At 56.8% G+C, this 56050-nt stretch carries 56 protein-coding genes, 5 tRNA genes and 1 riboswitch (2 of these 62 running past the window's edge); of the genes, 25 read left to right on the top strand and 36 right to left on the bottom strand.

All coding sequences use genetic code 11. The annotated features are described in order from the left end of the window. Both L3068_RS06685 and L3068_RS06680 read left to right on the top strand, forming a co-directional pair. Nucleotides 1-116: the final stretch of a fimbrial protein gene (locus L3068_RS06685; protein ID WP_063861134.1), read on the top strand. It extends 874 nt beyond the left edge of the window; 116 of the gene's 990 nt are visible here — the last part of the coding sequence; its start codon lies beyond the left edge, outside the window; it ends in the stop codon at nucleotides 114-116. A 5-nt stretch (nucleotides 117-121) separates the two neighbouring features. Continuing rightward, the gene (locus L3068_RS06680) at nucleotides 122-634 is read left to right on the top strand and encodes a fimbrial protein (RefSeq protein WP_041163089.1); all 513 of its coding nucleotides are present in this window, start codon (nucleotides 122-124) and stop codon (nucleotides 632-634) included. Here the strand turns inward: L3068_RS06680 and dinG are convergent. Further along, nucleotides 621-2798, bottom strand: a complete 2178-nt coding sequence (gene dinG / locus L3068_RS06675; RefSeq protein WP_014883095.1) for an ATP-dependent DNA helicase DinG — start codon at nucleotides 2796-2798, stop codon at nucleotides 621-623. The two genes, L3068_RS06680 and dinG, sit on opposite strands and share 14 nt — an antisense overlap. A 97-nt stretch (nucleotides 2799-2895) precedes the next feature. Continuing rightward, nucleotides 2896-4278 (bottom strand): ATP-dependent RNA helicase RhlE, encoded by a 1383-nt coding sequence (gene rhlE, locus L3068_RS06670; protein ID WP_023332460.1) that lies wholly within the window; start codon nucleotides 4276-4278, stop codon nucleotides 2896-2898. 208 nt (nucleotides 4279-4486) lie between these two features. Between rhlE and cecR the strand changes: the two genes are divergently transcribed. Genes cecR through L3068_RS06645 form a run of 5 tightly spaced genes read left to right on the top strand, consistent with a single transcriptional unit; the run spans nucleotide 4487 to nucleotide 10127 of the window. Beyond that, a complete protein-coding gene (gene cecR / locus L3068_RS06665; RefSeq protein ID WP_014883093.1) occupies nucleotides 4487-5164 on the top strand; it encodes a transcriptional regulator CecR in 678 nt (225 codons plus the stop codon). Beyond that, entirely contained in the window at nucleotides 5161-6156 is a 996-nt protein-coding gene (hlyD, locus tag L3068_RS06660) for a secretion protein HlyD (RefSeq protein WP_236904782.1), read from the top strand. Before cecR ends, hlyD begins: the two co-directional genes overlap by 4 nt. Next, on the top strand, nucleotides 6149-7888 hold the full coding sequence (locus tag L3068_RS06655; RefSeq protein ID WP_023336950.1) for an ATP-binding cassette domain-containing protein: 1740 nt from the start codon (nucleotides 6149-6151) through the stop codon (nucleotides 7886-7888). The genes hlyD and L3068_RS06655 overlap by 8 nt, the downstream gene beginning before the upstream one ends. After that, complete coding sequence (locus L3068_RS06650) at nucleotides 7878-9011, top strand: ABC transporter permease (protein WP_023332456.1); 1134 nt, start codon at nucleotides 7878-7880, stop codon at nucleotides 9009-9011. The genes L3068_RS06655 and L3068_RS06650 overlap by 11 nt, the downstream gene beginning before the upstream one ends. Nucleotides 9012-9020: 9 nt before the next feature. Continuing rightward, nucleotides 9021-10127, top strand: a complete 1107-nt coding sequence (locus tag L3068_RS06645) for an ABC transporter permease (RefSeq protein ID WP_023332455.1) — start codon at nucleotides 9021-9023, stop codon at nucleotides 10125-10127. Here L3068_RS06645 and L3068_RS06640 read toward each other — a convergent pair. Then, the gene (locus L3068_RS06640) at nucleotides 10089-10499 is read right to left on the bottom strand and encodes a YbhQ family protein (protein ID WP_014883088.1); all 411 of its coding nucleotides are present in this window, start codon (nucleotides 10497-10499) and stop codon (nucleotides 10089-10091) included. The genes L3068_RS06645 and L3068_RS06640 overlap by 39 nt on opposite strands. 133 nt (nucleotides 10500-10632) lie before the next feature. Between L3068_RS06640 and L3068_RS06635 the strand changes: the two genes are divergently transcribed. From L3068_RS06635 to L3068_RS06625, 3 genes are read left to right on the top strand one after another with little or no spacing between them, the layout of a single operon-like run. Beyond that, nucleotides 10633-11394: an endonuclease/exonuclease/phosphatase family protein gene (locus L3068_RS06635; RefSeq protein WP_045268578.1), complete on the top strand. Its 762-nt coding sequence runs from the start codon at nucleotides 10633-10635 to the stop codon at nucleotides 11392-11394. After that, entirely contained in the window at nucleotides 11391-12629 is a 1239-nt protein-coding gene (clsB, locus tag L3068_RS06630; RefSeq protein ID WP_023332453.1) for a cardiolipin synthase ClsB, read from the top strand. Before L3068_RS06635 ends, clsB begins: the two co-directional genes overlap by 4 nt. Continuing rightward, a complete protein-coding gene (locus L3068_RS06625; RefSeq protein ID WP_014883085.1) occupies nucleotides 12629-13591 on the top strand; it encodes a lysylphosphatidylglycerol synthase transmembrane domain-containing protein in 963 nt (320 codons plus the stop codon). The genes clsB and L3068_RS06625 overlap by 1 nt, the downstream gene beginning before the upstream one ends. Nucleotides 13592-13680: 89 nt before the next feature. Here L3068_RS06625 and L3068_RS06620 read toward each other — a convergent pair whose 3' ends face one another. The 6 genes from L3068_RS06620 to moaA form a co-directional block, all read right to left on the bottom strand. Continuing rightward, entirely contained in the window at nucleotides 13681-14388 is a 708-nt protein-coding gene (locus L3068_RS06620; protein WP_014883084.1) for a Bax inhibitor-1/YccA family protein, read from the bottom strand. 64 nt (nucleotides 14389-14452) lie between these two features. Further along, the gene (moaE, locus tag L3068_RS06615) at nucleotides 14453-14905 is read right to left on the bottom strand and encodes a molybdopterin synthase catalytic subunit MoaE (RefSeq protein WP_117580614.1); all 453 of its coding nucleotides are present in this window, start codon (nucleotides 14903-14905) and stop codon (nucleotides 14453-14455) included. A 1-nt stretch (nucleotide 14906) separates the two neighbouring features. Next, nucleotides 14907-15152, bottom strand: a complete 246-nt coding sequence (gene moaD, locus L3068_RS06610) for a molybdopterin synthase sulfur carrier subunit (RefSeq protein ID WP_045269735.1) — start codon at nucleotides 15150-15152, stop codon at nucleotides 14907-14909. Beyond that, a complete protein-coding gene (gene moaC / locus L3068_RS06605) occupies nucleotides 15145-15630 on the bottom strand; it encodes a cyclic pyranopterin monophosphate synthase MoaC (RefSeq protein WP_008501142.1) in 486 nt (161 codons plus the stop codon). The genes moaD and moaC overlap by 8 nt, the downstream gene beginning before the upstream one ends. 3 nt (nucleotides 15631-15633) lie before the next feature. Then, entirely contained in the window at nucleotides 15634-16146 is a 513-nt protein-coding gene (gene moaB, locus L3068_RS06600) for a molybdenum cofactor biosynthesis protein B (protein ID WP_032637144.1), read from the bottom strand. Between the two features lie 24 nt (nucleotides 16147-16170). Next, complete coding sequence (gene moaA, locus L3068_RS06595) at nucleotides 16171-17160, bottom strand: GTP 3',8-cyclase MoaA (protein ID WP_117580616.1); 990 nt, start codon at nucleotides 17158-17160, stop codon at nucleotides 16171-16173. Beyond that, a riboswitch (molybdenum cofactor riboswitch) is annotated at nucleotides 17148-17282 on the bottom strand. (Overlaps the previous gene by 13 nt.) A gap of 226 nt (nucleotides 17283-17508) precedes the next feature. Between moaA and yvcK the strand changes: the two genes are divergently transcribed. Further along, entirely contained in the window at nucleotides 17509-18417 is a 909-nt protein-coding gene (gene yvcK, locus L3068_RS06590) for a uridine diphosphate-N-acetylglucosamine-binding protein YvcK (protein WP_014883078.1), read from the top strand. A 73-nt stretch (nucleotides 18418-18490) separates the two neighbouring features. Here yvcK and uvrB read toward each other — a convergent pair whose 3' ends face one another. Beyond that, nucleotides 18491-20506 (bottom strand): excinuclease ABC subunit UvrB, encoded by a 2016-nt coding sequence (uvrB, locus tag L3068_RS06585; protein WP_014883077.1) that lies wholly within the window; start codon nucleotides 20504-20506, stop codon nucleotides 18491-18493. A gap of 750 nt (nucleotides 20507-21256) precedes the next feature. Here uvrB and L3068_RS06580 point away from each other — a divergent pair. Next, a complete protein-coding gene (locus L3068_RS06580; protein WP_023332449.1) occupies nucleotides 21257-21979 on the top strand; it encodes an ABC transporter ATP-binding protein in 723 nt (240 codons plus the stop codon). On the opposite strand, the gene bioD is transcribed toward L3068_RS06580, so the two are convergent. From bioD to bioB, 4 genes are read right to left on the bottom strand one after another with little or no spacing between them, the layout of a single operon-like run. Next, a complete protein-coding gene (gene bioD / locus L3068_RS06575) occupies nucleotides 21942-22643 on the bottom strand; it encodes a dethiobiotin synthase (protein WP_117580618.1) in 702 nt (233 codons plus the stop codon). The two genes, L3068_RS06580 and bioD, sit on opposite strands and share 38 nt — an antisense overlap. Further along, nucleotides 22636-23391 carry a malonyl-ACP O-methyltransferase BioC gene (gene bioC / locus L3068_RS06570; RefSeq protein WP_117580620.1) on the bottom strand — a complete coding sequence of 252 codons (756 nt, stop codon included), beginning with the start codon at nucleotides 23389-23391 and terminating at the stop codon, nucleotides 22636-22638. Before bioC ends, bioD begins: the two co-directional genes overlap by 8 nt. Further along, a complete protein-coding gene (bioF, locus tag L3068_RS06565; protein ID WP_117580622.1) occupies nucleotides 23375-24532 on the bottom strand; it encodes an 8-amino-7-oxononanoate synthase in 1158 nt (385 codons plus the stop codon). The genes bioC and bioF overlap by 17 nt, the downstream gene beginning before the upstream one ends. Then, nucleotides 24529-25569 carry a biotin synthase BioB gene (gene bioB, locus L3068_RS06560; protein WP_008501133.1) on the bottom strand — a complete coding sequence of 347 codons (1041 nt, stop codon included), beginning with the start codon at nucleotides 25567-25569 and terminating at the stop codon, nucleotides 24529-24531. Before bioB ends, bioF begins: the two co-directional genes overlap by 4 nt. A gap of 86 nt (nucleotides 25570-25655) precedes the next feature. Here bioB and bioA point away from each other — a divergent pair, with 86 nt between their 5' ends. Together bioA and L3068_RS06550 are read left to right on the top strand one after the other, a co-directional pair. Continuing rightward, nucleotides 25656-26945, top strand: a complete 1290-nt coding sequence (gene bioA / locus L3068_RS06555; RefSeq protein WP_404851329.1) for an adenosylmethionine--8-amino-7-oxononanoate transaminase — start codon at nucleotides 25656-25658, stop codon at nucleotides 26943-26945. 48 nt (nucleotides 26946-26993) lie between these two features. Next, complete coding sequence (locus tag L3068_RS06550) at nucleotides 26994-27470, top strand: kinase inhibitor (protein WP_014883071.1); 477 nt, start codon at nucleotides 26994-26996, stop codon at nucleotides 27468-27470. Nucleotides 27471-27553: 83 nt separating this feature from the next. Here the strand turns inward: L3068_RS06550 and hutH are convergent, their stop codons facing one another. From hutH to hutI, 5 genes are all read right to left on the bottom strand, one after another. Continuing rightward, nucleotides 27554-29074, bottom strand: coding sequence for a histidine ammonia-lyase (gene hutH, locus L3068_RS06545; RefSeq protein WP_045281106.1), 1521 nt, complete (start codon nucleotides 29072-29074; stop codon nucleotides 27554-27556). Continuing rightward, nucleotides 29071-30759 carry a urocanate hydratase gene (gene hutU, locus L3068_RS06540; RefSeq protein WP_014883069.1) on the bottom strand — a complete coding sequence of 563 codons (1689 nt, stop codon included), beginning with the start codon at nucleotides 30757-30759 and terminating at the stop codon, nucleotides 29071-29073. Before hutU ends, hutH begins: the two co-directional genes overlap by 4 nt. A gap of 127 nt (nucleotides 30760-30886) precedes the next feature. Then, nucleotides 30887-31621, bottom strand: coding sequence for a histidine utilization repressor (locus L3068_RS06535; protein ID WP_117580626.1), 735 nt, complete (start codon nucleotides 31619-31621; stop codon nucleotides 30887-30889). Nucleotides 31622-31640: 19 nt separating this feature from the next. Beyond that, nucleotides 31641-32579: a formimidoylglutamase gene (gene hutG / locus L3068_RS06530; protein ID WP_117580628.1), complete on the bottom strand. Its 939-nt coding sequence runs from the start codon at nucleotides 32577-32579 to the stop codon at nucleotides 31641-31643. Beyond that, a complete protein-coding gene (hutI, locus tag L3068_RS06525; RefSeq protein WP_170934345.1) occupies nucleotides 32576-33829 on the bottom strand; it encodes an imidazolonepropionase in 1254 nt (417 codons plus the stop codon). Before hutI ends, hutG begins: the two co-directional genes overlap by 4 nt. A gap of 192 nt (nucleotides 33830-34021) precedes the next feature. Between hutI and L3068_RS06520 the strand changes: the two genes are divergently transcribed. Then, nucleotides 34022-35305 (top strand): putative acyl-CoA thioester hydrolase, encoded by a 1284-nt coding sequence (locus L3068_RS06520; protein ID WP_023336941.1) that lies wholly within the window; start codon nucleotides 34022-34024, stop codon nucleotides 35303-35305. 52 nt (nucleotides 35306-35357) lie between these two features. On the opposite strand, the gene tisB is transcribed toward L3068_RS06520, so the two are convergent. Then, a complete protein-coding gene (gene tisB / locus L3068_RS06515; RefSeq protein ID WP_023332440.1) occupies nucleotides 35358-35447 on the bottom strand; it encodes a type I toxin-antitoxin system toxin TisB in 90 nt (29 codons plus the stop codon). A 444-nt stretch (nucleotides 35448-35891) separates the two neighbouring features. Continuing rightward, the gene (pgl, locus tag L3068_RS06510) at nucleotides 35892-36887 is read right to left on the bottom strand and encodes a 6-phosphogluconolactonase (protein WP_023338174.1); all 996 of its coding nucleotides are present in this window, start codon (nucleotides 36885-36887) and stop codon (nucleotides 35892-35894) included. A 140-nt stretch (nucleotides 36888-37027) separates the two neighbouring features. Here pgl and L3068_RS06505 point away from each other — a divergent pair, with 140 nt between their 5' ends. Next, the gene (locus L3068_RS06505; RefSeq protein ID WP_117580630.1) at nucleotides 37028-37846 is read left to right on the top strand and encodes a pyridoxal phosphatase; all 819 of its coding nucleotides are present in this window, start codon (nucleotides 37028-37030) and stop codon (nucleotides 37844-37846) included. On the opposite strand, the gene modC is transcribed toward L3068_RS06505, so the two are convergent. The 4 genes from modC to L3068_RS06485 form a co-directional block, all read right to left on the bottom strand. Next, a complete protein-coding gene (modC, locus tag L3068_RS06500; protein ID WP_032637159.1) occupies nucleotides 37847-38905 on the bottom strand; it encodes a molybdenum ABC transporter ATP-binding protein ModC in 1059 nt (352 codons plus the stop codon). A 2-nt stretch (nucleotides 38906-38907) separates the two neighbouring features. Then, nucleotides 38908-39597: a molybdate ABC transporter permease subunit gene (modB, locus tag L3068_RS06495; protein WP_032637160.1), complete on the bottom strand. Its 690-nt coding sequence runs from the start codon at nucleotides 39595-39597 to the stop codon at nucleotides 38908-38910. Next, complete coding sequence (gene modA, locus L3068_RS06490; RefSeq protein WP_049010795.1) at nucleotides 39597-40370, bottom strand: molybdate ABC transporter substrate-binding protein; 774 nt, start codon at nucleotides 40368-40370, stop codon at nucleotides 39597-39599. Before modA ends, modB begins: the two co-directional genes overlap by 1 nt. A 176-nt stretch (nucleotides 40371-40546) precedes the next feature. Beyond that, the gene (locus L3068_RS06485) at nucleotides 40547-40696 is read right to left on the bottom strand and encodes an AcrZ family multidrug efflux pump-associated protein (RefSeq protein WP_014883059.1); all 150 of its coding nucleotides are present in this window, start codon (nucleotides 40694-40696) and stop codon (nucleotides 40547-40549) included. Between the two features lie 127 nt (nucleotides 40697-40823). On the opposite strand from L3068_RS06485, the gene modE reads away from it, so the two are divergent. From modE to gpmA, 7 genes are all read left to right on the top strand, one after another. After that, a complete protein-coding gene (gene modE, locus L3068_RS06480; protein WP_117580632.1) occupies nucleotides 40824-41612 on the top strand; it encodes a molybdenum-dependent transcriptional regulator in 789 nt (262 codons plus the stop codon). Between the two features lie 67 nt (nucleotides 41613-41679). Further along, nucleotides 41680-43152 (top strand): molybdate ABC transporter ATP-binding protein ModF, encoded by a 1473-nt coding sequence (modF, locus tag L3068_RS06475; protein ID WP_023332435.1) that lies wholly within the window; start codon nucleotides 41680-41682, stop codon nucleotides 43150-43152. Between the two features lie 200 nt (nucleotides 43153-43352). Further along, nucleotides 43353-44369, top strand: coding sequence for a UDP-glucose 4-epimerase GalE (gene galE / locus L3068_RS06470; RefSeq protein ID WP_023332434.1), 1017 nt, complete (start codon nucleotides 43353-43355; stop codon nucleotides 44367-44369). Nucleotides 44370-44378: 9 nt separating this feature from the next. Next, the gene (gene galT, locus L3068_RS06465; RefSeq protein WP_023332433.1) at nucleotides 44379-45425 is read left to right on the top strand and encodes a galactose-1-phosphate uridylyltransferase; all 1047 of its coding nucleotides are present in this window, start codon (nucleotides 44379-44381) and stop codon (nucleotides 45423-45425) included. A gap of 3 nt (nucleotides 45426-45428) precedes the next feature. After that, nucleotides 45429-46577 carry a galactokinase gene (gene galK / locus L3068_RS06460; protein WP_014883054.1) on the top strand — a complete coding sequence of 383 codons (1149 nt, stop codon included), beginning with the start codon at nucleotides 45429-45431 and terminating at the stop codon, nucleotides 46575-46577. Then, complete coding sequence (gene galM, locus L3068_RS06455; protein ID WP_063434283.1) at nucleotides 46571-47614, top strand: galactose-1-epimerase; 1044 nt, start codon at nucleotides 46571-46573, stop codon at nucleotides 47612-47614. The genes galK and galM overlap by 7 nt, the downstream gene beginning before the upstream one ends. A 205-nt stretch (nucleotides 47615-47819) precedes the next feature. Beyond that, nucleotides 47820-48572 carry a 2,3-diphosphoglycerate-dependent phosphoglycerate mutase gene (gene gpmA / locus L3068_RS06450; RefSeq protein WP_008501111.1) on the top strand — a complete coding sequence of 251 codons (753 nt, stop codon included), beginning with the start codon at nucleotides 47820-47822 and terminating at the stop codon, nucleotides 48570-48572. A gap of 61 nt (nucleotides 48573-48633) precedes the next feature. Here gpmA and aroG read toward each other — a convergent pair whose 3' ends face one another. After that, the gene (aroG, locus tag L3068_RS06445) at nucleotides 48634-49686 is read right to left on the bottom strand and encodes a 3-deoxy-7-phosphoheptulonate synthase AroG (RefSeq protein ID WP_014883052.1); all 1053 of its coding nucleotides are present in this window, start codon (nucleotides 49684-49686) and stop codon (nucleotides 48634-48636) included. 303 nt (nucleotides 49687-49989) lie between these two features. Between aroG and L3068_RS06440 the strand changes: the two genes are divergently transcribed. Next, nucleotides 49990-50370, top strand: a complete 381-nt coding sequence (locus tag L3068_RS06440) for a protein YbgS (RefSeq protein WP_014883051.1) — start codon at nucleotides 49990-49992, stop codon at nucleotides 50368-50370. Between the two features lie 105 nt (nucleotides 50371-50475). Beyond that, nucleotides 50476-51414, top strand: a complete 939-nt coding sequence (zitB, locus tag L3068_RS06435) for a CDF family zinc transporter ZitB (protein ID WP_117580634.1) — start codon at nucleotides 50476-50478, stop codon at nucleotides 51412-51414. Here zitB and pnuC read toward each other — a convergent pair. The 10 genes from pnuC to tolB form a co-directional block, all read right to left on the bottom strand. Continuing rightward, nucleotides 51411-52130, bottom strand: coding sequence for a nicotinamide riboside transporter PnuC (pnuC, locus tag L3068_RS06430; RefSeq protein ID WP_014883049.1), 720 nt, complete (start codon nucleotides 52128-52130; stop codon nucleotides 51411-51413). The genes zitB and pnuC overlap by 4 nt on opposite strands. Before the next feature lie 22 nt (nucleotides 52131-52152). Beyond that, a complete protein-coding gene (nadA, locus tag L3068_RS06425; protein WP_117580636.1) occupies nucleotides 52153-53196 on the bottom strand; it encodes a quinolinate synthase NadA in 1044 nt (347 codons plus the stop codon). 191 nt (nucleotides 53197-53387) lie between these two features. Further along, a tRNA-Lys gene (locus L3068_RS06420) sits at nucleotides 53388-53463 on the bottom strand. A gap of 23 nt (nucleotides 53464-53486) precedes the next feature. Next, nucleotides 53487-53562: transfer RNA gene (locus L3068_RS06415), tRNA-Lys, on the bottom strand. A gap of 146 nt (nucleotides 53563-53708) precedes the next feature. Further along, nucleotides 53709-53784 (bottom strand) — tRNA-Lys (locus tag L3068_RS06410). Between the two features lie 3 nt (nucleotides 53785-53787). Beyond that, nucleotides 53788-53863: transfer RNA gene (locus L3068_RS06405), tRNA-Val, on the bottom strand. A 26-nt stretch (nucleotides 53864-53889) separates the two neighbouring features. Continuing rightward, nucleotides 53890-53965 (bottom strand) — tRNA-Lys (locus L3068_RS06400). 161 nt (nucleotides 53966-54126) lie between these two features. Then, nucleotides 54127-54924, bottom strand: coding sequence for a cell division protein CpoB (gene cpoB / locus L3068_RS06395; protein ID WP_023332428.1), 798 nt, complete (start codon nucleotides 54922-54924; stop codon nucleotides 54127-54129). Between the two features lie 9 nt (nucleotides 54925-54933). After that, a complete protein-coding gene (gene pal / locus L3068_RS06390; protein WP_003858578.1) occupies nucleotides 54934-55455 on the bottom strand; it encodes a peptidoglycan-associated lipoprotein Pal in 522 nt (173 codons plus the stop codon). A gap of 35 nt (nucleotides 55456-55490) precedes the next feature. Further along, nucleotides 55491-56050, bottom strand: the 3' end of a protein-coding gene (tolB, locus tag L3068_RS06385) for a Tol-Pal system beta propeller repeat protein TolB (protein ID WP_117580638.1). It continues 733 nt past the right edge of the window; only the last 560 of its 1293 coding nucleotides appear in the window; its start codon lies off the right edge, out of view; the stop codon is at nucleotides 55491-55493.

Below are 56050 nucleotides of genomic sequence, written 5' to 3'. Positions count from 1 at the left end.
CCTATGCCAACCAGACGATGGATATCCCGGTCAAGCTGAACTATTTGCAGGTGGCAGATGAAGTCACCCCTGGCCCGGCGAACGCCGTCGCCACCATTACTCTGGCCTATAAGTGATGAAAATGAAGAAACGTCTCTTTGTGCTGGCCGCGCTGGCCAGCACGCTCACCTTTCTGGCCCGGGCTGACGATATTCAGCTGCAAATGGTCGGTAACATTTATGCCAACACCTGCCTCGTGGACAGCGCCAGTAAGGATTTAACCGTTGATTTAGGCCAGGCGGCTTCCAGTGAATTCCACGACGTGGGGGATACCGGCGCGTGGAAAACCTTCAGCCTGAAGGTGACACATTGTCCTAAATCCCTCGCCCTGGCGACCGCCTTCTTTTACGGTCAGGCGGATGCTACCCACCCAACCAAGTTTGCCAACACGGGCAGCGCGAAGGGGCTGGCGCTGGAGCTGGCGGACAGCCAGGACCATATCCTCATCGCACCGCAGGCCAGCTTTAACGCGCTGATTGACCAGAACGACCATACCGCCACCTTCCCGCTTGCCGCACGCTATTACGCCACCGCTATGCCTGTTACCGCAGGCACGTTCAGCAGCGTCGTTCAGGTGACCTTCACTTACCAGTAGGACCGCGCCCCTTAGCACGGATGCTTTTTCGACGCCCGGCAGCCTGTTTTGCCGGGCGTTTTTTTATCTCCGGTACCGACGGCTGTTCAATCGGGAAGACCGGAAGCGCGTTGAGCAGCCGCTGTCCATAATTTTTGGTCAGCAGACGTTTATCGTAGATCACCACTTCGCCCCAGCAGCCGTGGCTTCGAATCAAACGCCCCACCTGCTGAATCAGGTTAAACGATGCCGCAGGCAGACTCTGCACCTCAAACGGATAGCGGTTAAGGCTTTTCAGCCATTCGCCCTCGGTGATCACCACCGGGCTGTCGATGGGGGGGAAGGCAATTTTATGAATGTGGACCTGCGTCAGGTAGTCGCCTTTCAGGTCAAGACCTTCCGCGAAAGACTGCAATCCCACCAGCACGCTACGCTCGCCGTTATCAATGCGTTTACGGTGGGTTTCCACCAGCCTGTAACGTGGCTGGTCACCCTGCACCAGCAGGAGTAAACGCAGATCGGTGACGTGCTCCAGAAAACGCTGCATGGCGCGTCCACTGGCGAATAACACCAGCATGCCAGGGTATTTTTTACTCTCGACCTGTTCGCGGAAATAGGCCGCCATTTCCGCAATGTGCTGTTCTTCGTTGTCGATCAGCGGCTCAAACGTCATGCGCGGAATGACCAGCTTGCCCTGCTCGCAGTGGTTAAACGGCGAGTCCAGCGCCACAAAGCGGTCACCCGCTTTTTCTTTAAGCCCGCTCATCTCCTGCAAACGAGAAAAACTGTTCAGAGAACGCAGCGTGGCAGAGGTCACCACCACGTGCGGCACGCTGCGCCAGATCAGCTTTTCCAGCTGATCGGCCACGCGGATGCCCACGCAGTGGAAGAAGAGATGCACCTGCCCGTCCCGCACGTCGCGGGTGGCCCATTTGGTGACCGGCGCGCCTGATGCCTGCGCCATTGAGGCCAGCCGCCAGAGTTTGCTCTGCGCTTCGAACATGCCCAGCGCGCGGTTCATCTGTAGCAGAATACGGTGCAGACGCACCACGTCATGCGTGCCGGTTTTCTCGCTCAGATCGTTTAAGAACATCTCCGCCAGCCCGCGCAGCTTTTCAAGGTGCTTTGCCAGCTGCTGACAAATTTCCATCACCTCTTCCGGCAGTTCGCCCATCGCAAAGCGATGTTCCGCCTCCTGGGCTGCGGGAAGATAAAGGTTGAGGATGTTATTGAGCGAGGAGATCAGGCCGTAAACCTCTTCACAATGCTCGCTTAGCCGTTCCGGCACCGCCAGCGGCGGCGTGGTTTTCGGGCGGAACTGCTCCATGCAGGTTGCCACCAGCTTGCAGAACAGATCCAGCTGCAGGCGGAACCAGGGCGCGGTGATCTCGGCGCTCATCTCCAGCGCGTCCCGAGCCACGTCGGGCAGATGGTGGCCTTCGTCGAGCACCAGCAGCAGATTTTTGGGCTCCGGTAGCACCGCCTCACTCTCCAGCGCGGCCATCACCAGCGCGTGGTTGGCGACAACCACCTCCGCCTCCTGAATTTCGCGCCGGGCGACAAAGAACGGACACTCGCGGTAGTAGTGGCAGTTGCGGTTCAGACAGCTTGCTTTGTCGGTGCTGAGCCTGCGCCATAAGTCGTCGCTGATGGCCTGGCTGGTGTGATCCCGAAGGCCGTCCCACTTATAGCCGTCGAGTTCGGCTTTGAGTTTTGCACACTGCTCCTGCTCGGCCTTATTGTTCGGCGTCAGCTCGTCATCAAGAAACGCGAGCAGATCCTGTTGATTCGGCTCGCTGCTGGCGAGCGCCGCCAGGTTACGTGGGCACACGTAGCGCCCGCGCCCAAAGGCGGCGGTAAAGCGCAGGTCGGGGATGATTTTGCGCAGCAGCGGCAAATCTTTGCTGAAAATCTGATCCTGCAGGGCCACGTTGGCGGTGCTGACCACCAGCGTTTTGTCCTCTTCCCGCGCGATGGCAATACCGGGAATGAGATATGACAGGGTTTTCCCGACGCCGGTCGGCGCTTCAATCGCCAGATGTCGCCCGTCGTCCCCGGCAAGCGTTTTTGCCACGTCAGCAATCATCTGCCGCTGCGGCGCTCGGGGGATAAAGTCGGGGATCTGCTGTTGTAGCGCCTTGTACCATGCGCCAATTTGCGCTTTCAGCGCCGCGGTTAAAGCCATCGAAAAACCTGAAATACTGTATAAACAGCCACTATTGTGGCACTTTCTCTTCGCTGCCGCAAAAAGAAAAGCCCGGCTTTACGACCGGGCTTCCAGATTACTGCGGGTTAGCAGGTTTACGCGGGCGGCGTCGACGCTGCCCTTCCCCTGCCGGTTTCCCTTCACCGCTGCGCCACGGACTTTCGCCGGCCGGTTTGCTGTCGTTGTTGCGGCGCGGGGGTTTGCCGGATGATTTCGGCGCGCCGCCTTCAGCACGACGCGGCTGCTGACCGCGACCACCGCCGCCCTGACCACGACCGCCGCCCTGGCGACCGTTCTGAATCGGCTCCGCCTTGATGGACGGATCCACTTCGTAGCCCGGGGTTTCGATGCGTGGGATCTCTTTCTTCAGCAGACGTTCGATGTCGCGCAGCAGCTTGTGTTCATCGACACAGACCAGAGAGAGCGCTTCACCGGTTGCCGCCGCGCGGCCGGTACGACCGATACGGTGAACGTAATCTTCCGGGACGTTTGGCAGCTCGTAGTTTACTACGTGCGGCAGCTCTTCAATGTCCAGACCACGCGCGGCGATGTCGGTTGCCACCAGCACGCGGATGTCGCCAGATTTGAAGTCCGCCAGCGCACGGGTACGCGCACCCTGGCTCTTGTTACCGTGGATGGCGGCACTGCGGATACCGTCTTTATTGAGCTGTTCCGCCAGGTGGTTCGCACCGTGCTTGGTGCGGGTAAAGACCAGCACCTGCTGCCAGTTACCCTGGCCGATCATCTGGGAGAGCAGCTCCCGCTTACGCTTTTTATCAACAAAGTGAACGTGCTGCGTCACCTGCTCAGAGGCGGTGTTGCGACGCGCCACTTCCACTTCCAGCGGGTTATGCAGCAGCTTTTCTGCCAGCGCCTTGATCTCGTCGGAGAAGGTGGCAGAGAACAGCAGGTTCTGACGACGCGCAGGCAGCTTGGCCAGCACGCGACGGATGTCGTGGATAAAGCCCATATCCAGCATGCGGTCAGCTTCATCCAGCACCAGAATTTCAATCTGATCGAGCTTCACCGCGTTCTGGTGTTCGAGATCCAGCAGACGGCCCGGCGTTGCCACCAGCACGTCCACGCCGCCGCGCAGCTTCATCATCTGTGGGTTGATGCTGACGCCACCGAAAACGACCAGCGAGCGAATGTTGAGATAGCGGCTGTAGTCACGCACGTTCTCACCAATCTGCGCCGCCAGCTCACGGGTTGGGGTCAGGATCAGCGCACGAACCGGACGACGGCCTTTGGCGTGCGGCTGGTTTTTTACCAGCAGCTCTAACAGCGGCAGCGTAAAGCCCGCGGTTTTACCGGTGCCGGTCTGGGCGCTGGCCATCAGGTCACGCCCCTGAAGAACGGCGGGGATCGCCTGCTGCTGGATGGGGGTTGGCTCAACGTAGCCCTGCTCTGCGATGGCACGCAGAATTTCCGGGTTCAGGCCAAGGGAATCAAAAGACATAAAAACTCCGAACCGCCCCGACCATCACAGGTGTAGTTTTCAGGGAGATATAACGAAAAGGGGAAGGACAAAAACCACAATGTCGCGAAGGGGCGGAGTGTAGCAGCTTTTGTGACGTGGCGCATAAAATATCCCTCCGCGTTCCCTCGACGTTAGCGTGAATCAGGCATAATCTTAATCAATCGATTGATTAATTTTTAATACCGCCATGAATACGACCCCAACGACAACCAAAGGTGAACAGGCCAAAAGCCAGCTGATTGCTGCCGCGCTGGCGCAGTTTGGCGAGTATGGCCTGCACGCGACCACGCGAGATATCGCCGCCCAGGCCGGGCAAAACATTGCGGCGATCACCTACTATTTTGGCTCAAAAGAGGATTTGTACCTCGCCTGCGCCCAGTGGATTGCCGATTTTATCGGCACACATTTTCGTCCGCACGTTGAAGAAGCCAGCGAGCTGTTGAGCCAGCCGACGCCGGATCGTGACGCTATCCGGCGGCTTATCCTGAATGCCTGCCATAATATGATCCGCCTGCTGACGCACGACGATACGCTCAACCTGAGTAAGTTTATCTCCCGCGAGCAGCTCTCCCCTACAACTGCCTATCAGCTGGTACACGATCAGGTCATTGCTCCGATGCATACCCACCTGACCCACCTGATCGCCGCCTATACCGGGCGGGACGCCAGCGATACCGTGACCATTTTGCATACCCATGCCCTGCTGGGTGAAATCCTTGCCTTTCGTCTGGGGCGGGAAACCATCCTGTTACGCACCGGCTGGACACAATTCGATGAGGATAAAGCCGCGCAGATTAGCCAGGTTATCACCTGTCATCTCGATCTGATCCTGCAAGGCTTAACGCAAAGGAGCCTGAAGTCATGAAAAAACCTGTCGCCATCATTCTGGTGGTTGTTGTTTTGCTTGCCGCGGGCGTCGGTGGCTGGCTGTGGTATCAGAGCCATCAGGACCGGGGCCTGACGCTGTACGGTAATGTGGATATTCGTACCGTGAATATGAGCTTCCGCGTGGGTGGCCGTCTCGCCTCGCTGAACGTTGACGAAGGCGATGCCATTAAAAGCGGGCAGACGCTGGGCATGCTGGATAAAGCCCCCTACGAGAACGCCCTGATGCAGGCCAAAGCGGGCGTTTCCGTTGCCCAGGCGCAATATGACCTGATGCTGGCGGGTTATCGTGACGAAGAGATCGCCCAGGCCGCCGCTGCCGTTAAGCAGGCGAAAGCTGCCTACGACTACGCGCAGAATTTCTATAACCGTCAGCAGGGGCTGTGGAAAAGCCGCACCATTTCAGCCAACGATCTGGAGAATGCGCGTTCATCCCGCGACCAGGCGCAGGCGACGCTGAAATCCGCGCAGGATAAATTAAGCCAGTACACCACCGGTAACCGCCCGCAGGACATTGCCCAGGCCAAAGCCAGCCTTGAACAGGCGCAGGCGCAGCTGGCCCAGGCAGAGCTGGATCTGCATGATACAACCCTCATCGGCCCGTCTGACGGTACGCTGATGACCCGTGCCGTGGAGCCGGGCAGCATGCTCAGCGCGGGCAGCACCGTATTAACGCTCTCCCTGACCCGCCCGGTCTGGGTGCGCGCCTACATTGACGAGCCAAATCTCGGCCAGATGCAGCCGGGCCGCGAGCTGCTGCTCTATACCGATGGTCGTCCGGATAAGCCGTATCACGGCAAAGTCGGCTTTGTCTCCCCCACCGCCGAATTCACCCCGAAAACCGTTGAAACGCCGGACCTGCGTACCGACCTGGTGTACCGTCTGCGCATCATCGTCACCGATGCGGACGACGCGCTGCGTCAGGGCATGCCTGTTACCGTAAAAGTGAACAACGGGGAACGACATGAATGACGCGGTTATCCAGCTCAACAATCTGGTCAAACGCTTCGCAGGGATGGACAAACCAGCGGTCGCCCCGCTGAACTGCACCATTCAGAAAGGCTATGTTACCGGCCTGGTCGGCCCGGACGGCGCAGGCAAAACCACGCTGATGCGGATGCTGGCCGGTTTGCTAAAGCCGGATGAAGGCACAGCCAGCGTGCTTGGCCTTGACCCCATCAAAGACGACGGCGCGCTCCACGCCATGCTCGGCTATATGCCGCAGAAGTTTGGTCTGTATGAAGATCTGACGGTGATGGAAAACCTGAACCTGTATGCCGACCTGCGCAGCGTGACCGGCGAAACCCGGCAGAAAACCTTCGCCCGCCTGCTTGAGTTCACCTCCCTCGGCCCGTTCACCGACCGGCTGGCGGGCAAGCTCTCCGGCGGGATGAAGCAAAAGCTGGGGCTGGCCTGTACGCTCGTCGGCGAACCAAAGGTCCTGCTGCTGGACGAGCCCGGCGTCGGCGTGGACCCCATCTCCCGCCGTGAGCTGTGGCAGATGGTGCACGAGCTGGCAGGCGACGGGATGCTGATCCTCTGGAGCACCTCCTACCTCGACGAAGCGGAACAGTGTCGGGACGTGCTGCTGATGAACGAAGGCGAGCTGCTTTATCAGGGCGAGCCAACGACGTTGACGCAGAGCATGGCCGGACGCAGTTTCCTCCTCCACAGCCCGCAGGAGTCCAACCGCAGGCTGCTGCAGAGAGTGCTGAAACTGCCGCAGGTGAGCGACGGGATGATTCAGGGTCGGTCCGTGCGCGTAATCCTCAAAAAGGAGGCCACCGTCGAGGATATTCGCCGCGCGCCTGGCATGCCTGAAATTGAAATGGCAGAGACGGCGCCGCGCTTTGAAGATGCGTTTATCGACCTGCTGGGCGGCGCGGGGACATCGGAATCGCCTCTCGGCGCGATCCTCCACACGGTTGAAGGTACGCCGGGCGAGACGGTGATTGAAGCCAAATCCCTGACCAAAAAGTTCGGCGATTTCGCCGCCACCGATAACGTCAACTTTGCGGTAAAACGCGGCGAGATTTTTGGCCTGCTCGGGCCGAACGGCGCGGGGAAATCCACCACCTTTAAAATGATGTGTGGCCTGCTGGTGCCGACGTCCGGCAAGGCGCTGGTGCTGGATATGGATCTCAAAGTCAGCTCCGGCAAGGCGCGCCAGCATCTGGGCTATATGGCACAGAAATTCTCGTTGTATGGCAACCTGACCGTCGAGCAGAATCTGCGCTTTTTCTCCGGCGTGTACGGCCTGCGCGGGCGCGCGCAGAACGAGAAAATCCGCCGCATGAGCGATGCCTTCGGGTTAACGAATATTGCCTCCCACGCCACCGACGAACTGCCCCTCGGCTTTAAGCAACGCCTCGCGCTGGCCTGCTCGCTGATGCACGAGCCCGATATTCTTTTCCTCGATGAGCCGACCTCCGGGGTGGATCCCCTCACCCGCCGCGAGTTCTGGCTGCATATCAACAGCATGGTGGAGAAAGGGGTGACGGTGATGGTGACCACCCACTTTATGGATGAGGCGGAATACTGCGACCGCATCGGGCTGGTCTATCGCGGCAAGCTGATTGCCCACGGCACCCCGGACGACCTGAAAAACCAGGCCGCCGACGATGCCGTGCCAGACCCGACCATGGAGCAGGCGTTTATCACCCTCATCCACGACTGGGATAAGGAGAATGCCCATGCGCAGTAACGCCCTTTCCTGGCGCCGGGTGCGCGCGTTATGCATAAAAGAGACGCGGCAGATCGTGCGTGACCCGAGTAGCTGGCTGATTGCGGTGGTGATCCCCCTGCTGCTGCTGTTTATCTTTGGCTACGGCATCAACCTCGACTCCAGCAAGCTGCGGGTCGGCATTTTGCTGGAACAGCAGAGCGAAGAGGCGCTGGACTTCACCCACGCCATGACCGGCTCGCCGTACATTGACGCCACCATCAGCGATAACCGGCAGGCGCTGATCCAGAAGATGCAGGCCGGGAAAATTCGCGGGCTGGTGGTCATCCCGGTGGATTTCGCCGCCAATATGGCGCGGGCGAATGCCGACGCGCCGATCCAGGTGATTACCGACGGCAGCGAACCGAACACTGCGAACTTCGTTCAGGGCTACGTGGAGGGGATCTGGCAGCTATGGCAGATGCAGCGTGCCGAAGACCGGGGGGAGACGTTTGAACCGCTCATCGACGTGCAAACACGCTACTGGTTTAACCCTGCCGCTATCAGCCAGCACTTTATCATTCCGGGCGCGGTGACGATTATCATGACGGTGATTGGCGCGATCCTGACCTCGCTGGTGATCGCCCGCGAGTGGGAGCGTGGCACCATGGAGGCGCTGCTCTCCACAGAAGTGACGCGCGTCGAGCTGCTGCTGTGTAAGCTCATCCCCTACTATTTCCTCGGCATGCTGGCGATGCTGCTCTGTATGCTTGTCGCCGTCTTTATCCTCGGCGTGCCGTACCGCGGCTCGCTGGTGGTGCTGTTCTTTATCACCAGCCTGTTTTTACTTAGCACGCTGGGGATGGGGCTGCTCATCTCCACCATCACCCGCAACCAGTTTAACGCCGCGCAGGTGGCGCTCAACGCCGCCTTTTTACCGTCGATCATGCTGTCCGGGTTTATTTTCCAGATAGACAGTATGCCAGCGGTGATCCGCGCCGTGACCTACATCATTCCGGCGCGTTATTTCGTGAGCACGCTGCAAAGCCTGTTCCTGGCGGGGAATATTCCGGTGGTGCTGATTATCAACACGCTGTTTTTAATGGCGTCAGCGGTGATGTTTATCGGATTGACGTGGTTGAAAACCAAACGGCGTCTGGATTAAGGAGCGAACATGTTTCACCGACTATGGACGTTAATACGAAAAGAGCTGCAATCCCTGCTGCGCGAGCCGCAAACCCGCGCCATTCTGGTTTTGCCGGTGCTGATCCAGGTTTTGCTGTTCCCCTTTGCCGCGACGCTTGAGGTGACCAACGCCACCATCGCCATTTACAACGAAGACAACGGTAAACATTCCGTCGAGCTGACGCAGCGCTTTGCCCGTGCAAAAGCGTTTACCCATATCCTGCTGCTGAAAAGCCCGCAGGAAATCCAGCCGACCATCGATACGCAAAAAGCCCTGCTGCTGGTGCGCTTCCCGGCAGATTTTTCCCGTAACCTGGATACCTTCCAGACCGCGCCGATGCAGCTTATCCTCGACGGGCGCAACTCTAACAGCGCCCAGATTGCGGCCAACTATCTGCAGCAGGTGGTGAAGAATTATCAGCAGGAGCTGATGGACGGCAAACCGAAGCCCAACAACAGCGAGCTGGTGGTGCGTAACTGGTACAACCCGAATCTGGACTACAAATGGTTTGTGGTGCCGTCGCTGATCGCCATGATCACCACCATCGGGGTGATGATCGTCACCTCCCTGTCCGTCGCCCGCGAGCGGGAGCAAGGTACGCTGGATCAGCTGCTGGTTTCCCCACTCGCAACCTGGCAAATCTTTGTTGGCAAAGCGGTGCCGGCGCTGATTGTCGCGACATTTCAGGCCACTATCGTGCTGGGCGTGGGAATTTGGGCCTATCAAATCCCGTTTGCCGGTTCGCTGGCGCTGTTTTACTTCACGATGGTGATTTACGGGCTGTCGCTGGTGGGGTTTGGGCTGTTAATTTCGGCGCTGTGCTCGACGCAGCAGCAGGCGTTTATCGGCGTGTTTGTCTTTATGATGCCAGCAATTTTGCTCTCCGGGTACGTTTCCCCTGTCGAGAACATGCCGGTGTGGCTGCAGGACATCACATGGATAAACCCGATACGCCACTTTACGGACATTACCAAGCAGATCTATCTGAAGGATGCGAGTCTGGATATTGTCTGGGGGAGTTTGTGGCCGCTACTGGTCATAGCGGCCACGACGGGATCAGTGGCGTACGCGATGTTTAGACGCAACATTGCGTAGCTTTTTCTCTTTGGTGAGCAATGAGACCACCGCAGGCCCTGCAAGGATTGCGAGACCCGCCAGGGCCAGCAGCAGGTTGTTTTGCAGCACGCGTGACAGCAGCCAAAGCACAATCATCGCGGCACCAAAGTACCAGGTGGTGGTGAGCTCTTCGAGCACATCACCCACCTCGCGCCAGCGCGCTTCATGGTGGCGCTGTAAGAACAGCATCGACAGCACGGTGACGCCATAGAGGACGCATAGCCCCAGGCCAACACGCACCAGCGTGCCGCTCATCCAGCCCATCACCAGTACGGCCACGACCAGTAAATGCAACATTATCTGCCAGCAACTTAACCCCGTTGCGACACGAACACGTTGTTGCCACTTCATGGCTTCTCTCCTGAAGGATTTTTATCTGCTTAATCAGACTACCGCACTTTACGGAAAATTCCGTAACGCCGCATCTTTTTGTGACGCCGACTACACTTTATTTTCATTGGGATAGTCACTCAGGAAGGGGCTTATGACTCAAAAAATGCAGCATTTCTCGCTTAAAGTGCTGACGATAAACATTCATAAAGGCTTCACAGCATTTAATCGCCGCTTCATTTTACCGGAGCTGCGCGACGCGGTTCGCACCGTCAGCGCGGACATTGTCTGTCTGCAGGAGGTGATGGGCGCGCACGAGGTGCATCCCATGCATTTCGAGAACTGGCCCGATACGCCGCACTATGAATTTCTGGCCGACACGATGTGGAGTGATTACGCCTACGGGCGCAACGCGGTCTATCCGGAAGGCCATCACGGGAACGCGGTGCTGTCACGTTTTCCTATCGAACATTATGAGAACCGGGACGTTTCCGTAGGTGAGAGCGAAAAGCGCGGGCTGCTTTACTGCCGCATCACGCCACCGGCACTCACGGTGCCCATTCATGTCGGTTGCGTGCATCTTGGCCTGCGCGAAGTCCACCGTCAGGCGCAGCTACAGATGCTGGCTGACTGGACCAATGCGCTTCCCGACGGTGAACCCGTGGTCGTGGCCGGTGATTTTAACGACTGGCGGCAGCGCGCGAACCATCCTTTGAAGGTCAATGCAGGGCTGGAGGAGATTTTTACCCGGGCCCATGGTCGCCCGGCACGGACGTTCCCGGTGCGCTTTCCCCTGCTGCGCCTGGACCGTATCTACGTGAAAAATGCCCATGCCAGCAGCCCGACGGCGCTGGCCTTACTTAACTGGCGACATCTGTCCGACCATGCCCCGCTCAGCGCGGAGATCCACTTATGAAATGTTCCTGGCAGGAAGGCAACCGGATCTCGCTGCTGGTCAACGGCGACGAGTATTACCCGGCCGTCTTTAAGGCGATTGATAACGCTAAGCAGAGAGTGATCCTCGAAACCTTTATCTGGTTCGAGGACGACGTGGGCAAACAGTTACACAGCGTACTGCTGCGTGCCGCCCGGCGCGGCGTCAAAATTGAAGCGCTGCTGGACGGCTATGGCTCACCGGACCTCAGCGACGGGTTCGTGAATGAACTGACCGCTGCGGGCGTGGTGTTCCGCTACTACGATCCCGGCCCGCGCCTGTTTGGCATGCGTACCAACCTTTTCCGGCGGATGCACCGCAAAATTGTGGTGGTGGATGAGGCGGTGGCGTTTGTAGGCGGCATTAACTACTCCGCTGAACATATGTCCGACTACGGCCCGGAAGCAAAACAGGATTACGCCATTCGCATTGAGGGCCCGGTAGTACAGGACATCGTATTATTCGAACTGGAGAACCTGCCGGGGAAAGAGGCCGTTCGCCGCTGGTGGAAACGCCGCCATCGCCCGGAGGAGAACCGCAAGCCCGGCGAAGCGCAGGCCCTTTTCGTCTGGCGCGACAACGGCGAGCACCGGGACGATATTGAACGCCATTACCTGAAGATGCTCGCCAACGCGAAGCGCGAAGTGATCATTGCTAACGCCTACTTTTTCCCGGGCTATCGCCTGCTGCATGCCATGCGTAATGCGGCCCGGCGCGGCGTACGGGTGAAGCTGATTGTCCAGGGCGAGCCGGATATGCCGATAGTCAAAGTTGGCGCGCGGCTGCTGTATAACTATCTGGTCAAAGGCGGCGTTCAGATCTACGAATATCGCCGTCGACCGCTACATGGCAAAGTCGCGCTGATGGACGATCACTGGGCCACCGTCGGCTCCAGCAACCTGGATCCGCTGAGCTTATCGCTGAATCTCGAAGCTAACCTGATCATCCACGATCGCCAGTTTAATCAGACCCTGCGGGATAATTTGCAGGCCCTGATTGTTAACGACTGTGTGCGCGTGGATGAGTCTATGGTGCCGAAACGCACCTGGTGGAACCTGGGCATCAGCGTAGTGGTGTTCCACTTCCTTCGCCATTTCCCGGCGATGGTCGGCTGGCTGCCAGCGCATACGCCGAAGCTGGCGCAGGTGGACCCGCCGGTACAACCCGAAATGGAAACCCAGGACCGCGTTGAGGCGGAAGATGGAGGCAAACCCTGATGTCGAAATCACATCCGCGCTGGCGGCTGGCGAAAAAAATTCTCACCTGGGTGTTCTTTATTGCGGTCGCCGTGCTGCTGGTAGTGTATGCCCAAAAAGTTGACTGGGAGGAGGTGTGGAAAGTTATCCGCAACTACAACCGGATGGTGCTGCTGGGCGCGACAGGGCTGGTGATCGTGAGCTACCTGATGTACGGCTGCTACGACCTGCTGGGCCGGGCATACTGCGGCCACAAGCTGGCTAAACGCCAGGTGATGCTGGTGTCGTTTATTTGCTACGCCTTCAACCTGACGCTGAGTACCTGGGTCGGGGGGATTGGCATGCGCTATCGCCTCTACTCGCGTCTCGGGCTGCCGGGCGGGACTATAACCCGCATTTTTTCCCTGAGCATCACCACTAACTGGCTGGGCTATATTCTGCTCGGCGGGGTGATTTTCACCATCGGCGTGGTCCAGCTGCCCGCGCACTGGTACATCGATGAAGCCACGCTGCGTATTCTCGGCATCGTGCTGCTGCTGATTATCGCTTTTTATCTGTGGGCCTGCGCGTTTGCTAAACGCCGTCATATGACCCTCAGAGGGCAGAAACTGGTATTGCCGTCGTGGAAGTTTGCCATGCTGCAGATGGCGGTATCCAGCGCTAACTGGATGGCGATGGGAGCAATTATCTGGCTGTTGATTGGCGAGGACGTGAATTACTTCTTCGTGCTGGGCGTGCTGCTGGTGAGCAGTATCGCCGGGGTTATTGTGCATATCCCGGCGGGGATTGGGGTGCTGGAGGCGGTGTTCATTGCGCTTCTGGCCGGAGAGCATGTTTCTCAGGGAGCGATTATTGCCGCCCTGCTCGCCTACCGCATGCTCTATTACTTCCTGCCGCTGGCGCTGGCCACGGTCTGTTATCTGGTGCTGGAGAGTCGGGCGAAGAAACTACGGGCGAAGAATGAGAGGATGTTAGCGAAGTGAATAAGTCGGGTGGCGGCTTCGCCTTACCCGACCTACGGTTCGCGTTTCGTAGGCCGGGTAAGGCGAAGCCGCCACCCGGCAAAACAACCTTAACGACGGTTGCCGAAAATACGCAGCAACATCAGGAACAGGTTGATGAAGTCCAGATAGAGCGTCAGCGCGCCCAGAATCGAGTATTTGCGCAGGTTTGAACTGTCGCGCACGTCGATCTGCTCGCCGATGTTTTTCAGCTTCTGGGTGTCATACGCCGTCAGCCCAACGAAGACCACCACACCAATGTAGGTCACGGCCCACATCAGCGCTTCACTCTTCAGCCACAGGTTCACCAGCGACGCCAGCACAATCCCGATCAGCCCCATAAACAGCATGCTGCCGAAACCGCTCAGGTCACGTTTGGTGGTGTAGCCGTAAAGGCTCATCGCGCCGAACATCCCGCCGGTCACCACAAACGTGCTGGCAATGGAGGAATAGGTGTAGACGATGAAAATACTGGAAAGCGTCAGCCCCGTCAGCGCCGAATAGAGCATAAACAGCGTGGTCGCCATCCCCGCACTGAGCTTTTGCACCAGCCCGGAGAGGACAAACACCAGCGCCAGCTGCGCGATGATCAGCCCAAAGAAGGTGATTTTGCTGGAGAAGATAAACATCATCAGTTCAGGCGTGTTCGCCGCATACCACGCGATAAACGCGGTAAGCAGCAGGCCAACTGTCATCCAGCCGTACACCTGAGCCATATACGTCTGCAGGCCGCTACGGGTCTGCTGTACTATTGAATCGGAACGCGGAAATCGGTCCATGATTCACTCCTGATTAAGATTAAGTAGACACACACGTTAAGATTAACACATCCACGTCAACCGACTACCAACGGCTGGCGGCTTGTTTATCGCTATCGCGGGATTCCACCCAGCGCTCCCCTTCCGGCGTCGCTTCCCGCTTCCAGAACGGCGCTTTGGTTTTGAGGTAATCCATCATGAACTCCCCTGCCGCAAACGCGCTGCCGCGGTGCACGCTGGTCACGCCCACGAAAACAATCTCTTCGCCTGGCCACATCTCGCCGATGCGGTGGATCACCGTGACGCGCCCGAGCGGCCAGCGGCCACGCGCTTCTTCCACAATGGCCGCCAGCGATTTCTCCGTCATGCCCGGGTAGTGCTCCAGCGTCAGCGCCTTCACGCTGTCACCGAGGTTGTGATTGCGTACCTTGCCGGTGAACGTCACGACCGCGCCGTCTTCGTCACGCTCGGCCAGCCAGTCATATTCTGTCCCCACGTTAAAACGCGCCGGGCTCACCAGAATTCGGGTCTCAGCCATCTTAACCCCCTGTGACCGGCGGAAAAAAGGCCACTTCATCCCCTGCGGTTAGTGGATGGCTGAACTCAACCAGCGTCTGGTTCACGGCGGCCAGCAGCTTACTTTGGTCCAGCGCCAGCGCCCAGCGTTCGCCCTGTGCGGCCAGATGCGCACGCAGGGCGGCGACATTTTCAAAAGAGCCCTCCAGCGTCAGGCTGTCGGTATTCACCAGCTCGCGCACCTGGGCAAAAAAGAGCACCTTAATCATGGCTGTCCACCTTAAAATCACCGGATTTGCCGCCGCTTTTTGCCAGCAGGCGAACCGGGCCAATCACCATATCTTTCTGCACCGCTTTACACATGTCGTAGATGGTCAGCGCGGCAACGGAGGCTGCCGTCAGGGCTTCCATCTCAACGCCGGTCTTCCCGGTTAAGCGGCACAGGGACTCAATGCGCACCCGATTATGCTCCGGCTGCGCCTGCAGGTTCACTTCCACCTTGCTAAGCATCAGCGGATGGCAAAGGGGAATGAGGTCCCAGGTGCGCTTGGCGGCCTGAATACCGGCGATGCGGGCGGTGGCAAAGACGTCACCCTTGTGGTGGCTGCCGTCGATAATCATCGCCAGCGTTTCCGGCAGCATGGTAACGAACGCTTCCGCGCGCGCCTCGCGCACCGTTTCCGCTTTGGCGGAGACATCCACCATATGCGCTTCGCCGGCGGCGTTAATGTGGGTCAGTTGTGACATAGCTTATTTCTTTAAATGGGGATGGAAATTACACGGACGGGTACGGGCATCCAGCTGCGGGGCGATGATGTTTTCCCACGCGGTGCGGCAGGCTTTGGTCGAGCCCGGCATGGCGAAAATCAGGGTGTTGTTGGCCACCCCGGCGACGGCGCGCGACTGCAGCGTGGAGGTACCAATCTCCTCAAAGGAGAGCATGCGGAATACTTCGCCGAAGCCTTCCACTTCGCGGTCAAACAGTGGGATCAGCGCTTCAGGCGCCTGATCGCCTGCGGTAAAACCGGTGCCGCCGGTGATCAATACCACCTGCACTTCATCGCTGGCAATCCACTGCGAAACCTGCGCGCGAATGGCGTAGCGGTTCTCTTTCACAATCGCTTTATCGACGATGTGATGCCCCGCATCATGGGCCGCCTCGCGCAGCCAGTGGCCGGACGTATCATCCTCTTCGCCACGGCGGTTGGAAACGGTAAGAATAGCAATGCGTGTCGGGATAAATTCTGCGCTTACCTGACTCATCTTCTGATTCCTTCTTAAGCCTGATCACCCGCCAATATAAGACAGGTTCTGAGTAATGCCGGTGTTGCCCTGATGCAGGAAGTGGGTCTGTTTTTTGTGCGTCAGCGCTTCAGAAATGCGCGCTTCAAGCGCTTCCTGTTGAGCATCGTCTTCCAGCAGATCGCGCAGATCTACGCCGCCGTCGCCGAAGAGGCAGAGATGGAGCTTGCCCACGGAGGAGACGCGCAGACGGTTACAGCTGGCGCAGAAGTCTTTCTCATAGGGCATGATAAGGCCAATCTCACCCTTGTAATCCGGGTGGCAGAAGACCTGCGCCGGGCCGTCGCTGCGCTGGCGGATCTGGTGGATCCAGCCGCGTTTGAGCAGCTCGTCGCGCAACACCATGCCGGAAATGTGATGGCGGCGGAACAGGTCACTGCCCTCACCGGTTTCCATCAGCTCGATAAAACGCAGCTGGATTGGGCGAGATTTTATCCACGCCAGGAAGGTATCGAGCTGATGATGGTTCACATCACGCATCAGCACCGTATTGACTTTGACTTTCTCGAACCCGGCCGCAAATGCCGCGTCGATGCCGTCCATCACCTGGCGGAACTTGTCCTGGCCGGTAATGGCGTGAAACTGGCGGGCATCGAGGCTGTCCACGCTGACGTTGATGGCGGTTAAGCCCGCGTCGCGCCAGGTCGCCACATCACGCGCCATCCGGTAACCGTTGGTGGTCACCGCAATCTGGCGGATATGTTCGTTTTCACGCACGGCGGCAATGATGTCGGGGAAATCACGGCGCAGAGAAGGTTCGCCTCCGGTCAGCCTGACCTTTTCGGTGCCAAGCCCGGAGAACGCGCGCGTAACGCGGCGCACCTCATCCACGGAGAGAAAGCCGTTATTGGTGACGCTGCCCGGTTTGTAACCGTCGGGCAGGCAGTAGGTGCAACGGAAGTTGCACACATCGGTAATCGACAGACGTAAGTAATAAAACTTACGCGCGAAAGCATCAGTCAGTTGTGAAGCCATGTACACCTTTCCAGATACGGGAGGCACAGTCATTTCTTTCTGTACCCTGGTGGCAGATCCGCCACGGCCAGAGCGCCATATCTTTCGACACAGGCACAAAGGCTAGAGTGTATGTTTTCAAATTCGAAAACGTGGTTATGGCGATAGTAGCGCGGAAATTCTCACTTCGCCATCATCGCCTTTCGCTATATAATTATGTATATAGCGACTCAATCGTGCATTTTCGCTACAGAATACCTAAAAACCCGCTTTTCGCATTGATATACGTCATTTTGCTTCGTATGAGGCATCGTCTTTTAGGGGTAGTTCAGGTAGTGTTACGCAGATCAAACGTGATAAGGAACGGGTATGCGTAATCGCACTTTTGCGGATCTTGACCGAGTGGTCGCTCTTGGCGGAGGCCACGGTCTGGGCCGGGTGATGTCCTCTTTGTCGTCACTGGGCTCAAGGCTGACAGGGATAGTGACAACCACCGATAATGGCGGCTCAACCGGGCGGATAAGACGTGCCGAAGGCGGCATCGCCTGGGGGGATATGCGCAACTGTCTCAACCAGCTGATTACCGAACCGAGCGTCGCATCTGCGATGTTTGAGTACCGTTTTGGCGGCAACGGGGAACTTTCCGGGCATAACCTTGGAAATTTAATGCTTAAGGCGCTGGATCACCTGAGCGTGCGCCCGCTTGAAGCCATCAATTTGATACGAAATTTGCTGAAAGTGGATGCGTTCCTGATCCCGATGTCAGAACAGCCGGTGGATTTAATGGCCATTGATGCTGACGATCACGAAGTGTACGGCGAAGTGAATATCGACCAGCTTCTGCTGCCGCCCAAAGAGCTGATGACCTACCCGAGCGTACCGGCGACGCGTGAAGCCGTCGAAGCGATTGGCGAAGCGGATTTAATCCTGATTGGCCCGGGCAGTTTTTATACCAGCCTGATGCCGATCCTGCTGGTAAAAGAGCTGGCGCAGGCGCTGCGTCGCACCCCTGCTCCGATGGTTTACATCGGTAATCTGGGGCGTGAGCTGAGCCCGGCGGCGGCAAGCCTGTCGCTGGCAGACAAACTGAGCCTGATGGAGCAGTACGTCGGCAAGAAAATCATCGACGGCGTGGTGGTTGGGCCGAAGGTGGATGTCTCCGGTATCGGCGAGCGGGTGGTGATTCAGGAGCCGCTGGAGGCCAGCGATATTAAATACCGCCACGACCGCCATCTACTGCGCGAAGCGCTGGAGAAGGCGATTCAGGCGCTGGGTTAGGTTCGTTTTATGCGGCCTCTTGCCCTCACCCCGGCCCTCTCCCACAGGGAGAGGGAGAAAACACATCACCGACTCACGATGCCGCGATAAACAAATCCCGCAGCTGATGAAGCTGATCGCGGATCTGTGCCGCCTCTTCGAACTCCAGGTTCTGGGCGTGCTGCATCATCTGCGCCTCCAGCTCGTGGATCTTCTGCTGCAGCGCTTTCGGCGTCAGTACGACGGTATCTTCTTCCACCACGGAACGCGCCTTGCCGCGGCCTTTCGCTTTGGTCTTCGCAATGTTCTGACCGAGCGCCAGAATATCCACCACTTTCTTGTTCAGCCCCTGCGGAGTAATGCCGTGCTCTTCGTTATAGCGCTGCTGTTTCTCACGGCGGCGTTCCGTTTCGCCAATCGCTTTCGCCATCGACGGGGTAATTTTATCGCCGTAGAGAATCGCTTTGCCATTGACGTTACGCGCGGCGCGGCCAATGGTCTGGATCAGCGAGCGCTCGGAACGCAGGAAGCCCTCTTTATCCGCGTCCAGAATCGCCACCAGCGAGACTTCCGGCATATCCAGCCCCTCTCGCAACAGGTTGATCCCTACCAACACGTCAAACTCACCCAGACGCAGATCGCGGATGATCTCCATACGCTCCACGGTATCGATATCCGAGTGCAGATAACGCACCTTCTCGCCGTGCTCTTCCAGATACTCCGTCAGATCTTCCGCCATACGCTTGGTGAGCGTCGTTACCAGCACACGCTCGTTGATGGCGGCACGCTTGCGGATCTCAGAGAGCAGATCGTCCACCTGGGTCGCCACCGGACGCACTTCGATAATCGGATCCAGCAGCCCGGTCGGACGAACCACCTGATCAATCACCTCATCGCCCGATTTCTCCAGCTCGTAGTTGCCCGGCGTGGCCGACACGTAGATAGTCTGCGGCGCCAGCGCCTCAAACTCTTCAAACTTCATCGGCCGGTTATCCAGTGCCGACGGCAGACGGAACCCGTACTCCACCAGCGTCTCTTTACGCGCGCGGTCACCGCGGTACATCCCGCCAATCTGCGGAATGGTGACGTGGGATTCGTCTATCACCAGCAAGCCGTCGGCCGGAAGGTAGTCAAACAGCGTCGGCGGCGGCTCACCCGGCCCACGACCGGAGAGGAAACGGGAGTAGTTTTCAATACCGGAGCAGTAGCCGAGCTCGTTCATCATCTCCAGATCGAACTGGGTTCGCTGGCTCAGGCGCTGCTCTTCCAGCAGCTTATTGTTCGCCAGAAGCACCTTACGGCGTTCAGCCAGCTCCACTTTGATCTCTTCCATCGCCTGCACGATACGCTCGCGCGGCGTCACGTAGTGCGTTTTAGGGTAGATGGTAAAACGCTGGATCACCGACTCAACGTGACCGGTTAGCGGGTCAAACAACGATAAACGTTCAACCTCTTCATCAAACAGCTCAACGCGCAGCGCCATATCGTCCGATTCCGCCGGGAAGATGTCGATCACCTCCCCGCGCACGCGGAACGTTCCGCGCTGAAATGCCTGGTCGTTACGGGTGTACTGCAACTCCGCCAGACGGCGCAAAATCGCACGCTGATCGATGATCATCCCCTGCGTCAGGTGGAGCATCATCTTCAGATAGAGGTCCGGGTCGCCCAGGCCGTAAATCGCCGAAACCGACGCCACCACAACCACATCGCGACGCTCTAGAAGCGCCTTGGTCGCCGACAGTCGCATCTGCTCGATGTGTTCGTTCACTGAGGCATCTTTCTCGATGAAGGTGTCAGAGCTCGGCACATAGGCTTCCGGCTGGTAGTAATCGTAGTAGGAGACGAAATACTCAACGGCGTTCTCCGGGAAGAACTCTTTCATCTCGCCGTAAAGCTGTGCCGCGAGGGTTTTGTTGGGGGCAAGCACCATCGTAGGGCGCTGCAGATCCGCGATCACGTTGGCGATGGTGAACGTTTTACCGGAACCGGTTACCCCCAGCAGCGTCTGGTGCGCAAGCCCATCTTCCAGCCCCTCTTCCAGACGACGGATCGCCTCAGGCTGATCGCCAGATGGACGGAAAGCAGAATTCAGTTTGAACGGTTTACTCATGGGCGACGACCTGATGACGTTATAAGCGGCAGGTGAGTAATTTTACTCGTTGTTGCCAGGAATGCCAGTAAAAAACACTGGATGAAAAACCAGTAGCATGTCAGGATATTTAGCATAGCGGCTTAAGGATTAGCGCGTTAATGGATAAAATTTCGACTCTGACGAGATAAAAAACCAGTCAACGTGGGTTATCCCCAGAACTTTTTCTTTTTTAACATTTGTCAAGCCAGGTAATGAGAGTTTTATGGCAGCGCGTGACACTTTCATTACGGTAATTGCTTTTATCTAAGCAATTAAATTTTAAACGATATTTTCTAAAGCCGCGTTTCGCGTCAATTTGGGCGAAAGCCGCGTCTTCTCTCGCTTATCGCGTGTTTTCTAACTCTAATGCACATGGTTATCCACAGGAATAGTGGATAACTGCTTCCAGCCCATGCAGACTGCCGCTCGGCAAATTCCCGGATTTTCCCACGAGACGGCAACAAAAAATTTTTATCGCTATTTTTTGTCGATAAACAGTTGCGTCATTCATAACCACCTGATGGGATCTTGCTCACATTTCCGCCATTTTACCCTGCACCACGACTCAACACCGCCAGCACCGTCGATGTGCAATTCCGGGTTTCCTTACCCCACTTAGTGGTGGAACATTCTTAAAAAAGCCGCTTTTTTAATCACTTCACGGTTTCTGGCAGGGGTTTTGCACAATCAAAAACCGAGCGTCACCGACACATTTTTAAGGAGAGAAAGATGTTGAGTCTGCGTGCAGTGAATCAGTTTTACGGAAGCCAACATACGCTATGGAACGTGGATTTAGATTTTCCGCAAGGGATGTGTACCGGCGTTGTTGGCCTGCCAGGGATGGGAAAAACCACCCTAATGAATTGCATCGCCGGGAAAGTGCCCGTGGATAGCGGCACCATCATCTGGCATGAAGCGGGTGCGCCGCCGCGTGATTTACTCAGCCAGACGGCCGAACAACGTTCCGGACCGGGGATTGGCTATGTCCCGCAGGACAGGCGGATTTTTTCTCAGCTGACGATTGAGGAAAATTTGCACATTGCCATGCGGGCGATGGATAAATCCGACCCGGCAGCGAAAAGTGAAGTGTACGAGCTCTTTCCCGAACTTTACGCGCTGCGTCAGACGCGAGGCAACGCCCTTTCGCCAGAGGCGCAGTATCAGCTTGCTCTGGCAAATGCGCTGGTCAATCGCCCGCGTATGTTGATTCTGGATGAACCTATGCACGGTGCCGGCCAGGGCTTTGCCCATAAGCTTGCACAACTGCTGGTACGGCTAAACCGGGAGCTTGGGATGACGGTGCTGCTAGCAGAACAGCAGCTGTCGTTTATCCGCCGGGTTGCGGATCGGTTTTGCATGCTCTACCGCGGACGTAACGTGGCACAGGGCCACGTTAACGAACTCAACGATGAGCTTATTGCCCACTGGATGTCGCTGGAAGCAAGACGCTGAGGTCAAGATACTGACCGGTTTCGGCCTGTTCGGCATCGTCTGCAAGCCAGGGGATCTCCCCCAGGAATGGCGCGGGGAGCACCCGTTTGAGGGTCATCAGATACTCATGGTGTCGCTTGCCCGGCGTGACCACGTCGTTGGCTATCCAGCCCGCGAGACGCAGCCCTGCCTGCTGAACGGCCTGTGCCGTCAACATGGCGTGGTTAATACACCCGAGCTTGACGCCGACAACGAGTATGACCGGCAGTTGCTCGGCCTGCACCCAGTCAGCAAACGTCTGGTCCTGAGAGAGCGGCGTAAACCACCCGCCTGCACCTTCCACCAGCACCCAGTCGGCCTGGCTTTCCAGGGTTCGTAACCCGGCAGAGAGCACGGCAAAATCAATCGGACGGCCTTCATCGGCGCTGATAATGTGCGGCGAGGTCGGCTCGGCAAAGGTATACGGGTTCACCGCTGAATAGGCGAGTTCGAGCGTGCTGTTACGCTGAAGCGCCAGCGCGTCGGTGTTACGTAACCCCTCCGCCGTCATCTCGCTGCCGGAAGCCACAGGCTTATACCCGGCGGTGTTTTTCCAAAGCTTTCGCGCCGCCTGCAAAAGGGCAGCGCTGGCAACCGTCTTGCCCACTTCCGTATCCGTCCCGGTGACAAAATAACGTTCAGTCACGTTCAATAATCCCATGAAAAAGTTGATAAGAGAGCGGGAACTGGCCCCGCTGCTGCGGCCAGGCCAGCTCAAGGCGCTGCAGCTGGCCCCGGGTCAGCGGTTTTTTCTCGCGCCCGGCATGCAGATGCGTGGCGCCAATGCCCTTCAGCGAGCGCATCGCGCTTAAAGCATCGCTAAAATCGAGAGTGATGGTCTGCACCGTACTGCGATAGCGCCAGCCTGCCAGGGCCTGCGTAACCTGCTCATATGACAAAAAGCGGTTGGCGTGCGGCTGTTCATCCACCGCCTGCCAGGCCTGATTGAGCTCCGGTAACGAGCTTTCCAGTAGCGTGGTAAACGCCACCTTGCCGCCCGGGCAGGCGACGCGATAAAGCTCGCTCAACGCCTGCGCCAGGCTGCTGCACCACTGCACCGCCAGATGGCTCCAGACCAGATCGAATTGCGCGTCCGCCAGCGGAATCGCCTCGATGTCCGCCACCAGATAACGATGCGCAGCCTGCTGCTGGCGCGCCTCATCCAGCATAGCGGGAGACAGGTCGATGGCCGTCACGTGACTTCCCGCCTCGCGCCAGAGTCGGCTATTCCCGCCGGGGCCGCACCCGGCGTCAAGCACCTGGGTAAAGCGCCTCTCGCCGAGCAACGTCATCAGCCCCTGTGCGCTCTGGCGCTGCAGTTCATCGTGCTGTGAATAGCTGCGCGCGGCCCGGCCGAACGCCGCCGCAATGGCCTGCTTATTGACTGGCAACATGCAGCGCCTCCAGCAGTGCAGCAATATCCTCGGTCTCGTGCGCCGCCGTCAGCGTGAGCCGCAGACGCGCCGTGCCCGGCGGTACGGTGGGTGGACGAATAGCCGTGACCCACATCTCCCGATCGCGCAGCGTTTGTGCCAGGGAGAGCGCCTGCGCGTTTTCCCCTACGATCACCGGCTGGATGGCACTTTGTGAATCAGTACTGCGGAAAGGAAGCGCCGCCAGTCCCTGACGGAAGCGGCAGATATGCTCTGCCAGCCGCTGGCGACGTTCCTCCCCTTCTGCGCTACGAATGACGGCCAGGGACGCAGACAACGCCACGGCCTGCGCCGGTGGCATGCTGGTGCTGTAGATCAGGTGCCGGGCAAACTGCAGCAGATAGTCTGCAACGGACTCGCTGCACAGTACGGCGGCGCCACTCACACCAAAACCTTTGCCGAAAGTGACTATCAGCAGCTCCGGTCTGACGCCTTGCTGGTGAACACTTCCCCGCCCTTCATCACCCGTCACGCCGATACCGTGGGCATCGTCGACCAGCAGCCAGGCATGTTGCTGTCTGGCAGCCTCGTGCAGTACGGCAAGCGGTGCGCTGTCGCCGTCCATGCTGAATACCCCTTCCGTGACCACCAGCTGTTGCCCCTCGCACGGTTTATCCAGCAGCGCAGCGAGTTGCCCCGCATCGTTATGGGCAAAGCGGCGCAGCTGAGCCGGACTCAAACTTGCCGCTTCCAGCAGCGAGGCATGGCTTAAGCGGTCGGCGACAATGCGGTCGTCCTTCCCCATCAGGGCGGTAATCACCGCCTGATTGGCGGCAAAACCCGAAATAAACAACAGCGCGCGCGGGTAGTCCAGCCAGTCGGCAAGCGCCTCCTCCAGCGCCTGATGTGCCGGGGTGTAGCCGCTAACGTGCCCCGATCCACCGCTGCCCACGCCAAACCGCTCTGCCCCCTGCTGCCAGGCGCGAACGATAGCCGGATGCTGGCTAAGACCGAGATAATCGTTACTGGAGAAGTTACGGTAACGCAGACTGTCGCGGGTCAGAAAACGGCCTGCGCCGTTTTCGACCACCTTGCGTACGCGAAACGCATCAGTCGCCCGACGCTCGTCGAGCGCCGACTGGATACGTGCCTGCCAGGTCATACTGCTGCCGCGTTGTAGAACTGGTCGGTGTCGGCATTGAAAATCTGCTGCTCCAGCTGCTGCTGTTGCTCGTTATCGCCCGTCAGCACCTCGGTCTGATGCGGGTTCAGCCCCAGCTTGCGGAACAGCTGAACGTCTTTGTCTTCCTCCGGGTTCGGCGTGGTCAGCAGCTTGCAGCCGTAGAAGATGGAGTTGGCCCCGGCCATAAAGCACATTGCCTGGGTCTGCTCGTTCATCTGCTCACGGCCCGCAGAAAGGCGTACATAAGAGGTCGGCATCATGATGCGCGCCACCGCGATAGTGCGAATAAAATCAAACGCGTCCACGTCTTCGTTATCCGCCAGCGGCGTGCCTTTGACCTTCACCAGCATGTTAATCGGGACGCTTTCCGGCGGCGTTGGCAGGTTCGCCAGCTGCAGCAGCAGACCCGCACGATCTTTCACCGTTTCACCTAAGCCCACAATACCGCCGGAACAGACTTTGATCCCCGCGTCACGCACTTTGTCCAGCGTATCCAGACGCTCCTGATAGGTGCGCGTGGTGATGATGTTGCCGTAAAACTCCGGCGAGGTATCGAGGTTATGGTTGTAGTAATCCAGTCCTGCCGCCGAGAGGCGCTGCGCCTGTTCTTCGTTCAGCGTTCCGAGCGTCATACAGGCTTCGAGGCCCATCTCCTTCACCCCTTTCACCATCTGCTCCAGATACGGCATATCGCGATCGTGCGGGTTCTTCCACGCCGCCCCCATGCAGAAGCGGGTCGAGCCGGCGTTTTTCGCCTTACGCGCGGAATCGAGCACCTGCTCTACTTCCATCAGGCGTTCGGATTCAAGACCGGTTTTATAGCGTGCGCTCTGTGGGCAATATTTGCAGTCTTCAGGACAGGCGCCGGTCTTGATCGACAGCAGCGTGCTGACCTGAACATGGCGCGGATCGAAGTGCTGACGATGCACCTGTTGGGCTTCAAACATCAGCTCAAGGAAAGGTTTATTGAATAATTCAGTAACTTGCGACATCGTCCAGCGTGCGTGGTGAGCCATCGGGCTTCTCCAAAGGGTTTTGTTAATTTTCGGTTCGGTTTATACTCGTAAACCTAAAACTTTTCAAAATGGTTTACAAGTCGATTATGACCCAGGACGATCTCGCCTTCGACAAGCAGCATATCTGGCACCCTTACACCTCCACCACCCGCCCTCTTCCCGTCTATCCGGTGGCCTCGGCCCACGGCTGCGAGCTGCACCTTGCCAGCGGTGAACAGCTCGTCGACGGGATGTCCTCCTGGTGGGCGGCCATTCACGGGTATAACCACCCGCGCCTGAATACGGCGATGAAGGCCCAGATTGACCAGATGTCGCACGTCATGTTTGGCGGGATCAGCCATCAACCTGCGGTGGATTTGTGCCGTCGCCTGGTGGCAATGACCCCTGAATCGCTGGAGTGTGTCTTCCTGGCCGATTCCGGCTCCGTGGCGGTGGAAGTGGCGATGAAAATGGCGCTGCAGTACTGGCACGCCAGAGGCGAAACGCGCCAGCGCTTCCTCACGTTCCGCAACGGCTATCATGGTGATACCTTCGGGGCGATGTCGGTCTGCGACCCGGATAACTCCATGCACAGCCTGTGGAAAGGGTACCTGCCGGAAAACCTGTTCGCGCCTGCCCCGCAAAGCCGCTTCGACGGCGAGTGGAACGAGATGGACATGGTTGGCTTCGCGCGACTCATGGCGGCACATCGTCATGATATCGCCGCCGTCATCCTGGAGCCGATTGTGCAGGGCGCAGGCGGAATGAGGATGTATCATCCGGAATGGCTGAAGCGTATTCGCAAGATGTGCGACCGCGAGGGCATTCTGCTGATTGCCGATGAAATCGCCACCGGCTTTGGCCGCACCGGGAAGCTGTTTGCCTGTGAGCATGCGGGTATCGCCCCGGATATTTTATGCCTGGGCAAAGCGCTGACTGGCGGCACCATGACGCTCTCGGCCACCCTCACGACCCGTCATGTTGCCGACACCATCAGCGACGGCGACGCGGGCTGCTTTATGCACGGTCCGACGTTTATGGGCAACCCTCTGGCCTGCGCCGTCGCAAGTGAAAGCCTCGCCATACTGGAGAGCGGCGAGTGGCAGACGCAGGTCGCGGCGATTGCAGCGCAGCTGAAAGACGAGCTGAGCGCCGCCTCGGGAGCCCATTTTGTGGCGGACGTGCGCGTGCTGGGCGCCATCGGGGTAATTGAAACCACGCATCCGGTGAATATGGCGGCGCTGCAGCGCTTCTTCGTTGAGCAGGGCGTCTGGGTACGGCCTTTCGGCAAGCTTATCTACCTGATGCCGCCGTATATCATCACTGCTGAGCAGCTGCGTAAGCTCACCGCCGCGGTAGTCGACGCGGTCAACATACCCGCGCATTTCACGATTTAGCCCTATGCGTTACACTTCGAGAACGAGTGATTAACGAGGGTAAACCGTATGAAAATCATCAGCAAAGATCTGCGCGACGGCGAAAAGCTGCCGGAACGCCACGTTTTCAACGGCATGGGGTATCAGGGCGATAATATCTCCCCGCACCTGGCGTGGGATGAGGTTCCGGCTGGCACGAAAAGCTTTGTCGTGACCTGTTACGACCCGGATGCGCCAACCGGCTCCGGTTGGTGGCACTGGATCGTAGCAAACCTGCCTGCCGACACGCGCGTGCTGCCGCAGGGTTCCGGCTCCGGCCTGGTCGCCCTGCCGGAAGGCGCTATTCAGACGCGCACTGACTTTGGTAAAGCGGGCTACGGCGGCGCAGCGCCACCAAAAGGGGAAACCCACCGCTATATCTTCACGGTGCATGCGCTGGATGTGGACAAGATTGAGGTCGATGAAGGCGCGAGTGGCGCGATGGTAGGCTTTAACGTGCATTTCCATTCGCTTGGTAGCGCGTCGATTACGGCGATGTATTCGTAAAAAAAGCCGGGTGGCGGCTACGCCTTACCCGGCCTACATTTTGCACTCGTAGGCCCGGTAAGCGCAGCGCCACCGGGCACGAATCACAGCACGGAAGGTAGCAGCCCTACCAGCCGTCCCTCTTCCAGAAGCTGCATCGCTTTATCAATGTCCGGCGCAAAGAAACGGTCGTCATCGTAATGCGATACGTGCTCACGCAGCGCCTGACGCGCCTGCTCCAGCAGCGGGCTGGATTTCAGCCCTTCACGCAAATCAATACCCTGACTTGCCGCCAGCCATTCCACCGCCAGCACGCCGCGGGTGTTGGCGGCCATCTCCCAGAGACGACGTCCGGCAGCCGGGGCCATCGAGACGTGGTCCTCCTGGTTCGCCGAGGTTGGCAGGCTGTCGACGCTGTGCGGGTGCGACAGCGCTTTGTTTTCACTCGCCAGCGCGGCAGCCGTCACCTGGGCAATCATAAAGCCCGAGTTGACCCCGCCGTTACGCACCAGGAACGGTGGCAGCTGCGACATATGTTTATCCATCATCAGCGCGATACGGCGTTCTGACAACGCGCCAATTTCGGCAATGGCCAGGGCGATATTATCCGCCGCCATCGCCACCGGCTCGGCGTGGAAGTTACCGCCGGAGACCACCTCGTTTTCTTGGGCGAAGACCAGCGGGTTATCGGATACCGCGTTGGCCTCTATCAGCAGTACCTCTGCGGCCTGGCGCAGCTGCGTCAGGCACGCGCCCATCACCTGCGGCTGGCAGCGCAGAGAGTACGGATCCTGCACTTTTTCACAGTTGTGGTGTGAATCCGCAATTTCGCTGGTGTCGGTGAGCACGTGGCGATACATGGCGGCGGCGTCAATTTGGCCGCGCTGGCCGCGCACCTCGTGGATGCGGGCGTCGAACGGACGACGCGAACCCAGCACGGCTTCGGTGGTGAGCGCGCCGCACACCACCGCCGAGGCAAACAGATCCTCCGCTTCAAACAGGCCGCGCAGCGCGAAGGCGGTCGACGCCTGCGTGCCGTTCAGCAGCGCCAGCCCCTCCTTCGCCGCCAGGGTGATCGGGGCTAAACCGGCTTTTTTCAGCGCCTCTTTGGCAGGAAGCCATTCGCCCTGCCAGCGTGCCTGCCCTTCCCCCAACAGAAGCAGCGACATATGCGCCAGCGGCGCAAGATCGCCGGAGGCGCCGACGGAACCTTTCGCCGGGATCCACGGATAGACGTCGGCATTAACCAGCGCCATCAGCGCCTGGATCACGCTCAGGCGAATGCCGGAGAAACCGCGCGCCAGGCTGTTGATTTTAAGCACCATCATCAGACGGACAATCTCGTCATCCAGCGGCTGGCCGACCCCCGCCGCGTGAGACAGCACCAGTGAACGCTGTAAGTTTTCCAGATCGTGCGTTGCAATGCGCGTTTGTGCCAGCAGACCAAAGCCGGTGTTGATCCCGTAAGCCGTGCGCCCTTCGGCAACAATGGCCTCCACGCAGGCAACGCTGTCGTTAATGGCGGCGTGAGCACTTTCATCAAGCGAGAGCGTAACCGGCTGACGCCAGACGTTTCGCAGCTGTTTAAGCGTCAGGGAACCGGGCGTAAGTGTTAAGGCGTTCATTCATGATTTCCTTGTGTGGCAGGGATCATCGGCAGGTTTAGCCCCTGCTCTTTGGCACAGTCAATAGCAATCTCGTAACCCGCGTCCGCGTGACGCATCACGCCGGTGGCCGGGTCGTTGTGCAGCACGCGAGCGATACGCGCGGCGGCTTCATCGGTACCGTCACAAACGATAACCATCCCCGAGTGCTGGGAGAAGCCCATTCCCACGCCACCGCCGTGGTGCAGCGAGACCCAGGTCGCGCCGCTGGCGGTATTAAGCAGGGCATTCAGCAGCGGCCAGTCTGAAACGGCATCCGAGCCGTCGCGCATGGCTTCCGTTTCACGGTTAGGGCTGGCAACGGAGCCGGAATCAAGGTGGTCGCGACCAATGACAATCGGTGCGGAGACTTCGCCACTGCGCACCATTTCATTGAAGGCCAGACCCAGTTTTTGCCGCCACTCCAGACCGACCCAGCAGATACGCGCCGGCAGGCCCTGGAAGTTAATGCGCTCGCGCGCCATGTCCAGCCAGTGGTGGAGATGTTCGTCATCCGCGACGATCTCTTTCACTTTGGCATCGGTTTTGTAGATATCCTCCGGGTCACCGGACAGGGCAACCCAGCGGAACGGCCCAATGCCGCGACAGAACAGCGGGCGAATATAGGCAGGCACGAAGCCCGGGAAGTCGAAAGCGTTCGTCACGCCCATCTCTTTCGCCATCTGGCGGATGTTATTGCCGTAATCGAAGGTCGGAATGCCCATCTTGCTGAAGGCCAGCATCGCGGAGACGTGTTCAGCCATCGAACGTTTCGCGGCGAGAACCGTGCCTTCCGGGTCGGTTTCCGCTTTTTGCTGATATTCTTCCCACGTCCAGCCGTTTGGCAGGTAACCGTGCAGCGGGTCATGGGCGCTGGTCTGGTCGGTGACGAGATCCGGGCGAACGCCGCGGGCGACAAGTTCAGGCAGAATCTCTGCCGCGTTGCCGCACAGGGCGATCGACACCGCTTTGCCTTCCGAGGTGTATTTTTTGATGCGCGCCAGCGCATCGTCGAGGTTATCAGCCTGCTCGTCGACGTAGCGGGTACGCAGACGGAAATCAATGCGGCTCTGCTGGCACTCAATGTTAAGCGAGCAGGCGCCAGCAAGCGTGGCAGCCAGTGGCTGCGCGCCGCCCATACCGCCGAGACCGGCAGTCAATACCCAGCGGCCTTTCAGCGAGCCGTTATAGTGCTGGCGGCCGGCTTCCACGAAGGTTTCGTAAGTGCCTTGCACAATCCCCTGGCTGCCAATGTAGATCCAGCTCCCGGCGGTCATCTGACCATACATCGCCAGCCCTTTGGCATCCAGCTCGTTGAAGTGTTCCCACGTCGCCCAGTGCGGCACCAGGTTAGAGTTGGCGATCAGCACGCGTGGCGCATTTTTATGGGTTTTGAATACGCCGACCGGCTTGCCGGACTGCACCAGCAGGGTTTCGTCGTGTTCGAGATGCGTCAGGGATTTTACAATTGCGTCATAGCATTCCCAGTTACGCGCGGCGCGGCCTATACCGCCGTAGACCACCAGCTCGTGGGGGTTCTCCGCCACCTCAGGGTCGAGGTTATTCATCAACATGCGCAGCGGGGCTTCGGTGAGCCAGCTTTTGGCGGTAAGCGTGGTGCCGCGAGCGGCGCGGACATCCTGCTGGCGGTATTTACCTGACGACATTGTGTGCTCCTCATAAAGGACAGATGATGCATTTAGATATACTTGTATAGACAAGCACACACAAGGTCAGATTTAACAAAAAAGATACAATTTTGTTATATTGCGTTAGCGATCACGCTTATAAAACTTATGACATAAAGTGGCCCTGCAGCCGGTAACGGTTACCCGGGAAAAGCAGCCTGGCATGGGAGACAATCTGCGATGATGACCAGGTTCGACGGCGGATCAGCAGGCACGGATCGTGCTCTTTAATGCGCAACCGTTCACACTCCTGCGGCGTGGCGCGCACAGCCTCCACAATGTGTTCCCCTTCCGTCAGCGGTGCGACCAGCGAGAGGTACGCATGCGGCGTGGTTTGGGTGTAATCCTGGCTCAGATACTCCGGTATCCGATCTGCGTTAACGCAGCGATCTTCAATCTGTACCGGAATGTCGTTCTCAAAATGCACCATCACGGAGTGGAAGATGCGGCTCCCTTCTTTAACATTCAGCTCGGCGGCCTGCTCGGCGCTCGCCTCGGTCTCTTCGAGCACCAGCACCTCGCAGCGGTGCTGATGATTTCGCGAGTGTATCTCATCGGCAATACTGCGGATTTCAAACAGCGCCGACTGACCTTTGGGCTCCGCCACGAAAGTGCCGACCCCCTGCAGGCGCACCAGAAGACCTTCATCGGTCAGTTCGCGCAGCGCCCGGTTGATGGTCATCCGGCTAAATCCAAATTGCGCCACCAGTTCGGCCTCGGACGGAATACGATCGTGAGGGCGCCAGACACCGGTAGCAATTTTTTCGCTGATAGCCTGCTTCACCTTTTCGTAGAAAGGCGCAGGAGGGCTCGACTGCGCCAGGGGCGAGCGTGAAAACATCATGACTCCTTAACTCGGGTTATGCCCACCAGTGAGCAATTTGCCAGGCCAGACGAGCGGCAAGCTTCGCGCCCTGTCCGTCCCTGTCGTACTGCGGGTTAAACTCTACCAGATCGGCGGCCTGCAGCTTACCGCTGCGACAGATTTGTTCGATAACCGGCAGAAGATCCAGCGCCGATACCCCTAACGCCGCAGGGGCGGATACGGCAGGCATTTCGCTCGCCGGCAGAACGTCGAGGTCAATAGTCAGGTAGACCCGATCGGCCTGCGCCAGCACCTTTTCCAGCGCAGATAACGCATCGCGTCTGAAATGCCAGTCCTCCACCAGCGTGACGTTCAGGCGTTCCGCTTCATCCCAGAGTGCCTGCGTGTTGGCTGCCCGGCTGACGCCAAAGCAGGCGTAGCGAAACGCCCGACCGTGGTCCTCGCAGTAATGGGCCAGTTGACGAAACGGGGTACCGGATGTTGCACGCTCGGCCTTGCGCAGATCGAGATGGGCATCAAGATTAATCACCGCCACGCGCTCGTTCGGGAAGGCATCGAGAATGCCCCGACCATGCGCCCAGGCGGTCTCGTGCCCGCCGCCAAAGATCAGCGTGCGCATCCCGGACTGCTGGCAGGCCGTCACCGCATCGCTTAAAACCCGCTGTGCCGCTTCAAGTTCATCACCTTCGACATACACGGACCCCATATCCGCAAGCCGTTCGTGTCCCTGATGGCTGGCCATATTCGCCAGCGCGTTGCGCAGGATATCAGGGGCCTGCACGGCGCCAGGCCTGCCCTGATTGCGTTTAACCCCTGCATCGCATTCAAACCCGATCAGCGCGATGCCAGAGGAAAGCGGCGTAAACTGCGCCTGCTGCTGTATCGTCTGAAAAATACGCTTTGCATTGCTGGCCTCGGCGCTGTCGTCACGCCCCTGCCAGACCGTTTCGGCTACGGGCCGCCATAACCTCATACTGCCTCCCCACGGAAAATACGCTGATACAACGGATTGCGACCCGGTTCATAGACCATCTCAACCGGATGGTCAGCATCCCAGACGATAAAATCGGCCACATACCCCGCCTGCAATTGCCCGTGGGTTGCGCCGCGACCCAGCGCCTGCGCGGCGTGTCGCGTGACGCCAGCCCAGGCCTCTTCAGGGGTCAGGCCAAACTGGACGCAGGCCATATTCATCGCCAGGTGCAGGCTCGCAAACGGGCTGGTGCCGGGGTTATAGTCGGTGGCCACCGCCATCGGCACTCCCTGTTTTCTGAGCTGTTCAACCGGCGGACGCTGGCGCTCCTGAAGGAAATAGAACGCGCCGGGGAGCAATACCGCCACCGTACCGCTTTGCGCCATCGCCTGAATGCCAGCGTCGTCGAGATATTCGATATGATCCGCTGACAGCCCTTTATACTGGCTGACCAGCGCCGCACCGCCCTGATTAGACAGCTGCTCAACATGCCCTTTCACCGGAATACCCAGCGCGGTGGCGGCCTGGAAAAGACGCTCGGTTTGCGACGGGGTAAAGCCGACGTTTTCACAAAACACGTCTACCGCTTCAAATAACGCTTTTTGCCACAGTGCGGGCATGATCTGCTCGCAGACCAGCGTGAGATAGGCATCCGGATCCTGTCGGTATTCCGCAGGGACGGCATGTGCCGCCAGAAGCGTCGGGCTAATCTCGACCAGATTACTCAGACTAAGCTGGCGAGCAACCAGCAACATTTTCTCTTCGGCATCCGCGTTAAGTCCGTATCCCGATTTAATTTCTATGGTCGTCACGCCTTCATTCATCAGACGCTCTAGCCGCTGCTGCGCCAGCTTCAACAGGGTTTCCGGCGAACTGTTGCGTGTCGCCGTCACGGTGGCGTTAATCCCGCCGCCCTGCGCGCTGATGGTTTGATAAGAGACACCGTTCAGGCGCTGCTCCCACTCTGCCGCGCGGTCGCCGCCAAACACCAGATGGGTATGGCAATCAATCAGCCCCGGCGTCACCAGACGTCCCTGTAGATCAATGCAGTGACGGTGTCCGGAAGGAATGTCAGATTCAGGGATCACGGCCAGGATGGTTTGACCGCGCACGACCAGGGCGTGTTGCGCTTTCAGACCATAGGGTGCGGAGGCATCGGGAACCATCGTTGCCAGTCGCGCATTTCGCCATATTACATCGTCAGGATGAAGCTGCATGGGCATTCCACTTGTCATAGGTTGTATAGACATTTATTTTCATCCGTCGTCTGCTGTCAACCGTTCTGGTAGAAAATGTTATTTATTTGTGATGACTTTCCCGCCTCCCGGGGGTAAAAAATGCAACTTTTACCCTTTTTATCTTCCCGTTTCGCTCAACTTAGTATAAAAAAGCAGGCTATTTCGTCTATCCCGTTTAAGACTTGCATACCCAGGAGCTCCACCTTGAACATTTCCAGGATTTCCCGTCTGGCGTTAGCGCTCGCCTTTGGCGTGACCTTATCCGCATGCAGTTCAACACCACCGGATCAGCTGCCTTCTGAGCAGGTAGCACCGGGCACCGCGTCCCGCCCGATTTTGTCCGCTGATGAAGCGAAGAACTTCGACCGTGCCCACTACTTCTCAGCGATGGATCCTAACGCTGCGCCGTGGACACCGTCTTCTATTAACCTGCCGAAACAGCCTGACTTCGTGGTTGGCCCGGCTGGCGCCCAGGGCGTAACGCACACGTCCATTCAGGCAGCGGTTGACGCGGCCATTACCAAACACAGCGCCTCTCGCCAGTACATCGCGATCCTGCCGGGCGAATACGAAGGCACCGTGTATGTTCCGGCCGCGCCAGGCAGCATCACCCTTTACGGTCTGGGCGAAAAAGCAATCGACGTGAAAATTGGCCTGGCGATTGATTCCGAAATCGACAGCACCAGCTGGCGTCGCCTGGTGAACCCGGCCGGTAAATATATGCCAGGTAAACCGGCGTGGTACATGTTTGATAACTGCCAGAGCAAGCGTTCCGCTACCGTTGGCCTGATGTGCTCGGCGGTATTCTGGTCCCAAAATAATGGTCTGCAGCTGCAAAACCTGACCATTCAAAATACCCTCGGCGACAGCGTCGATGCCGGTACTCACCAGGCCGTCGCGCTGCGTAGTGATGGCGATAAGGTGCAGATTAACAACGTCAACATTCTGGGCCGTCAGAATACCTTCTTTGTGACCAACAGCGATGTTAAGAACACGCTGCAGAACAACCGCCTGACCCGTACGCTGGTGACCAACAGCTACATTGAAGGTGACGTGGATCTGGTGTCCGGTCGCGGCGCGGTGGTATTTGAAAACACCGATTTCCGCGTGGTGAACTCGCGCACTCAGCAGGAAGGTTACGTGTTTGCGCCAGCAACACAGTCTAACCTGTTCTACGGCTTCCTGGCCGTTAACAGCCGCTTTAACGCTGCCGGCGACGGCGTGGCACAGCTGGGTCGCTCCCTGGATGTGGACTCTGCCACTAACGGTCAGGTCGTGATCCGCGACAGCGTGATCAACGAAGGCTTTAACATGGCGAAGCCGTGGGCTGATGCCGCGATCTCCAAACGTCCGTTCTCCGGCAATACCGGTGCGGTGGATGATAAAGGGAACGTCCAGCGCAATCTGAACGACGCGAACTTCAACCGCATGTGGGAATACAACAACCGCGGTCTGGGTAGCAAGGTGGTTGCAGAGCCGAAGCAGTAAGATGAGAGTAAAAGGGGGATTTTAATCCCCCTTTTTACTGCGACTGAATGCGTCAGGCACCAAACTTAAGATACGCATCCAATAGTTGCATAATCGCAACCATGAGTTGCAGGAAAAGAATTGCCCATTCCACACCGCTCATACGCCACTCCTTTGGTATAGAGCACTTCTCCTCTGCCTTACCTTTCCGCTGCCTGTCACCAGAGGTGTGTTGGCTATGTTTTGATGTGCTCCGCAGTTTAGGCACTGTCGGCACCACCCGACAGCCAGGACTTAAAAAGGATCCTGAATTGCGGAACTGCAGCACATCAAACCAACGAACAGAATGATATCAAACCATTACTGTATATAAAAACAGTTATGAAGAGTTTAGGAATCCATAAAGAAAAACCAAATATCACATTGATTATATTAATTATTTTTGCGCACCACCGCTTGAGAACGTCTTTTCTTCATTGGTGATGATTTTACATCGTCTTAAGTCAACATTATGATAATCAGGTTGGTTACGTTTTGATGTGCTCTACCCGGCTACCACCGGGCATAAAAAAACCTCGCATTCGCGAGGTTTTTTGTTTCAGGCCACTTAGTGAGCGTTGACCAGGACCCACATCGGACCCTGGCCTACGGCGTAGCGTCCTTTTTCTTCCAGCAGACCCTGTACGCCTTTGATTTCATACAGCGCGATATGGTGGGATTTCTGCCCTGCCGCAATCAGGTATTTACCGCTGTGATCGATATTAAAGCCGCGCGGCTGAGTTTCCGTTGGCTGGAAACCTTCAATGGCCAGCACGCTGCCATCTTCGGAGACGCTGAAGACGGTAATCAGGCTGGAGGTACGGTCGCAGGCATACAGATGACGGCCGTCAGGCGTAATGTGGATATCCGCCGCCCAGCGGGTGTCAGAGAAGTCAGACGGCATCATATCCAGCGTCTGCACGCATTCGATCTGACCGTTTGGATCTTTCAGCTCCCACACGTCTACCGAACTGTTCAGTTCGTTTACCACATAGGCATACTGCTGGTTCGGGTGGAAGACCATATGGCGTGGGCCTGCGCCCTCAACGGTAGTCACTTCAGCCGGGTTTTGCGCCACCAGGTGACCATCGTCGCTCAGGGTAAACAGGCAGATGCGATCCTGCTTCAGTGCAGGCACCCACAGCGTGCGGTTGTCCGGAGAGATATTCGCCGAGTGACACCCTTCCAGTCCTTCCACCACGTCGACTGTGTCGACCGGAATGCCGTCGTCAAGGCGGGTCACGCTGACGCAGCCCGCATTGTAAGAGCCGCTAAAGATGAAACGCCCTTTACGATCGGTCGAGATGTGGGTCGGGCTGCCCGGCAGCGGCGCTTCGGCAGTGTAGGTCAGCGCACCGTCGTCCGGCGAGATGCGGTAGGCCAGCACCCGGAACTCAGGACGTACGCCAACATAGAGAAAACGTTTATCCGGGCTGACGACCATTGGCTGTACTTGCCCCGGAACATCAACAACCTGAACCAGCGTGAGCGAACCTTCTGCATTCAAACGCCAGACGTGGATCTGCTGACTTTCAGGACTGGCGGTATAAACGGTTTGTTTCATGAATACTCCTTTCCTCACTGCGCGTGAAAGTGATTATTTTTAACGGTGAATGCTGAATTTTAGCCAGGAATTTTGCAGCGATTTACTCTCGGTGTAACATCGCCTGAGACCTAAAATTCAACATTAACCCGGAAGAACAAATGACCTCGCGTGTGATTGCCCTGGATTTAGACGGAACATTACTGACCCCTCAGAAAACCCTGCTCCCCTCCTCCCTTGAAGCGCTTAAACGAGCCCAGGAAGCCGGGTATCAACTCCTTATCGTAACGGGTCGACATCACGTTGCCATTCATCCTTTTTATCAGGCACTGGCGTTAGATACACCTGCAATTTGTTGTAATGGCACTTATTTGTATGATTATCAGGCAAAAAAGGTTTTAGCCTCCGACCCGCTACCGGTTCCTCAGGCGCTGCAACTGATTGATCTGCTGGATGAGCATGCCATTCATGGCCTGATGTATGTGGACAACGCGATGCTGTACGAGCGCCCTACAGGCCATGTGGTGCGCACCAGTAACTGGGCACTTTCGCTGCCGGAAGCGCAGCGTCCGGTCTTTACCCAGGTGCCCTCCCTGCGCCAGGCCGCTCAGGATGTTGACGCTATCTGGAAATTCGCCCTGACGGATGAAGACACCACCAAACTGAATACCTTCGCGAAACAGGTTGAACAGACCCTGGGTCTGGAATGTGAATGGTCCTGGCACGATCAGGTAGATATTGCCCGTAAAGGCAACAGCAAGGGCAAGCGCCTGACGCAGTACGTGGAATCTCAGGGAGGGTCGATGCGTGACGTGATTGCCTTTGGCGATAACTATAACGATATCAGTATGCTGGAGGCTGCCGGTACCGGCGTGGCGATGGGCAACGCCGATGACGCGGTGAAAGCGCGCGCTAACGTGGTGATTGGCGATAACACCACCGATAGCATCGCGCAGTACATTTATACCCACCTGCTGTAATCAGGCAGTGATCGAGACGCTCTTGATTTGCGCGTAAAGCCACAGGCCGGGCTTGATACCTAACTCGTCCCTGGCCCACGGGCTGATGCGCGCCCAGAGCGTCCTGCTTCCCACCTCAAGCTTCACTTCCACCTGACCGTTATCATCAAAGCACTCCGCCACTTTGGCGCGCAGAATATTACGAATGCTGGTTTGCAGCGGCGGTTGCAGCACCAGCGAGACGTCCGATGCCTGAATGCGAATACGCAGCGCGGACTGTAACGGCTTGTCGACCTTGTTCACCCACAGATGCTGGTCGCCCAGCGCCAGCGCGGTCATCGCATAATGCGGGTGGTGTTCCAGCACGCTCACTTTCAGGATACTGCTCTGCTGCTCCTTTGGAAGCCAGGGATGCATCACGCTGCTTCCCCACACCTCTTCCAGGTTGCCAAAGGCCTTTACGCTGCCCTCTTCCAGTACCAGCACTTTGTCGGCCAGATGGAGGATCTCATCCAGCGAGTGGCTGACGTAGAGCATGGGAATGTTAATCTCGCGGGTCAGGCGCTGCAGGTAGGGCAGCAGTTCACGTTTACGCGGAATATCCAGCGAAGCCAGCGGTTCGTCGAGCAACAGCAGCTCGGGCGCGGTCAGCAAGGCACGGCCAATCGCCACACGCTGTTTTTCTCCACCGGAAAGCGAGGAAGGCAGCCTGTCGAGCAGAGGCTCAATACCTAACAGCGTCACCAGCTTATCAAACTGCCCGGCCATACTTTTGGCCATACCGTAGCGCAGGTTGCCGCGCACGCTGTAGTGCGGGAACAAGCGCGCGTCCTGGAAAACATAGCCGATGCGACGTTTATCCGGCGAGAGGTATATTTTGTTCTCCACGTCATTCAGAACGCGGTCATTCAGAACAATTCGCCCTGACTGCGGGCGTGTCAGGCCGCTAATCGCATTAATCAGAGAGGTTTTTCCCGCACCGGAGACGCCAAAAATGGCGGTGATGCCGCTTGCAGGCAGCGTCTCGTTAAGCGTCAGTGTGTGGTTCCCCAGCGTCTGGGTGAAATTCAGTTCCAGCATCCTTATTTCCCCATCCGTTCGCGACTCAGCCGCGCCAGCCATTCAGACACCAGCAGCGAAGCCAGGGCCAGGACGATTGAAATGATGCACAGTCGCGCCGCCGCGCCTTCTCCGCCGGGTGTTTGAATCAGGGTGTACATGGCTGACGGAATCGTTCGCGTCTCGCCGGGAATGTTCGATACAAACGTGATGGTCGCGCCGAACTCGCCCAGCGAACGGGCAAACGCCAGTACCGTGCCAACTATAATCCCCGGCAGCGTAAGCGGGAGCGTGATGGTGAAAAAGACGCGCCAGCGCCCGGCACCCAGCGTGCGGGCCGCCTGTTCGAGCTTCATGTCCACCCCTTCCAGCGCGAGGCGGATCGCCCTCACCATCAACGGAAATGACATCACCGCCGCGGCCAGTACCGCACCGCGCCAGCTAAAGGCGAACGTCAGACCAAACCAGTCGTAGAGCTTCTCGCCGATAAAACCGCGTCGCCCCATCGAAATCAGCAACAGATAACCGACCACCACGGGCGGTAAAACAAGCGGGAGATGAAGAACGCTGTCGAGCAGCGCTTTGCCGGGAAACCGGCAGCGCACCAGTAACCAGGCAAAGAAGATCCCAAAGGGCAAACTCAGCGCAACCGCCAGGGAAGAGACTTTAAGGCTCAGCAGAACAGCCTGCCATTCAGGATCGGTCAATATCATCAGTGAGTCGTAAATCCATAACGTTTAAAGATTGCGGACGCTTCTGGCCCCTTCAGGTAATCGCGAAAGGCCGTCACGGTCGCGTTTTTATGTCCATCAACAATCGCGACAGGATATTCCACTTTCTTGTGGGAGTCTTCCGGGAACGTTGCAACCACTTTCACACCCTTGCTGGCAACGGCATCAGAGCCATATACAATCCCCAGCGGGGCTTCGTTGCGTTCCACCAGCGCCAGCGCACCGCGTACATCTTCCGCCGGCGCCAGTTTCGGCGACAATGTCTCCCACGCGCCCAGTTTTTGCAGCGCTTCTTTGGCGTAGATCCCCGCCGGAACATGCTCCGGATCGCCCACCGCCAGACGGCCACCGTTAAGCAGGCTCATCCAGTTGGTCTCTTTGTTAATGGTAATATCCGCCTGCGCGCTGGCTTTTGGTGCCACCACAACCAGGCTATTCCCCAGCAGCGTTTCGCGGGTTGCCGGATCAATTGATTTCTTCTCCGCCGCGTAATCCATCCATTTCTGATCGGCTGAAATGAACAGATCCGCCGGTGCCCCCGCTTCTATCTGGCGCGCAAGCGTAGATGAAGAGGCGAAAGAGGAGACAACATCGACGTTTTTCTCTTTTTTATACGCCGCCGCAATATCCTGCAGCGCGTTGGTCAGCGACGCCGCCGCAAAAACCGTAATTTTTCCGTCGTCCGCCAGCGCCTGCCCGGCAAGTGAAAGCGTCAGCGTTGCCCCAGCGAAAAGACGTCCCCATGAACGTGCCATTTGTAGCTCCTGTATATAGCGTTATATAGACGATAATATAACGATATCTTCATGGAGATCCCAGCGCTATATCGTACCGCTCAAGGGGTAAGCTGGACTGATTCTTAATACTATCGGAGAAAATGAGAAAAGCTTGAGAGCAAAACGCCCGGGCTAGCCGGGCGTTTTGAAGGGAATCAATGCTGCTTTTTAGCCTGGTCTTTGTGACCAATGTTCGAAAAGAGGTTGAACACTTCACCCAGGCCGTAGATGGCACCGAGGATGATGGCCATCACTACTGGCACCATGATCACGGCGAATACCAGACTTTTCAACAACTCTAACATGGTTTTCTCCAGATATTGTGAAGGGCTTATTCTACCCTGAAAAGTAAGAAAAACATCCCCTTTTGTGCGGTAGCCTTTGCGCCCCGCACCATTTGGGTCACAATATCCTTTTTGCCAGGACACTGTTATGCAGGCCGAAATTCTTCTTACTCTCCGACTACAGCAAAAGCTTTTTGCCGACCCCAGACGTATAGCCCTGCTTAAACAAATAGAACAAACGGGCTCGATTAGCCAGGGGGCAAAGAATGCCGGGATCAGCTATAAAAGCGCCTGGGATGCCATCAATGAAATGAACACACTGAGCGAACACTCGCTGGTCGACAGAGCCACGGGCGGTAAGGGCGGTGGCGGCGCCAGGGTGACGCGCTACGGCCAGCGCCTGATTCAGCTTTACGATCTTCTGGGCCAGATCCAGCAAAAAGCGTTTGATGTTCTGAGTGATGACGATAGCGTTCCACTGGACAGTTTGCTGGCCGCCATTTCCCGCTTCTCGTTACAAACCAGCGCCCGCAACCAGTGGTTTGGTACGGTGACGGCGCGCGATAATCTTCAGATACAACAGCATGTTGAGATCCTGCTTGCCGATGGAACAACGCGTCTGAAAGCCGCAATCACCGCGCAGAGTGCAGAGCGCCTTGGCCTGGATGAAGGTAAAGAGGTGCTGGTGTTACTGAAAGCGCCATGGGTCAATATCACGCGTAACCCCGACACGGCACAGGCAGCGGATAACCAGCTATCGGGCGCAATCAGCCATATTGAACGCGGCAAGGCGCAATGCGAAGTGCTTATGACGCTGGCGGACGGACAATCACTCTGCGCGACGGTACCTTGCAGCGAGGCGGACGGCTTAGAAGAAGGTGCTGTCGTCACCGCATATTTCAACGCAGACCGGGTGATTATCGCCACATTGTGCTGAGCGCATTGACAACCGCGCTGACAGTGAGTATCCCTGACATCTGTTGCTGCAAAAAATGGGATAAATCATGGCATTATTGCATATTTCGCAAGGTACGTTTCGTCTTAGCGATACCCGGACGCTGGCGATTGCTGATTTGACAATACGCGCGGGTGAAAGCTGGGCGTTTGTTGGCACTAACGGCAGCGGTAAATCCGCGCTGGCCCGTGCGCTGGCGGGGGAGCTCACCCTCCTCAAAGGGGAATACCAGAGCGACGTTACGCGCCTGACGCGCCTCTCTTTTGAACAACTGCAAAAGCTGGTGAGCGACGAATGGCAGCGCAACAACACCGATTTACTCAGTCCTGGAGAAGAAGATACCGGCCGTACAACGGCGGAAATTATCCAGGATGAGGTGAAAGATCCTGCCCGCTGTCAGCGCCTGGCTGAACAGTTCGGCATTACCGCCCTGCTCAACCGACGCTTCAAATATCTTTCTACCGGCGAAACGCGGAAAACCCTGCTTTGCCAGGCGCTGATGAGCGAGCCTGAGCTCCTGATCCTCGACGAACCGTTCGACGGCCTTGACGTCCAGTCCCGGGCGCAGCTGGCGCATCTGCTGGGCTCGCTTAATCAGCAGGGATATACCCTTGTGCTGGTACTTAACCGCTTTGATGAGATTCCGGATTTTGTCCAGCATGCCGGTGTGCTGGCCGACTGCCATCTGACCGAGACGGGCGAAAAGTCGGCGCTGCTTAAGCAGGCGCTGATCGCCCAGCTCGCGCACAGTGAACAGCTCGACGGCATCACCCTTCCGGAACCCGATGCCCCGTCAGCCCGCCACGCGCTCGATCCTCACCAGCCACGCATCGTGCTGCGTGATGGTATCGTCTCTTATGACGACCGCCCGATCCTTAACCATCTTAGCTGGACGGTGAATCCGGGCGAGCACTGGCAGATTGTCGGCCCGAATGGCGCGGGAAAATCCACGCTGCTGAGCCTCATCACCGGCGACCATCCGCAGGGCTATAGCAACGATCTCACGTTGTTTGGCCGTCGTCGCGGCAGCGGTGAAACCATCTGGGATATTAAAAAACATATCGGCTACGTCAGCAGCAGCCTGCATCTGGATTACCGGGTCAGTACCACAGTACGTAACGTGATCCTCTCCGGGTATTTTGACTCCATCGGAATTTATCAGGCGGTGTCGGACAAGCAGCACAAGCTGGCCCAGCAGTGGCTGGATATTCTGGGGATGGATAGCCGGGTGGCCGACGCGCCGTTTCACAGTTTGTCATGGGGGCAGCAGCGCCTGGCATTGATCGTTCGCGCGCTGGTAAAACACCCGACACTGTTAATTCTGGATGAGCCCCTGCAGGGTCTGGATCCGCTAAACCGCCAGCTGATTCGTCGCTTTGTGGATATTCTCATTGCCGAGGGTGAAACCCAACTGCTGTTTGTTTCACACCATGCCGAGGATGCCCCTTCCTGTATCACCCATCGTCTTGAGTTCATTCCGGACGGCGAGCGCTATCGCTATCTTCTCAGCCACATCGACTAACCGTGGAGGGCCCCGCCCTCCTCTTTTCAGATAACTTGCATCAATACAACACTATCTCTTTGATCTAGAATGGTCTGAGTGATTGAAAAAGCGAGTTTGAAAACGAGTGTAAACGATTCCACTATTTTATCCCATGTCACACTTTTAGCGTCTCTGTTATGCTATGGTTATTACATACCATAAGCCTAATGGAGCGAATCATGCGAGTTCTGGTAACAGGTGGTAGCGGTTACATCGGAAGTCATACCTGTGTGCAACTGCTGCAAAATGGTCACGATGTGATCATCCTCGACAACCTGTGCAATAGTAAGCGCAGCGTGCTGCCGGTGATTGAACGTCTTGGCGGGAAACAACCCACTTTCGTGGAAGGCGACATCCGCAACGAAGCGCTGATGACCGAAATCCTTCACGACCACGCCATTGAAGCGGTGATCCACTTCGCCGGTCTGAAAGCCGTCGGTGAATCCGTTGCGAAGCCGCTTGAGTATTACGACAACAACGTCAACGGTACCCTGCGTCTCATCTCCGCCATGCGTGCGGCGAACGTTAAAAACTTTATCTTCAGCTCCTCCGCCACCGTCTATGGCGATCAGCCAAAAATCCCCTACGTTGAAAGTTTCCCGACAGGCACGCCACAAAGCCCGTACGGCAAAAGCAAGCTGATGGTGGAACAGATCCTGACCGATCTGCAAAAAGCGCAGCCGGAATGGAGCATCGCCTTGCTGCGCTACTTCAACCCGGTCGGCGCCCATCCGTCTGGCGATATGGGTGAAGATCCGCAGGGCATCCCGAACAACCTGATGCCGTATATCGCTCAGGTGGCGGTAGGCCGTCGTGAGTCGCTGGCGATTTTTGGTAACGACTACCCAACCCAGGACGGCACCGGCGTGCGCGACTATATCCACGTGATGGATCTGGCCGACGGTCACGTTGCGGCCATGCAACAGCTGGCAGATAAACCGGGCGTGCATATTTACAACCTCGGCGCCGGGGTCGGCAGCAGCGTGCTGGACGTGGTTAACGCCTTCAGCAAAGCCTGCGGTAAGCCAGTGAACTACCACTTCGCACCGCGTCGTGATGGTGACCTGCCCGCTTACTGGGCGGATGCCACTAAAGCCGACAAAGAGCTTAACTGGCGTGTTACCCGCACGCTTGATGAAATGGCACAGGATACCTGGCACTGGCAGTCACGCCACCCGCAAGGCTATCCGGACTAAGGATCCTTCATGACTTCGTTTAATCCCGTCGATCATCCGCATCGTCGTTTTAACCCGTTAAGCGGACAATGGATTTTGGTGTCTCCGCATCGCGCCAAGCGCCCCTGGCAGGGGGCGCAAGAGACGCCTGCGAAACAAACGCTACCGCAGCATGACCCAGATTGCTTCCTGTGTCCGGGCAACACGCGCGTCACCGGAGATAAAAACCCGGACTACAAAGGCACCTTCGTCTTCACCAACGATTTTGCTGCGCTAATGACCGACACGCCGGACGCGCCCGCGAGCCATGACCCGCTGATGCGCTGTGAAAGCGCGCGGGGTACCAGCCGCGTGATCTGCTTCTCGCCCGATCACAGCAAAACGCTGCCGGAGCTGAGCGTTGAGGCACTGAAAGAGGTGATCGGCACCTGGCAGGCACAAACCGCTGAGCTGGGGCAGACTTACCCGTGGGTGCAGGTATTTGAAAACAAAGGTGCGGCGATGGGCTGCTCCAACCCGCATCCGCACGGCCAGATCTGGGCGAACAGCTTCCTGCCTAACGAAGCCGAACGCGAAGACCGCCTGCAAAAAGCCTATTTCGAGGAAAACGGCTCACCCATGCTGGTTGATTACACCCAGCGTGAGCTGGCCGATGGCAGCCGTACCGTGGTGGAAACCGAACACTGGCTCGCCGTCGTACCTTACTGGGCCGCCTGGCCGTTTGAAACGCTGCTGTTGCCGAAAGCGCACATACAGCGCATGACCGATCTCAGCGACGCACAGCGCGACGACCTTGCGCTGGCGCTGAAGAAACTGACCAGCCGTTACGACAACCTGTTCCAGTGCTCTTTCCCGTATTCCATGGGCTGGCACGGCGCACCGTTTAACGGTGAAGAGAACCAACACTGGCAGCTGCATGCCCATTTCTATCCGCCACTGCTTCGCTCTGCGACGGTACGTAAGTTCATGGTGGGCTATGAAATGCTGGCGGAAACCCAGCGTGACCTGACGGCGGAACAGGCAGCCGAACGTCTGCGTGCCGTGAGTGACGTCCACTATCGCGAATCAGGAGTCTAAAAAATGAGTCTGAAAGATAAAACACAATCCCTGTTTGCTGAGAAATTTGGCTACCCTGCCACCCATGTTATTCAGGCGCCTGGCCGCGTCAATCTGATCGGTGAACATACTGACTACAACGACGGTTTTGTGCTGCCGTGTGCCATTGATTACCAGACGGTTATTAGTTGCGCAAAGCGCGACGACCGTAACGTCCGCGTAATAGCGGCGGATTACGGTAACGAAACCGACGAGTTTTCCCTTGATGCCCCCATTGTGACGCACGACAGCCAGCAGTGGTCTAACTATGTGCGCGGCGTGGTGAAGCATCTGCAGAAGCGTAACAAGAACTTTGGCGGTGCGGATTTAGTGATCAGCGGCAACGTGCCACAAGGTGCGGGCTTAAGCTCCTCTGCCTCTCTGGAAGTCGCCGTGGGGACCGTGTTCCAGCAGCTTTATCATCTGCCGCTGGACGGGGCGCAAATCGCCCTTAACGGTCAGGAAGCAGAAAACCAGTTCGTGGGCTGTAACTGCGGCATTATGGACCAGCTGATCTCCGCGCTGGGCAAAAAAGAGCACGCGCTGCTGATCGACTGCCGCTCGCTTGGCACCAAAGCCGTTCCGCTGCCCAAAGGCGCGGCTGTTGTGATTATCAACAGTAATTTTAAGCGCACGTTGGTGGGCAGCGAGTACAACACCCGCCGCGAGCAGTGTGAAACCGGTGCACGCTTCTTCCAGCAGCCCGCCCTGCGCGACGTGACGCTTGATGAATTCAATAAGGTTGCACATGAGCTGGATCCGGTTGTCGCCAGACGCGTTCGTCACGTGCTGACGGAGAACGCCCGTACCGTTGAAGCCGCGTCCGCGCTGGCGAAAGGCGACCTGAAACGCATGGGAGAACTGATGGCTGAATCGCATGCCTCCATGCGCGATGACTTTGAAATCACCGTCCCGCAAATTGATACCCTGGTTGAGATCGTCAAAGCGACCATCGGCGATAAAGGCGGCGTGCGCATGACCGGCGGCGGCTTCGGGGGCTGCATCGTTGCGCTGGTACCGGAAGAGCTGGTCCCTGCCGTACAGGATGCCGTGACGAAGCAGTACGAAGCAAAGACAGGTATTAAAGAAACCTTCTATGTATGTAAAGCATCACAAGGAGCCGGACAGTGCTAAACGAAACACCTACCCTCGCACCGGATGGTCTGCCGTATCGCCTGTTAACCCTGCGCAACCGCGCAGGAATGGTGGTTACGCTGATGGACTGGGGTGCAACCCTGCTCTCCGCCCGCGTACCGATGCCGGACGGCAGCGTGCGTGAAACGCTGCTCGGCTGTGCATCGCCTGAGCAGTATGTTAACCAATCGGCTTTTCTGGGAGCGTCCGTCGGCCGCTATGCCAACCGCATCGCTAAAAGCCGTTTCGAACTCGACGGCGTGGCGTACCCTCTCCTTCCAAGTCAGGGTGAGAACCAGCTTCACGGCGGACCGGAAGGGTTTGATAAACGCCGCTGGAAAATTGTCCGTCAAAATGACAGCGAAGTGCTGTTCTCGCTGGATTCACCTGATGGCGATCAGGGCTTCCCGGGCAACCTTATCGCCTCCGCACGCTTCACGCTGACCGACGACAACCGAATCGCCATCGAATACCGTGCCACGGTCGACAAGCCGTGTCCGGTTAACCTGACTAACCATGCCTACTTTAATCTGGACGGCAACCAGTGCGACGTGCGCAACCACAAGCTGCAAATCCTTGCGGAGGCGTACCTGCCGGTTGACGAAATGGGCATACCGTATCAGGGCCTGAAGCAGGTGAACGACACCAGCTTCGACTTCCGTAATGCGAAAGCTATCGCACAGGATTTCCTGAGTGATGACGATCAGCGCAAGGTGAAAGGCTACGACCACGCTTTCCTGTTGCAGGCCAAAGGCGATCTCAGCCAGCCCGCCGCGCAGGTCTGGTCTGCTGACGAGAAGCTGCAGATGACCGTTTATACCACCGCCCCTGCCCTGCAGTTCTACTCAGGTAACTATCTTGGCGGCACAACGGCACGCGAACACAATGAATACAGCGACTGGCAGGGTCTGGCACTGGAGAGCGAGTTCCTGCCTGACAGCCCGAATCATCCGGAATGGCCGCAGCCAGATTGCGTTCTGCGCCCGGGTGAAGAGTACGTGAGCGTCACCGAGTATCATTTCATTCCGCGCGCTTAACGACAGGCCCTCACATCGAGGGCTTTTTTCTGCTCCCCTTGCTGAAAATAGCGCCGATCGCAGACAAAATCATAACCCTGGATTCACAAGCATCTTACACTCGGAGACTATTTTCGCTATGGTTAGGGTTAAGCGTTGCTGCTGGCCTGGCCACAGCAATATAATGAGAATTGTTATCATTCTAAAAATGCTTGAGGAGTAAGAGATGGCTATTACTAAGCTAGTCCTGGTGCGTCACGGCGAAAGCCAGTGGAACAACGAAAACCGCTTTACCGGTTGGTACGACGTTGATCTGTCTGAGAAAGGCGTAAGCGAAGCAAAAGCAGCAGGTAAACTGCTGAAGGAAGAAGGCTTCAGCTTTGATTTTGCTTACACCTCTGTGCTGAAACGTGCCATCCACACGCTGTGGAACGTGCTCGACGAACTGGATCAGGCCTGGCTGCCGGTTGAGAAATCCTGGAAGCTGAACGAGCGCCACTACGGTGCGCTGCAGGGTCTCAACAAGGCCGAAACCGCTGAGAAATACGGTGACGAGCAGGTTAAACAGTGGCGTCGCGGCTTCGCGGTAACCCCACCAGAGCTGACCAAAGATGACGAGCGCTACCCGGGCCACGACCCGCGTTACGCGAAACTGACTGACGCTGAGCTGCCAACCACCGAAAGCCTGGCGCTGACCATCGACCGCGTTGTGCCTTACTGGAACGAAACCATTCTGCCACGCCTGAAAAGCGGTGAGCGCGTGATCATTGCCGCTCACGGTAACTCCCTGCGTGCGCTGGTGAAATACCTGGACAACATGGGTGAAGACGAAATTCTTGAACTGAACATCCCAACTGGCGTACCGCTGGTGTATGAGTTCGACGAAAACTTCAAACCAATCAAACACTACTATCTGGGTAACGCGGATGAAATCGCAGCGAAAGCCGCGGCTGTCGCGAACCAGGGTAAAGCGAAGTAATTTTCGCCAGACATAAAAAAAGCGCGGAACCTTCCGCGCTTTTTTATTTCTGCCTCAGGACTTAACCGCGACGTGCTTTCACCGCGTTCGCCAGCTGACGCAGGAGGGTGTCGGTATCGTCCCAGCCGATGCAGGCATCCGTGACGCTCTTGCCGTACACCAGCGGCTCGCTGCCTTCCAGGTTCTGGTTACCTTCGACCAGATGGCTTTCAATCATCACGCCAATCACCGCCTTCTCACCGCCGGCAATCTGCTGACAGACATCAGCCCCGACGTCCATCTGCTTTTTAAACTGCTTGCTGGAGTTGGCATGGCTGAAATCGATCATCACCTGCGGTGGCAGCCCGGCTTTTTCCAGCCCGACCTTCACGTCGGCCACATGTTTTGCACTGTAGTTTGGCTCTTTGCCGCCACGCAGAATAATATGGCAATCCCCGTTACCGCTGGTGTTCACGATGGCGGAATGACCCCATTTGGTCACAGACAGGAAGCAGTGCGGTGCACCCGCTGCGTTAATGGCGTCGATAGCCACCTTAATGGTGCCGTCGGTGCCGTTTTTAAAACCAACCGGACAAGAGAGACCGGATGCCAGTTCGCGGTGAACCTGAGATTCCGTGGTACGGGCACCAATTGCGCCCCAGCTCATCAAATCAGCCAGGTATTGTGGCGTGATCATGTCCAGGAACTCACCGGCAGCAGGCAGGCCACTGTCGTTGATCTCCAGCAGCAGCTTGCGCGCAATACGCAGACCATCGTTGATCTGGAAGCTGTTATCCATGTGCGGATCGTTAATGAGCCCTTTCCAGCCAACGGTCGTACGCGGTTTTTCAAAATAGACGCGCATGACGATTTCCAGCTCATCCTTCAGCTCTTCGCGCAGCTGAAGCAGCCTTGCCGCATACTCTTTTGCCGCAGCAGGATCGTGGATAGAGCATGGACCAATCACCACCAGAAGACGATCGTCATTACCTTTCAGGATCTTATGGATCGCTTTGCGAGCATGAGAAACCGTGTTTGCGGCATTTTCAGTGGCGGGGAATTTCTCAAGGAGCGCTACAGGAGGTAATAACTCATTGATCTCTTTAATGCGTAAATCGTCGTTCTGATAATTCATTTTCTTTCCAGCTCTGCCATATCTTTAGTAATGAAAGCAATCCTTTCAATCTATCTTGTCGACCAGGAAGTGTAAACACGGTTTTACACTTCACGCAGATAATTCCTGGAATTCGCCTAAAAATCGCCACAAAATAGCGAAAAATGAGATCTAACCTAAGCTTTTTAACTGTAACAACCAATTTTCTACGCCTAAACGCGATTCCCTACTGACGTAAGTCCGTAAGGCGGAATCTTTCGCCTCTAAAAAGATGCACAGTTGGAGAAAGTTATCCAGCGTAACGACAAGAACAGGAGCACCATGATGAAAATGACAAAACTGGCAACCCTCTTCCTGACCGCCACTCTCACCCTGGCAAGCGGCAGCGTCCTGGCTGCTGAAACGGGCACCTCAGACAGCAACGGTGATGCCAATGCGGCAGCAGAAGCAGGCCAGGTCGCCCCTGATGCGAAACAGAATATCGCCCCAAATAATGTCGATAACAGCCAGATCAATACCGGCAACACCAATACCGGCGGCACCATGCTGCATCCGAACGGCAGTGATTCCGGCACCATGAATCACGACAATATGAGTTCAGATGAAGTTCATAAGAACTCAATGTGTAAGGACGGCAAATGTCCCGACCCTAACGACAAAGTGGGTAACGATGCCAATACCAAAACCGATGGCACAACCCAGTAAGTGGTCAGTGCTTTAAATGCGAAAGGAGAGCCCAGGCTCTCCTTTCTTTTTGGAGTAACCTGTTAAAAACGCTACACTAAAAAATAACGAAACAGGAAAGCAGACATGGCGCACACCCACTCACACGCATCTTCTCCCGGAAATGACAACGTAAAACGACTCATGCTGGCCTTCGGCGTTACGGCCACGTTTATGGTTATCGAGGTCATTGGCGGTCTGGTCTCCGGCTCGCTGGCATTGCTGGCTGATGCCGGGCACATGCTGACCGATGCCGCAGCGCTACTCTTCGCTCTGCTGGCCGTGCAATTTGCTCGTCGTCCTCCGAACGCACGCCATACCTTCGGCTGGTTGAGGCTGACTACGCTTGCCGCGTTTGTTAACGCCATCGCGCTGGTGGTCATTACTATTCTTATCGTCTGGGAAGCCATCCAACGCTTCAGGCACCCGCAGCCAATAGCCGGAACGACAATGATGGTGATTGCCGTCGCGGGGCTGCTGGCGAATATTCTGGCATTCTGGATTTTGCATCGCGGCAGCGGGGAAAAGAACCTCAACGTGCGCGCTGCTGCCCTGCATGTGCTGGGGGATTTGCTCGGCTCAGTCGGGGCGATAGTCGCCGCGCTGGTGATCCTCTATACCGGCTGGACGCCAGTCGACCCGATTCTCTCCGTGCTGGTATCGTGTCTGGTTTTACGTAGCGCCTGGAGTCTGCTGAAGGAGAGCGTCAATGAACTGCTTGAAGGGGCACCCGCATCCATGGACATTGACGAGCTGAAGCGTAACCTGCGCCGTTCTGTCCCGGAAGTGCGCAATGTTCATCATGTGCATGTCTGGCAGGTAGGCGAAAAACCGGTGATGACGCTACACGTTCAGGTGATCCCACCTCACGATCATGATGCATTACTGGAACGCATTCATCACTTCCTGGAACATCATTACGAGATTGGCCACGCCACCGTCCAGATGGAGTATCAGGCCTGTAACGGGCCGGACTGTCGCCTTAACGAGGCGCAGCCCGACCATTCACATCATCATCATCATTAGCGGGAAAGCGCGTGAGAGCCTCGCTCACGCGCGCTCTTAATCCACATACGGCTGCCATTCAGGGCAATGAAGGTCAGCAGCAGATATTCCAGCGACATCGCATAGACGCCCTGCAGCGCGAAAATGACCACGCTGATAACGTTGATGATGACCCACAGCAGCCAGTTCTCAACGTATTTACGGGTCATCAGGATCATCGCCGCAATTGACAGCACCATCATGCAGGAATCCCAGAACGGGAAAGCATCCGGCTGAAGTTCTGGCATCGTTACGCTCAGGCCGATACCGGACATAGCCGAAACGGCCACGCGGGTCAGGAAGGCAAACACCGGGTTGATATAAACGGTCATGAAACCAATAGCAACCACGCAAGCGACAAACCAGGCAATGGCTTTCGGCAGGGGTAGCCAGCGGATCTGTAGCTCAGCCTCCTGCTGGCTGTTCTGCCGCGACCATGCGTACCAGCCGTAAATATTGGCGGCGAAGAAGAACAACTGCAAAAGCAGGCTGGCGTACAGCTGGATCTGGAAGAAGATAATCGCAAACAGCGTAACGTTAATCAGCCCGAACGCGTAATTGCTGATTTTCTCCAGGCTTGCCAGCCAGATGCAGAGTAAACCCGCCAGCGTGCCGACGGCCTCAATCCATGACAGGTCATAGCCACCTGCACCAATCGGTATATGAACCAGAATGTTCTGCGTGCTAAAAAAATCCATCTTTTCCCCGGAACGTTTTGAATTAAGTACGTAGTGTAGCCGCAAAATCCAGCATGCGGTTAAGCGGAATTAACGCACCTTCGCGCAGCGCAGCATCGACATGAATTTCATGCGCGGCGCCGCCCGTCTCCAGCCCTTCGGCAATCGCTTTCAGACCGTTCATCGCCATCCACGGGCAATGCGCGCAGCTGCGACACGTCGCGCCCTCGCCTGCCGTTGGGGCCTCAAGGAGCTCTTTCTCCGGCACGGCCTGCTGCATCTTATAAAAGATACCGCGATCGGTCGCCACGATGAGCTGCTTGTGCGGCAGCGTTCTGGCCGCGTTGATAAGCTGGCTGGTTGAACCCACGGCATCCGCCATGTCGACAATGGACTGGGGGGATTCAGGGTGAACAAGAATGGCGGCGTCAGGATAAAGCGCCTTCATGCGTGCCAGCGCCTGGGTTTTGAATTCGTCGTGCACAATACAGGCCCCCTGCCAGCAGAGGACGTCAGCGCCTGTCTGCTTCTGAACATAATTGCCGAGATGTCGGTCAGGTGCCCAGATAATTTTCTCACCCAGGCTGTCCAGATGCTCAATCAGCTCAACGGCGATGCTGGAGGTCACGACCCAGTCTGCCCGCGCTTTTACCGCCGCGGAGGTGTTGGCATAAACCACCACGGTACGGTCAGGATGGGCGTCGCAGAAGGCGGTGAACGCGTCAATCGGGCAGCCAAGATCGAGCGAACACTCGGCATTCAGCGTCGGCATCAAAATGGTTTTTTCCGGGCTGAGAATTTTCGCCGTTTCGCCCATAAAACGCACGCCAGCAACAAGCAGCGTGGAAGCAGGATGTTTTGCGCCAAAGCGCGCCATCTCCAGAGAGTCAGAGATGCAGCCCCCGGTCTCTTCCGCCAGTTGCTGGATTTCCGGGTCGGTGTAGTAATGCGCCACCATCACCGCGTCTCGCTCTTTCAGAAGACGTTTGATCTTCTCGCGGTAGAACTGTTTTTCGTCCTGGCTTAGCGGAACAGGTTTTGGCGGAAACGGATAGATGGCGACTTCGGGATCAAACATTACACTCATTATGGCTTCTCGTTTTACGGGCTTAACAATATTGCCTTTCTTTTGCCTGACATAGCAAAACGCATGGCAATTGTGTTTTGTATACTAAACAAGATAGCGAATCTGGAGTGAAAAGTCACCGGGAATAGAGGTGTGGAGCATTTATAGAATTGCAGATAGCAAAAAGGCGCCTTTAGGGCGCCTTTCTACATTGGTGGGTCGTGCAGGATTCGAACCTGCGACCAATTGATTAAAAGTCAACTGCTCTACCAACTGAGCTAACGACCCCTTGCGGGATTTTTTCTTCGAAGTGGTGGGTCGTGCAGGATTCGAACCTGCGACCAATTGATTAAAAGTCAACTGCTCTACCAACTGAGCTAACGACCCATTCGGGTGCTGACTTCGAAGATTTTTACTCGGTACCACGTTTAAGTGGTGGGTCGTGCAGGATGACTCGGCTTCGCCTCGCCCTTCGGGCCGTTGCTAAAGCAACGTTATCCTTCACGTTTAATATCTGAGTAAGACATTAAAATTGGTGGGTCGTGCAGGATTCGAACCTGCGACCAATTGATTAAAAGTCAACTGCTCTACCAACTGAGCTAACGACCCGAGTGGTGGGTGATGACGGGCTCGAACCGCCGACCCCCTCCGTGTAAAGGAGATGCTCTACCAACTGAGCTAATCACCCACTCTGTACTACCGGAACTGCTTAAGTGGTGGGTCGTGCAGGATTCGAACCTGCGACCAATTGATTAAAAGTCAACTGCTCTACCAACTGAGCTAACGACCCACTTTTACGCTGTTTTCACGTTGTTTGATATCCCGTGGCAACGGCGGCATATATTACTGATTTAAGAATTCTGCGCAACAAAAATTTCGATGAAGATCGCTTAACTGCTTACGAATCATGCTGCACGACCAGAAATAACGCGATTTCTGGTCATGCGATAATCATCCCATCGAATTCAGACGTTTTTGCGCCTGTTTGGCACCTTCAGTACCAGGGAATTTGGCGACCACCTGCTGATAAACCGCTTTGGCTTTCGCAGTGTCTCCTTTGTCCTGCATGATCACGCCAACCTTATACATCGCATCTGGCGCTTTCGGCGATTTCGGGTAATTTTTCACCACGGAGGCAAAATAGAACGCCGCATCGTCCTTTTTACCCTTGTTGTAATTCAACTGACCAAGCCAGTAATTGGCATTTGGCTGGTAGGTTGAATCAGGGTATTTCTTAACAAAGTTCTGAAACGCAGCAATCGCGTCGTCCTGACGAGATTGATCCTGCACGAGGGCAATGGCCGCATTGTAATCCGTATTCGCGTCACCGCTCTGTACAGGCGCGCCTGTGGAAGCGGAAGCATCTGCTGACGGCGCGGGCGCGGATGTCGCCGCTCCGCTCTGATCGCCTGCTGCGGGTTGTGCTGCTGCACCACCACCGCTGCTCAGGCTATCTATCTGCAACAAGATTTGCTTCTGACGTTCCACAACCTGGTTAAGCTGATACTGACTTTCCTGAATCTGACCGCGGAGTGAGTCAATATCGTTTTGGTTATCGGAAAGTTGTTGCTGGAGTTGGGTTAAAAGCTGACTGTGAGCGTTAGAAATACGCTCGAGTTGAGTGACCCGGTCTTCTACCGAGCCTGAGCCGACACTACTGATTGGTGCCTGAGCAAAAGCGGCCCAGGGGGCCGCTATTCCAACCAGTAACGACAGACTCAACAGATGATGTCTGAAGTTACTGCTCATGCCATTCTCTTAGTAAACCAGTACGGCACGACGGTTTTTGGAGTAAGCCGCTTCGTCGTGACCCAGTACTGCAGGTTTTTCTTTACCGTAAGAAACGATGGAGATCTGATCAGCAGAAACGCCTTTACCCTGCAGGTACATTTTAACAGCGTTAGCACGACGTTCACCCAGGGAGATGTTGTACTCTGGGGTACCACGTTCGTCCGCGTGACCTTCTACGGTGACTTTGTAAGATGGGTTGCTACGCAGGAAGTTAGCGTGAGCATCCAGCATCGCAGCGAAGTCAGAACGGATGTCGTATTTATCCAGATCGAAGTAAACGATGTTGTTCTGCTGCAGCTGCTGCATCTGAAGACGCGCCTGCTCTTCAGAAGACATGTTGCCATTGCCGTTCGCGTCCATACCGGTACCGGCACCCATCATGCCTTCGCCGCTCTGGTCATTGCTTGCGTTCTTGTTAGAAGAACACGCTGCGATTGCCATTACAGGCAGAGCGATCATCAGCCCCTTCAGCACTTTGTTCAGTTGCATTTCTATGATTCCTTTAGTAATCAATTAATTATTATTTACAGATACGGCGACCAGGCAGGTGATTTTACCTGTCCATCAGTGGCCGGAATACGCGCTTTGAAACGCCCATCTGTAGAAACCAGATTCAGCACAGATCCCATCCCCTGAGAAGAGCTGTAGATTACCATAGTGCCGTTAGGTGCCAGACTTGGCGTTTCATCCAGGAACGTTGACGACAGAACTTGAACGCCACCCGCTACCAGATCTTGTTTGGCAATGTGCTGCTGCCCACCGTTGGAGCTGACCATTACCATGAATTTACCGTCGCTGCTCACGTCTGCGTTCTGGTTCTGCGAACCTTCCCAGGTAATACGCTGCGGAGCACCGCCGTTGATGTTTACTTTATAGATTTGTGGACGGCCAGCCTGGTCAGAGGTAAACGCCAGGTTTTGACTGTCCGGGAACCATGAAGGTTCGGTGTTGTTGCTGCGACCATCGGTCACCTGGCGGATCTGGCCAGAGCCAATATCCATTACATACAGGTTAAGGCTACCGGTTTTAGACAGCGCAAAGGCCAGTTTAGAGCCGTCCGGAGAGAAGGAAGGCGCACCGTTGT

It is taken from the genome of Enterobacter cloacae complex sp. ECL414, from assembly GCF_021869685.1.
Taxonomy (GTDB): Bacteria; Pseudomonadota; Gammaproteobacteria; order Enterobacterales; family Enterobacteriaceae; genus Enterobacter; species Enterobacter kobei.
Note: the sequence above shows the minus strand (reverse complement) of the source record. Positions and strands in the feature narration are given on the sequence as shown.

Excerpts from the sequence above, each read along its gene's own strand:
- moaD (WP_045269735.1), bottom strand. The coding sequence starts at position 15,152 with ATGATTAAGGTGCTCTTTTTTGCCCAGGTGCGCGAGCTGGTGAATACC.
- L3068_RS06620 (WP_014883084.1), bottom strand. The coding sequence starts at position 14,388 with ATGGACCGATTTCCGCGTTCCGATTCAATAGTACAGCAGACCCGTAGC.
- modE (WP_117580632.1), top strand. The coding sequence starts at position 40,824 with ATGCAGGCCGAAATTCTTCTTACTCTCCGACTACAGCAAAAGCTTTTT.
- rhlE (WP_023332460.1), bottom strand. The coding sequence starts at position 4,278 with ATGTCTTTTGATTCCCTTGGCCTGAACCCGGAAATTCTGCGTGCCATC.
- galK (WP_014883054.1), top strand. The coding sequence starts at position 45,429 with ATGAGTCTGAAAGATAAAACACAATCCCTGTTTGCTGAGAAATTTGGC.
- L3068_RS06655 (WP_023336950.1), top strand. The coding sequence starts at position 6,149 with ATGAATGACGCGGTTATCCAGCTCAACAATCTGGTCAAACGCTTCGCA.
- modF (WP_023332435.1), top strand. The coding sequence starts at position 41,680 with ATGGCATTATTGCATATTTCGCAAGGTACGTTTCGTCTTAGCGATACC.
- L3068_RS06680 (WP_041163089.1), top strand. The coding sequence starts at position 122 with ATGAAGAAACGTCTCTTTGTGCTGGCCGCGCTGGCCAGCACGCTCACC.
- moaC (WP_008501142.1), bottom strand. The coding sequence starts at position 15,630 with ATGTCACAACTGACCCACATTAACGCCGCCGGCGAAGCGCATATGGTG.
- uvrB (WP_014883077.1), bottom strand. The coding sequence starts at position 20,506 with ATGAGTAAACCGTTCAAACTGAATTCTGCTTTCCGTCCATCTGGCGAT.
- pal (WP_003858578.1), bottom strand. The coding sequence starts at position 55,455 with ATGCAACTGAACAAAGTGCTGAAGGGGCTGATGATCGCTCTGCCTGTA.
- moaB (WP_032637144.1), bottom strand. The coding sequence starts at position 16,146 with ATGAGTCAGGTAAGCGCAGAATTTATCCCGACACGCATTGCTATTCTT.
- pgl (WP_023338174.1), bottom strand. The coding sequence starts at position 36,887 with ATGAAACAAACCGTTTATACCGCCAGTCCTGAAAGTCAGCAGATCCAC.
- aroG (WP_014883052.1), bottom strand. The coding sequence starts at position 49,686 with ATGAATTATCAGAACGACGATTTACGCATTAAAGAGATCAATGAGTTA.
- L3068_RS06645 (WP_023332455.1), top strand. The coding sequence starts at position 9,021 with ATGTTTCACCGACTATGGACGTTAATACGAAAAGAGCTGCAATCCCTG.
- galT (WP_023332433.1), top strand. The coding sequence starts at position 44,379 with ATGACTTCGTTTAATCCCGTCGATCATCCGCATCGTCGTTTTAACCCG.
- L3068_RS06625 (WP_014883085.1), top strand. The coding sequence starts at position 12,629 with ATGTCGAAATCACATCCGCGCTGGCGGCTGGCGAAAAAAATTCTCACC.
- hutH (WP_045281106.1), bottom strand. The coding sequence starts at position 29,074 with ATGAACGCCTTAACACTTACGCCCGGTTCCCTGACGCTTAAACAGCTG.
- hutG (WP_117580628.1), bottom strand. The coding sequence starts at position 32,579 with ATGAGGTTATGGCGGCCCGTAGCCGAAACGGTCTGGCAGGGGCGTGAC.
- gpmA (WP_008501111.1), top strand. The coding sequence starts at position 47,820 with ATGGCTATTACTAAGCTAGTCCTGGTGCGTCACGGCGAAAGCCAGTGG.
- L3068_RS06635 (WP_045268578.1), top strand. The coding sequence starts at position 10,633 with ATGACTCAAAAAATGCAGCATTTCTCGCTTAAAGTGCTGACGATAAAC.
- moaE (WP_117580614.1), bottom strand. The coding sequence starts at position 14,905 with ATGGCTGAGACCCGAATTCTGGTGAGCCCGGCGCGTTTTAACGTGGGG.
- bioB (WP_008501133.1), bottom strand. The coding sequence starts at position 25,569 with ATGGCTCACCACGCACGCTGGACGATGTCGCAAGTTACTGAATTATTC.
- zitB (WP_117580634.1), top strand. The coding sequence starts at position 50,476 with ATGGCGCACACCCACTCACACGCATCTTCTCCCGGAAATGACAACGTA.
- L3068_RS06640 (WP_014883088.1), bottom strand. The coding sequence starts at position 10,499 with ATGAAGTGGCAACAACGTGTTCGTGTCGCAACGGGGTTAAGTTGCTGG.
- L3068_RS06550 (WP_014883071.1), top strand. The coding sequence starts at position 26,994 with ATGAAAATCATCAGCAAAGATCTGCGCGACGGCGAAAAGCTGCCGGAA.
- cecR (WP_014883093.1), top strand. The coding sequence starts at position 4,487 with ATGAATACGACCCCAACGACAACCAAAGGTGAACAGGCCAAAAGCCAG.
- bioC (WP_117580620.1), bottom strand. The coding sequence starts at position 23,391 with ATGTTGCCAGTCAATAAGCAGGCCATTGCGGCGGCGTTCGGCCGGGCC.
- L3068_RS06535 (WP_117580626.1), bottom strand. The coding sequence starts at position 31,621 with ATGTTTTCACGCTCGCCCCTGGCGCAGTCGAGCCCTCCTGCGCCTTTC.
- moaA (WP_117580616.1), bottom strand. The coding sequence starts at position 17,160 with ATGGCTTCACAACTGACTGATGCTTTCGCGCGTAAGTTTTATTACTTA.
- nadA (WP_117580636.1), bottom strand. The coding sequence starts at position 53,196 with ATGAGTGTAATGTTTGATCCCGAAGTCGCCATCTATCCGTTTCCGCCA.
- dinG (WP_014883095.1), bottom strand. The coding sequence starts at position 2,798 with ATGGCTTTAACCGCGGCGCTGAAAGCGCAAATTGGCGCATGGTACAAG.
- L3068_RS06505 (WP_117580630.1), top strand. The coding sequence starts at position 37,028 with ATGACCTCGCGTGTGATTGCCCTGGATTTAGACGGAACATTACTGACC.
- modC (WP_032637159.1), bottom strand. The coding sequence starts at position 38,905 with ATGCTGGAACTGAATTTCACCCAGACGCTGGGGAACCACACACTGACG.
- L3068_RS06485 (WP_014883059.1), bottom strand. The coding sequence starts at position 40,696 with ATGTTAGAGTTGTTGAAAAGTCTGGTATTCGCCGTGATCATGGTGCCA.
- L3068_RS06580 (WP_023332449.1), top strand. The coding sequence starts at position 21,257 with ATGTTGAGTCTGCGTGCAGTGAATCAGTTTTACGGAAGCCAACATACG.
- yvcK (WP_014883078.1), top strand. The coding sequence starts at position 17,509 with ATGCGTAATCGCACTTTTGCGGATCTTGACCGAGTGGTCGCTCTTGGC.
- pnuC (WP_014883049.1), bottom strand. The coding sequence starts at position 52,130 with ATGGATTTTTTTAGCACGCAGAACATTCTGGTTCATATACCGATTGGT.
- clsB (WP_023332453.1), top strand. The coding sequence starts at position 11,391 with ATGAAATGTTCCTGGCAGGAAGGCAACCGGATCTCGCTGCTGGTCAAC.
- cpoB (WP_023332428.1), bottom strand. The coding sequence starts at position 54,924 with ATGAGCAGTAACTTCAGACATCATCTGTTGAGTCTGTCGTTACTGGTT.
- galE (WP_023332434.1), top strand. The coding sequence starts at position 43,353 with ATGCGAGTTCTGGTAACAGGTGGTAGCGGTTACATCGGAAGTCATACC.
- bioA (WP_404851329.1), top strand. The coding sequence starts at position 25,656 with ATGACCCAGGACGATCTCGCCTTCGACAAGCAGCATATCTGGCACCCT.
- bioF (WP_117580622.1), bottom strand. The coding sequence starts at position 24,532 with ATGACCTGGCAGGCACGTATCCAGTCGGCGCTCGACGAGCGTCGGGCG.
- L3068_RS06650 (WP_023332456.1), top strand. The coding sequence starts at position 7,878 with ATGCGCAGTAACGCCCTTTCCTGGCGCCGGGTGCGCGCGTTATGCATA.
- L3068_RS06440 (WP_014883051.1), top strand. The coding sequence starts at position 49,990 with ATGAAAATGACAAAACTGGCAACCCTCTTCCTGACCGCCACTCTCACC.
- modA (WP_049010795.1), bottom strand. The coding sequence starts at position 40,370 with ATGGCACGTTCATGGGGACGTCTTTTCGCTGGGGCAACGCTGACGCTT.
- hlyD (WP_236904782.1), top strand. The coding sequence starts at position 5,161 with ATGAAAAAACCTGTCGCCATCATTCTGGTGGTTGTTGTTTTGCTTGCC.
- hutU (WP_014883069.1), bottom strand. The coding sequence starts at position 30,759 with ATGTCGTCAGGTAAATACCGCCAGCAGGATGTCCGCGCCGCTCGCGGC.
- modB (WP_032637160.1), bottom strand. The coding sequence starts at position 39,597 with ATGATATTGACCGATCCTGAATGGCAGGCTGTTCTGCTGAGCCTTAAA.
- hutI (WP_170934345.1), bottom strand. The coding sequence starts at position 33,829 with ATGTCTATACAACCTATGACAAGTGGAATGCCCATGCAGCTTCATCCT.
- tisB (WP_023332440.1), bottom strand. The coding sequence starts at position 35,447 with ATGAGCGGTGTGGAATGGGCAATTCTTTTCCTGCAACTCATGGTTGCG.